Here is a 57,671-nt window from a genome sequence, read left to right on the forward strand (position 1 = left end):
TACACTCTCCTTATTAACTCTTGTAGGTTATAAATTGAGTGTATCATGACATGTCTTTTTTTGGTGTCTCGCTTAATTATACAATCGGCGAAATTAAAATTTTACCCCGTATTATGCTTCAAATTTAACTGAGATATCATGCCTAAAATGGAGTTGTTGGCTTTTTTACTCATTTTACTTTATATTCCACATATTGTAGGATGTACTCAAGATAATTAGAGGTTATGGATTCACTAATTGTCTGAACATATGCTATAATAAAGAGAGTAAGGTGGATAAATGAGACGTATAAAACTGTTGAAAACAATTGAGCTCGATCAGCTAATGGATTTGAAGATTGATTTTTCTTTTAAACAATTATTCGGAATTGAAAAAAGTAAGCATATCACCATTGTTTTTCTAAATGCAATTTTACAACGAACAGGTCGCGATCGGATTAAAGACATTTCATTCAATAACATAGAGGCGGGCGGGGAATATGAGGACGATAAGCAGTCTAGATTAGACCTTTAGTCGTGACGGATTCGGGTGAATGGATTAACGTGGAAATTCAATTTACGAATCAATACGACATGATAAAATGCTCTATCTATTACTGGTCGGGCGTTTACCGTACACCGATTGAGAAAAGCATGAGCTATAAAGAATTGAACCCAGTTATTGCGATTAACATTTTGAATTTCGATTTATTACCTCAAACATATCGTTTTCATACAATCGCACGCCGTCTATTAGCAAAAGGAATGGATGCGGAATTCGTTGCTGAATCGACAGATCTTGATAAAGAGCGGGTTCTTGAAATCCACGCAGAAATGTTGTAGGAACCAAATGCCCAGTGCCTGTCAATCATTCAAACGCGAAAATTATGTTTGTTTGAACTAACATGATTGTTTCGGTGACAGGCACCCCACACTTCCTTTAAGATAGAATTTAATCTATATCTCGTTTAGTTTCTCCCATTCACTTAAATACATCCGTTCTGTTAATCTTTTAGGATTTCCGATTTTACAAATGAACTCCAGATTATTTCCATCGGGCTTATTAAAGTGAATTTTAGCATGTGCATAATTTTCGTGATGCATTACAAAGGCTTACGTCGGTTCAAAACCAAATGCTTTTCTTGGCTCGCCCCCTCTTTCTTTTAACCAATAAACTGATTCCTTCAAAGCCTTCAAGGAAACTTCAAAGGCAATCTGTCTTATTGACAGGTGATATTCCAAATCAACTTTCTCAGTTTTCCATAATCCCAGCCAACTTTTATCTTTTTCAATCCATAGAAAAGCTAAATTATCTTCTACTTTATGGTCAAATTGTAAATCTAGTTCTTTATAAAATTCCACTGAACGATTCAAATCACTTACAGGTAAATGTGCCTCATATAAGCCTTTAATCATTACAGAACCTCCCGAACATCTTTAACATTTTTATATTAATAGTTCTTATTTCATCAAATCAACTAAAAACGCCAGATCTTCCGGATAATCGTGCTCAATACTTTGAACTTCAGAAAGTGATTTCCAATCGACGTCTATAATGATTTCGTCAGGGTCATTAATTCCTTCGCTTTCTCCAAAAAATTTCACTTTAAAATAATAAGTTTTCACTTTATACCCTTTAATTTCAACTTCTTTAATAAACAGGTTTTCTACTATCTCAACATCATATCCGGTTTCCTCTTTCACTTCTCTGATACAGCATTCTTCCGGCGATTCACCTTCTTCTATACCGCCTGATGGAACGGCCCAAGCCTCAGATCCGATGCTTTTCACCATCAAAAGATCCTTATTTTCATTCATACAAATTGCAGCGGAACCAAACCATTCTTTCATCTAATCCCTCCAACTACTATTTTCTATAGTGGAACTGACTTTTCTGCCTGAAACCTTTTCTTAACTGTTCGAGTTGATTGTGGCCTTCTCTCATCTCGTCAACACTAGAAGTGATTTACTCCAGCACGGCTATGATCAATCCAATGGCATGTGAATCTGTCACGTGTGCACAATGCCCGCCGCTTAACGCCGTTACAGTCATCATATCATGTCTTGCAATTTTCTTGATGTCTCTTATCGGACACTAATAGTGAGTTAACGCTACGATGTGGGAGACGCGATTGTGGATCTTATAAAACCGTGGAAAGATTATTATTAATAAAAATCAGGTAGGGAAAAACTACTCGTTTTTCCCTACCTGATTTTTTAAATGTCCTATTTTACAGCCCCTGGAACTTTCAAGTGAACACCAACGCCAAGTCTATCAAGAACGAATGCATAGCATGCCGCGGCTTCTTTCAAGTGATTGAAACGGCCTGACTCGCCGAAATGGCCGGCACCCATATTTGTTTTGAGTACGAGTACATGGTCGTCGGTTTTCAACTCTCTTAAGCGTGCGACCCACTTGGCAGGTTCCCAATAACCGACCCGCGGATCATTCAGGCCGGTGGTGACATACATATGCGGATAGTCTTTCGTTTCAACATTGTCATATGGGCTATAGGACTTCATATAGAAATAGTCGCCCTGTTCCCGAGGGTCACCCCATTCATCCCATTCTAGAGTGGTGAGGGGAATGGTGGTGTCGAGCATCGTTGTGACGACATCGACGAACGGCACTTCAGGAACGATAACTTGAAACAACTCGCCGGCCATGTTTGCCACTGCACCTGCAAGCAAACCTCCAGCACTGCCTCCGCGGGCAGCCATTTGGCTCGGGGTTGTGTAGCACTCTTCAATCAGATAATTCGCTGCAGCGATGAAATCAGTGAACGTGTTTCGTTTGTTGCGCATCTTTCCATCCTCGTACCAACTACGTCCCATTTCGGAACCACCACGAACTTGCGCCGTGACAAAGACAATTCCTTTTTCTAAGAGGGGGAGTCTGTACGGACTGAAATACGGATCGCTGTTCGCTCCATAGGATCCATACCCAGACAGAATTAGCGGAGCGGTCCCCTGATCGAACGCATCTTTCAGATAAACGAGAGTCAGCGGCACTTTAACTCCGTCTTCGGCTGTCGCCCATACTTGCTTTTGGTGGAAGCGAGAACGATCGTAGTCGCCACTGACGGGAGCCACTTGCAAACGAAGCTTTTCTCCTGTTTGCAAATTTAGACTGTACGTTGTTTTTGGAGTGAGCAAGGACTCAAAGCTGAGTAATACTTCTGTTGCCCCATAGTTTTGATCGGATAAAATCGACACTGTGTAGAGTGGCTCATCCCATGTGAGCTGCACCAATTCACTGTCCTGCAGCTTCCAGACTTGCGTCAACCCATTCTCCCGACCCGCGACAAGTAGCGCGTCTTTGAATGGGTACATGGCTTGAAGAAAACGGTCTTTGTGATACTCCACGACGTTCACCCGTGAACGAAGGTCATCAAGTAGACAACGGTGTAGCTGAAAGTTCAGAGCTCCTTCGTTTGTCAGGATGAGCAGGTCATCTCCCCAATGCTCGACGTCGTATTTGATTCCGTCACGTCGCGCATCTACTAGTTGTATAGGAGATAATGGAGAGTCCGCATCGATTAGACTAATTTCACTCGTCGTATTCGAATTCGAATTCACAACAATAAATTTTCCCATTTGTGATTTATTCACAAATAACGTAAATGTCGTATCTTTTTCTTCAAAGATTAGCTCATCGCTCTCGACATTACTTCCTAAATGATGCCGCCATAACCGGCAAGGACGTTGATGCTCATCGACGGTAACGTAAAACAGATAGTCACCGCACCGACTCCATTCTATACTTCCATATATATAGACATCCGGAATCCGGTCGGGCAGAAGCTCGCCTGTTTCCATATCCTTTACATAGACGGTATATCGGTCCGTTCCATCTCGATTCTCCAAATAAGCGAGACGGTGATGATCGGTACTCATACGCTGCGCTGTGACGCTTAAATAGTCACCATCTGCCGCCAATTCATTCAGGTCGAGCACCACTTCTTCCAGTGCTTCTGACAAGAGCTCACGACCCGCCGCCTTCTTGCGTGCATAGATGGGGTATTGCTTGTCTTTATCCAAACGGGAATAGTAGAAGTAGGGTCCGTGTTGAACCGGCACATCTACTTCTGAATCAGGAACACGGTCCACCATGCTTTGATAAATCTGCTCAGTTTGTTCCTTGAGTGGATGCATGACTTCATCGTAATACCGATTTTCGTCTTCTAAATACTGGATAACCTCCGAATTCGTGCGATCCTTCAGCCAATAAAAGTCATCTTCGCGGATATCGCCATGTATTTCATGGGCATGGGGAAGGCATTTTGCTATAGGTGGTTTCATTATGATTCTCCTTCCGATATACGCATTACTTTCGCGATATGCACCGAGAAACCCTCTTTTTAATAAGATTTACTCGAAGTATTCTTGGATTTTTGAACAGATATGAATGTTTAAATAACCTCATTAGTTTCATGCGCCTTTTGGTGGCGAGCACCCGTTGCATTGTTATTCCAACAATAAAATACAATACAATTGCATGAAGAAAAAGAAAACCCATCCATATTCAATTTGGATGGGTTTTCTTCAGTATATTTATGAATTTTTATGAATTGTCACAAATACACCTTACACAGGCACCCAACACTAACATATTCACAGCTTCAAAAGTTACACCCTAATCCCAAGGGATTTTAATGGTCACGGTTGTTCCGCTGCCTATAATCGAATCGATTGCAATGCCGTAAGTGTCACCGTAGTAAAGCTTAATGCGTTGGTCGACATTTTTAATGCCGACGCCGCCGAGTTTAGTCATTTTAGTTGAACCATTATGGTCCATTTGTGTCATGTCGAAACCTTGTCCGTTATCTTTTACGATGAACAGAATATCATTTCCTTTTTCTTTTGCATGAATTTCTATAAGGCCTTGGCGTGTCACAGCGCGGATGCCGTGATATAAAGCATTTTCAACGATGGGTTGTAGTAGAATCTTCGGTAGTTGGATTTGGGATAAGGTTGCATCACAGATAATCTCGTAGGCCAACTGATCCCCGTATCGCTCTTTTTGGATAAAGAGATATTGCCGCACATGGTTGAGCTCATTTTCGACGGTCGTTAGTTCCTGCCCACCACTCAATGAAAGACGGAAAAATTGCGCAAGTGCTTTTGTAATTTCAATGACTTTTTCACTGTTATTAAATTCGGCCATCCACACAATGGTATCGAGTGTGTTGTATAAGAAGTGGGGATTGATTTGACTATGCAGCGCACTCATTTCGGAAGATCTGAGGTGCTTTTCTTTTTCGGTAATTTCCTGCATGAGCTTGTCGATTTTGTGAATCATGATATTAAAGTGTTTTGCGAGGCTTTGGGCTTCGTAACAACCTTTTTCGTCAATTACGACTTCTGATAAGCCAGTTTCAATTTCTGCCATAGCCTTTTCCAACTTTTGGAATGGGGCCGTTATTCTGCCAGCAAATAGTCCGACACTTGAAGCGGCGATGATTTGGAGGACGATTCCAACTAATAAAAAGATATCTAGCAGCTGTTTTTTGATAGCTAGAAGACCGTCTTGTGAATAAACGCCGACAAGTAGCCAATCTGCATTTTTGAGATGGTAGGTATGTGTTAGTGTATTTTGTTTAGAGTCATAATTGTCTTTATTCGCAACGATATCTCGTAGGGTATTTTGTTTCGTATTGTCTTTAAAATAAGCAGGATCCATATGGTAAACGACTTCGGAATTGTCATTGATGATAAAGGAGAAGCCGGTTTTACCTAAATCTAAATTGGCCAGATAGTCTTCAATTACCTTGTATTCGATGTCGATCAGCAAAACGCCAATATTTTCGCCTTGGGTGTTCTTGATTTCACGACTGATGGAAATCACCCAACTGTCCTTGTCCATGGAAAATTGCTGCATCCTTGCAGAAGTGAGGACAGGCATGCTTCCGCTATGGACTGCGGAGGTATACCATTGTTCCTTCATCATATCATTGGACATGCTCATGTTTAAGTTGCTTTCATTGGAAAGAATTTGTCCATCCTTACTGACGATAATGACTGATTTAATGAAGGAATCCGATGAAATGGTTGTATCAATTGTCGTGTTAATATCTTTCTTGACTAAAGGATCACGCTTTGTGTTCGACAAATAGCTCACAAGTTGCGGATTTTCAGCAAGTAAGCTAGATACAGCTCTTAAACGATCAATATACAGGTCAATATACATGCCGCTTTTATCGACAGCCGTTTCCGTTGTGGTTACGGCCTCATTTAGGACAACTGATGAAATACTATAGTAGAGAATAAAACCCATCAGTAAGAGGGTGAGTGCACTCGCCGCTAAATAATGGAGAGCGATTTGTACGCGTAGTGTTTTTAGCATTTTGGAAGAAAACATTTTCATTTTCTTGCTTTTTCTTTGAATTGATTGGGAGAGAAGTTGAATTTTCTCTTGAAGGTAGCACTGAAATAGTTTGGATCGTCAAAGCCTACTGCTGCGGCAATTTCATAGATTTTCATTTCCGTACTGAGTAATAAAATTTTAGCTCGATCCAGTCGAGTGTTGAGCATATAATCTTGGAATGTGGTGCCGTAAAGCGTCTTGAAAAGGGTGCTTAAGTAGGAAGTGCTAAGAGCCATTTGCTTCGCTAAATAGGTTAAAGAGAACTCGACATTTGACAGGTTTGAATCGATTTCATTCTGGATTTTGGCCTTATAGCCTGCATCTTCGGGAGTGCTTGACGTGCTGATGATTTGCTGAACAAGTCGCGAAACCTCGGCGTTACTTTGGTTAGTTTCAATCTTCTCAATGAGCTTTTTTAAGGTTTCTTGAATATCAGTTCTTGAAACGGGTTTTAATACATAGTCATCAATGCCTTGTTTTAAAGCAGTTAATGCATAATCAAAATAGTCATAGCCGGTGATAAGCGCGATTTTCACGTCGGGTTTAATGGTTTTTGCAGAAATGGAGAAATCTAATCCGTTCATTTTAGGCATATTGATATCCGCTAAAATGAGATCAGGTAGATGTGTTTTAAAGATTTCAAGCGCCATTTCGCCATTGGATGCTTCGAAGACATCTGAAATCGATAGTGCATCAAAATCTACAAAAGAACGAATACCTTTAATAATAATCGGCTCATCATCGACTAATAGTAATTTGTACATGAGTTTCTCCTTTCTATATGAACTAAAGAAAGGCGGCATGCACCACCCCTATTTTATACTTTTTTTAAGATATCCGTAGCCGGTTGGTTCCATCTCAGCTAATGGTATAAATGATATCGCGGCACTGTTAATGCAATAACGTAAGCCGCCTTTGTCTTTAGGACCATCCTCGAAAACATGCCCCAAATGGCTATTTCCTGTGCGACTTCTTACTTCTGTCCTAATCATATTAAAGCTTTTATCTTTCAATTCAACAAGTACTTCCGGCTCAATCGGTTTTGTGAAGCTGGGCCAGCCACAGCCGGAGTCATATTTGTCGGCGGATGAGAAAAGTGGTTCTCCCGTAACGACATCGACATAAATACCTGGATCATAACTGTCCCAATAATCATTGGAGAAAGCAGATTCCGTTCCATTGCCTTGCGTTACTTTATACTGAGTGGCTGTCAATTTCCCTTTTAATTCCTGATCGCTTGGTTTTGGATATAAAGCAGGATCGATGAGACTAGGTATTTCCTGATCTTCGAGTGAATCGAATTCTACATGGCAATAGCCTTCTGGATTTTTCTCCAAATAATCTTGATGATAGTCCTCTGCCAGCGTGTAAGAGGCTAAGGGTTCGATTTCGGTTACAATTTTGTCCTCGTATTTTTTCTGTTCTTTTACGACTATTTTATCGATTATATCCTTATCAGCGGGGGTTTTAAAATAAATGCCGGTACGATATTGTACACCACGATCATTTCCTTGTCGATTTAAGACGGTGGGATCAATGATTTTAAAGTAGTAGGTTAACAGTTTCTCTAGGTCAACGCGTTCTGGGTCATAAAGTATATGGACTGTTTCTGCGTAACCGGTGTCGCCCTTAATTATTTTTTCATAGGTAGGGTCTTCGGTGTGACCGTTGGCATAGCCCGACGTGACATCTGCTACACCATACACCCGCGCCATATACGATTCAACACCCCAAAAGCACCCGCCTGCAAGCCAAATTTCTTCTAGTTTTTCAGGGTCATACGTCAAATTCACATTCGGGTTGGCAGGATATTTGGAAGATGCTGCAGTAGGGTTTTGTCCAACATCCGAAACGTTGGTTAGGTTTGAGTTCGGTGTCGAACATCCTGCAAGTAGGAGTATGAGTCCTAGGAACCCTCCGATAATTTTCATATACAATTTGATCAAGTCCCTTCTATTATTGAATCTGATTCAATTGCTGTTTAATTTGTTCGTTATCTAAATGCCCAGGTTGCGTAAGGACCAATTCACCGTTGGCATCAATGAAAAACGAAGTAGGGTAGCCCCGTACTTGATATTGTTTCGCAATCGTTCCATCCTCATCCAAGAGAACGGTTATATTCGAAACATCTTCAACACCTGTAAACCACTTGATAAAAGCATCCTTTTTCTTTTCATTGTTATAACCAGGTGAGACAACTGTTAAGACGATAAAGTCATTTTCCTCCATGGATAACGTATTTAGTTCTTCTAAGCCTGCTAGACAGATTGGACACCATGATGCCCAGAACTTGATGTAGACTTTTTTCCCCGCGTATTTCTCCAGACTGTGTGTATTTCCATCCAGGTCGACTAAGTCGAATGCGGGCGCTTGATTTATATGAGTTGAAGTTTGGTTCTTTTCGCTAGAGCAAGCTGTCAATGCCAAGGTAAGTGCGAATAGAAGAGTTATTTTTTTTATCACAATGAAACCTCCTTTACTGTGGAATTAAAGAAATGAATAGATTTAAGTTGTTTGTCATCAGGAAAATACCCATGATGATAATCATGATACCGCCAACGATACGGATTGTATTCATATGTTTGTTTATTTTCTTTACTTTAATTAACAAAATATCTGAAAATATGGAGAGAATTAAAAATGGTAGTAACAATCCTAGCGCATAGAATAGCATGAGTAAAGCGCCGTATGTGGCGTGCCCTTCATTTGCCGATAGTCCTAAAACTGCACCAAGGATTGGCCCGATACAAGGGGTCCATCCAAAACTGAATGTAAAGCCGAGTAAATAAGTTCCCAGCATATCTCGCTTGCCACTTCTTTTAAGGTGAACCTTATTTTCTCGATTTAAAATAGAGAGATTGAACACACCGATTTGATGAAATCCAAGAAGGATCACGATAGCCCCGCATAAGAATATAAACCACTCTGTATTAATGAAAGCACCTAGGGCTCCAGCGCCAAATCCTAAGATAACAAAGCTTGTGGATAGGCCGAAAACAAAGATAATCGTTTTTACAATTAACCGTGTGTTCACTTGCCATTTTCCGATTATTCTCCACTGTTTTCGATGCTGTGTACCGTTTTCATTGGTGGATAATATGGATATGTAGACTGGTAATAAAGGAAGGATGCAGGGTGAAAAAAAGGAGAGCATCCCTGCGATGAAAACCGTAGAGAGTAAGACTTGTTCGCTGATCATAGTGGCAAGGCACTTCCTTTCTTGTATATAGTTTTTATTGTAGAATAAATAAGGGAGGAATCCCATAGATGTAGTTTATATAAATCTTAGATATGATTTGGTGTTTTGAATGAAGTGCGAGATGCTAGCACTTTGAACGTTGCTTCGGGGAAGCGGCACGCTTAGCGAGTTCGGTTGTGCTCCCAGTTTTAATCGCTTCATCTGTCCCTTTGGAGTTCCATATGAAGATGCAACTAACATTCGCGCGTTCAATCAATCCAGTAACACCACTTGAAATGACAATCACACGAGTCGCTCTGACAAATGCAACTGATGGTAAAAATCAAACGGATGTATCGGAGGATGAAACGGAAGCACGACATGGATAGATGGGGCGTAAAATTTATTTGCCTTATGGGATGTATGAAGCATATGTTTTTTATACACCAGTATTCGCCAAACGAACAGGTGTGCACGAAGAGGGCTTGGAAGTATTTCGGGATTTTCTTGTGGATATGTGGGATTTAGATCATTCTGCAGCGCGTGGACGTATGGCTTGCAGGGGCTTTATGTATTTGCGCGTGATAGCAAATTTGGTAATGCACCATCGTATCAGCTGTTTGATAAATTGGATATCAAAAAAGTATCTGAACAAGTCGCCAGTTCGTATAAAGATTATGAGGTAGCAATTGTGAGGAATTGCCAGAAGGCGTTGCACATTGCATAAAGTAGTCACGTTTTAATCTGGCTTTTTAGTGCGAACCTCTAGCGCACATGGAAACCCCGGAGCATTCGCACCACAATTCGTTTGAATAATCACTAGAAATGGTATAAAATAGATTTAATACCACTAATAATAAGTTTATTAACTGTTAAGATGTATAAAAGACTGTTTAATGGAGAAATTTATCATCTTTTCGCAGTCGCACTCTACATGAGTGCGTGGATTGAAATGGTCATGATGAATCCAGGTCAATCATACGCAATCGTCGCACTCTACATGAGTGCGTGGATTGAAATATGTCGTCCTCTCCTTTCTATTTAGTAGATGGTTGGTCGCACTCTACATGAGTGCGTGGATTGAAATACGCTCACCCGGGACCAACGGCATCAAATCTTTGTCGCACTCTACATGAGTGCGTGGATTGAAATGCCAAATCCCGTCATCCACGCCACCAATGATCGGGTCGCACTCTACATGAGTGCGTGGATTGAAATGGTCCGTATAAAGGTATTGGCGGTAGTCCAAGTACGTCGCACTCTACATGAGTGCGTGGATTGAAATGAATATGTGCGGAAATTATCGCCATACGATTCGTCGTCGCACTCTACATGAGTGCGTGGATTGAAATTAGTTCTCTGGCAGTCATTTGTTGGGCTAGAATTGTCGCACTCTACATGAGTGCGTGGATTGAAATTGGCTAACATCCAGGCAGCAGGAACAGGTCTAACGTCGCACTCTACATGAGTGCGTGGATTGAAATCTCTTTCGTTCTGTCACGGTCGATAGCTCCCGGTGCAGTCGCACTCTACATGAGTGCGTGGATTGAAATTAGAATGTCGCCACCTGACCACCCTGCATGTTGTAAGTCGCACTCTACATGAGTGCGTGGATTGAAATGTCATCGGCAACATCCACCTGTTCAAATTGATTTGGTCGCACTCTACATGAGTGCGTGGATTGAAATCGTAGATATCCCCCTTCGACATTTTAACAATCCGGGTCGCACTCTACATGAGTGCGTGGATTGAAATAAAAAGTAAAACCTACAAATCGAGGGCTAAAGAAGGTCGCACTCTACATGAGTGCGTGGATTGAAATAATTAGGATGCGGGCAGTATATTTCGTCATCCGTCGGTCGCACTCTACATGAGTGCGTGGATTGAAATATCGCGTTGTAGTGTTGGAGCTGATGTTGCATTGTCGCACTCTACATGAGTGCGTGGATTGAAATCGAACAAATCCATGATGCGAGTGATTGAAAAGTAGTCGCACTCTACATGAGTGCGTGGATTGAAATTTGATGGGACCAATCGGATGGGTAACGGCCGGAAGTCGCACTCTACATGAGTGCGTGGATTGAAATTCCTTCTTTTGAAAGGATACGTTGACCTGTAAGTGTCGCACTCTACATGAGTGCGTGGATTGAAATTGAGGATGACCTATCAGGTTTAAACGTGTCAATGGTCGCACTCTACATGAGTGCGTGGATTGAAATTTGCGCGAGGAAGCCCCGTTGAATCCGCGAACGTGTCGCACTCTACATGAGTGCGTGGATTGAAATAGCCATGTCATTACCTCCGCTATTCGCGTATTTTGTCGCACTCTACATGAGTGCGTGGATTGAAATGATCACCAATTTGGCGTTGACGATGTATGGGAAGGGTCGCACTCTACATGAGTGCGTGGATTGAAATATAAGGTGTCATCGGTATTACCTCCGTTGTTGTGAGTCGCGCTCTACATGAGTGCGTGGATTGAAGTCTGCACGCTTTATGTAACTGTGCGAGGTGTAAGGGAATAATTTTAAGTAGTGAAAACGCGTAAACTGTACACGACTTGTTCTTGTAATAATTCAATGACTGTATTTTAATAGATGCACGTCTAATTGGTGATAATAGTGTTTGCTAAATTACAACCAGATGTCAATTTGATGTCATGGAGGGATATGGGTTTAACTTTTGCCAACTATTCGTTATGCTACAATCTAAGCTCAAGGAATAAAGAGCGACAGATTTGAAAGGGGTTTACATGATATGAAGTTTAAAAAAGTCCTACTTCCGTTTATAGCAGGTGCGCTAGCATTAAGTTTGGCTGCTTGCGGTGAAGAAGATAAAGCGGCAACAGATAAAACACCTCAAGGAGAAACAAAGCAAGAAGCGACTAAGGAACAAAAAGCATCTGCAAAAGAGATGCAAACGAAACTAACCGAACAGCAAGTGGACAACAACAAGGTAGTGGCTGTTGTAAATGATGAAGAACTTACAGGCGAGGCATATAACGCTGCATTGACGTCAATTCAAGGTCAAATGCAACAAATAGGACAAGATCCAACTAGCAAAGAATCAATCGAACAAGTAAAGGCGCAAGCACTTGATACGCTTGTTAATCAGACATTGATTCTTCAAAAGGCAAAAGAAGCGGAAATAAAAGCAGCTACATCTGAAATTGATGAAGAATATTCATCAATAGAAAAGCAATTTGGCGGGGAAAAAGAAATGAAGAAAGCGCTCGAAGGCCAAAGCATGGATATGACAACAGCGAAAGAACAAATTGCTAAATCCATCCTATCTAAAAAGTACCAAGATAAGGTAGCTCCAGCGGGAAAAGTAACGGATAAAGAAATTAAGGAATACTACGATCAAGCTGCATCTAAATCAAAAGAAGCTGGACAAGAGCTACCACCGCTTGAAGAAGTTAGTAAGGAAATCGAAGGAATTATTAAAGAAGAACAACAGCAAAAACGACTTGCTACACATGTGGAAGAGCTAAAAGCAGCTGCTAAAATTGAGTTGAAAATTTAAATGAATTAAGTAAAGGCTATTAAGACATGCAATGCTTAACCTTCGTGGTTGAGTGTTTCATGTCTTTTTGAACTTTTTAAAAAAATAGCAGCTTGAATTTCAAATCCAATTAACTTAACATAGGAACTTCTTTTTTGGACAATCTAATAAGAAATGAGAAGTTATGTGAGGTGATGTTTATGATAATTGAAAGGTCGTCTGAATGGAAAGAAGGCTTTACAGAACGATTGGAGAACCGTGAAACATGGGATAATTGGGCGTTATATAATATGAGTTATGAGACAGTCAAAACGAACTTGATTACAGATTTCTATGGCCTACAATCCCCTAAATATTTACCGAATCTTACGCCCCTTAGCCATCAATTGGCAGTGGCGGAAACGGTCATTGAAAGGATGAATGGAAAAGCGATTCTTGCGGACGAAGTGGGTCTAGGTAAAACCATTGAAGCTGGTTTGATCTTAAAAGAATATTTAATCAGAGGCCTTGTGAAAAAAGCGCTAATTTTGGTCCCAGCTTCTCTTGTCAATCAATGGATTGAAGAACTGAATCAAAAATTTCACATTCCAGCCATGCAGTATAAGAAAAATTACGATTTAAACCATTGTACGATTGTCGTCATGAGTATAGATATGGCAAAAAGAAGCCCGCACAAAGAAAATATCTATGATCAAGCGTATGATTTGATCATCATTGATGAAGCACATAAATTAAAGAACCACAAAACCAAGAATTATGAGTTTGTACAAAATTTAAAGAAAAAGTTTTGTTTATTGTTAACTGCTACACCCATTCAAAATGATGTATTTGAATTGTTTCATCTCATATCTTTACTAAAACCAGGACATCTTGGTAATTATGAGACGTTTCAATCGTCGTTTTCCGCGAGTAAACACGATGTGGAACACGATGATTATTTAAAAGAATTGGTTAATCAAGTGATGGTAAGAAATAGAAGACAGGATACTGGAATTGAATGGACAAATCGTCATGTTCAAATCATACCCATCGATTTTACGACAAAGGAAAAAGAAGTCTACGATCTAATTTCACAACTTAAAAATGTTTCTCCTATTTTTTCGGATGCCTTCTCTATGATTACGCTACAAAGGGAAATGTGCAGCAGTAAGGAAGCTACATGCTTGACCTTAGATAAAATGCGGCTAAAATGCATTAGACCTGGAGACATTTCTTATATTGAAGAAATTACTCGAAAATTAATGGGACTGGAAATAAACTCGAAAGCAGAAAAGGCTTATGAAATTATTTCGCAGGCAAATGATAAGGTCATACTCTTTACCGAATATCGAGCTAGTCAACTCTATTTACAGTGGTTTTTAAATTCAAAAGGAGTCACAAGCGTACTTTTTAACGGACAATTCAACAAAAACAAACGGGAGTGGATGAAGCAACTATTTAAAGAACAAGCGCAGGTGCTGATTGCGACGGAGTCTGGTAGTGAAGGGATTAATCTGCAATTTTGTCACCATGTCATTAACTATGATTTACCTTGGAACCCCATGAAGTTAGAGCAACGAATTGGACGTGTCCACCGGTTAGGGCAAGAGCATGATGTTCATATTTACAATTTAGCCATTCAGAATACAATTGAGGACCATATATTGGATTTACTGCATGTTAAAATTGGGGTCTTTGAAAAAGTGGTGGGTGAGTTAGATGATATTTTATCCGCTTACAAAAAGTCCATTTGAAGGAGGTTGCGCATGTACCCACAACAAATTCATGGTTATTTACTACAATTTTTCAAAGAAAATAATTGCCGAATTTTAAATGATAATGACCACTACATCAACGTTCAATTAACGATTGAAATGGATAAAAAAATTATGAACCGACCATTTTATTGGAAGTACTTGGAGAGTACAAATGGCGTGCCGAACCCAGCTCAGCTAACTTTTATCACTGATAAAAATAAGCTTGTTGAAGACATTAAAGGGGAAGTTGTACACTTCGGTTCCCCTCGGCTCAGTCAACTGTTTCAAGCAACGAATGAGATGGGCTCATTTGTACAGATGTATGAGAAGGTGTTGGATAAACCCGGAGAGAGGATGATATTGACACCTTGGTTGGGTGTTAATTATAAAATATCGTATTACAGCGATCAAACGAAAGAAATTCTTTATTCGTTAGGCATCAATTTAATGACGGGTAATGTGATAGAAGGGTTTCAAGAATCGTTAAGTAAAGTGGATTTGGAAAAAACTGTGTCAGGAAATACATTTAATTTGCCGTATATTATAAAGCCGATTCGTGCCCTGGAACGATTGGATGCGGTGATTGAAAATAGCATACAACAAGATGACCACACGTGGGCTGAAGAAGCAAAAATGAGATGGCAAAAGGATAGGAAAGTATTAGAATTTTTCTATGAAGGGGTAGAAAATAAGCCGGATTGTTACGAGATAGAGAAAGAAGCAATGGATCAACAATACGAAGCCAGAATTAAAATTGATATCATAAATGGTGGTTTATTTTATGTGAAATGAATTCACCAGGGCTAGGATAAGATAAGAGGAGTGTTCACAGTGAGTTTAGGTAAAAGTTCAAAGATACATTTTGCTCTACTATTGGTGGTTACCGTAGTTTTTATATGGTCAGTTATAAAACCAGCAGCATATTTAGATTGGCTAGCGGAAGTTAGCCCTGCAGTTGTTGTTTTAATCATTGTCATTGCAACTTATAATAAGTTTCGCCTCACTACACTTTCTTATTTCATCATTGCCCTTTTATCTATCCTGACTTTTATCGGTGGTCACTACACATACTCAGAAGTTCCTCTTTTTAATTGGATAAAAGATGAGTTTGATTTGCAGCGGAATCACTATGATCGATTCGGACATTTCTTAAAAGGTTTATCAGCGATTGTGATAAGAGAATTATTACTACGTAATACGCAACTAATCAAAGGGACTTGGTTGTTTGGCATCACAGTTAGTATGGTGCTTGCAATAGCGGCGTTGTATGAAATCATTGAATGGTTGAGTACTAAAGTATCAAGTGGAGGAAAAGAATCTAAAGATTTTTTAGGTATGCAAGGAGATCAATGGGATGCGCAATGGGATATGTGTTTAGCCTTAGTAGGTTCTATTCTGGCGTTAGTTATTTTTTCAAAATTACATGACAAGTTGTTAAAAAGAAATGAAAAGGTTTAAACAATCATGACAGATTGTCACACAGGTGCTGAAAAATAAGGACTCACAAACTAGATGCATACTTCGGAAGCCACTATTTATTCAGGAAAAAAATGTTCCTTAACTCGGTATGTATTTGGGAACTTTATCTGGAGGAGTCAATTTGTATGATCCAACAATTTTCGAGAATTTAAAAGTGGCGTTTGAAAATCAGGTGTATGATTTAGATAATTTAGATCAAAAAATAACGATTACTAACCGGATTGATCGAATGGATTTTGCTATTCAATTTACGCTAGTCGATCAACCAGACGTTACAGCATAGATTGTGTTAGGTGCCTAAAGACTAATTGTTTCAGAACCTGGTACCGTTCAACTGGAAGGAAATCAACTAGCTAATTTCAGCATATATTATAAGGAACGGCAATTGAATTTGAACAGGGGGGGATTGCGTTTTACTGGAATCATACATTGTTGGATTTGAAGACAGGGGATGTAAACGGAGATGGTGTTTTAGACACCGTCTATTTATACGGTCGAGTCGATGGGCCGCCAGGTATCTTTGCTGATAACATTACACTTGTTATTCAAGATGGCCGATCACCTAAAAGTACAACCGTTCACCTCAAAAACAACGCGGGCTATAATGCGCGGTTGTTCCTTGGCGATTTTAACAAAGATACTGTACCTGACATTATGGTGAGCATTGATACGGGCGGAAGTGGAGGATATGGCATATTTTATATCTATTCCTTCAGAAGCAACATTTTACATGAACTATTTAACGTTGATATGTATAATGAAAAATACACATTCCAAGTAAATTATGAGGATTTCTATAAAGTACGTGTGGAAAATCCTCGGCTTAACGTGTTGTTCATCATAGACATCAGCAACAAAGGGCCTGATTATTTAACGCAATATTACGATGATAATGGAATACTAAAAAATCCATTAAAGGGCGAGGTTCTTGCCCTAGGAGCTTTAAATCCAATCATTACAAATAACGAAAGCTACAAGTATGATTTAGTAGCCCTACAGCGTATTATTGGCACAATAAATGCAGATACATTAGGATATGTTGAAAATCTTTTGACATGGAAAGACAGCCAATTAGTTTCAAATCGGTTGTCTGTATCTATACCTAGTGCAAATTAGGCGCACTTTATGAGTATGGGGTACCGGGTTATAGAGAGATAAAGACAAACTTTAGAAACCGAACAATGTCGATAATATATCAGAACTTCCTGGAAGTAACAGTATCAAAGCACCCAATACAAACAATACCCCAAAAATTAGTAATAGAATAACTATCCTAACATCTTTAGACACTGATTTGCGAGTTATCCCAAACACAAATAATACTATGCCAATAAGAAATAATAAAATATACCAGAACCCCGTAAAAATTCTCCTTCTTCCTAGATTTGAAGTACCTGTGCAAGAAACTGTTGTTAAAGTTTGGATAGTCATAATCGTTCGCTAGCAGGTTCTCTTCACTATATCGAATATGTAGACCTTTCGCAAGTTCACTGAACAGACGAAAGGTCTTTTCTTCGATGTTTTTGATAATATGCGTTAAAATATTCAGTAATGGCAGTCGACGAACTAACGTTAGATAAAAAGAAAATCCGGAGTGACATATGAAAGCATATATTCTAAAAAGATCCTTTGAAGACATTTCGCCACTTATTTGGAGACGTGTTATTTTACCAGCAGGTACGACATTTAACCGTTTGCATGAAACAATCCAGAACGTCACAAGTTTTCAAAGTGAACGATCTTCGTACCATGTGGAAGTGGGAAGAAACATAAAAAATGTTGTGGAAAATAAAGCACTACTAAAAACCAGTTGTTATTTGGAGGAGTCAATTTGTATGATCCAACAATTTTCGAGAATTTAAAAGTGGCGTTTGAAAATCAGGTGTATGATTTAGAAAATTTAGATCGAAAAATAACGATTACTAACCGGATTGATCGAATGGATTTTGCCATTCTTGCTCGGGATTTTGCTATTCAATTTACGCTAGTCGATCAACCAGACGTTACAGCAGAGATTGTGTTAGAGGCATCTGTAAAAGATTTGGCAGGGGAGATAGTAGAACTACCTGGCAAAAATATTGGTTGTTCCTTGTTAGTGAGATTTAACAAACGTGTTCAAAATGTAGCCATACAGTGCAAACAGATTGAGCAAGCACTAAATTCCATTTGGGAAACTGAAATCCAGTTAGCGCAAACACTAAGCTTCGTGTATGAGCAAGAAGCGTCAAGTTACCAGGACATTATTGAAGTGAAATTCAAGTCTAAAATTAATGAGGAACACATGGGTGACATTGCAGATTTTCTAGATTATGTTTTAGAATCGTTGGAAGTATTGAATGGTCTAACTAGTGGGAATTGAATACACCTCAATGACGTTGCCTATGATGCAATGGCAATGTTACGCGTAACGAACCAATATGTAGAACTACAGGATCAAGAAGTCGTCATTGTTGGCCAAGAAGCCATCGAACGGCATACGGTTTGAACGTACCCCATCTAAAGCAGAGCTTGATATGAGCGATATTAAGAAAGGCACCTATCCTCATTTTATTTAACAAACGAAATAGTTTAGTTGAGGAAGGGATTTTCAAATTTGTACAGAATGTATTAAAGAAAAGGGAAAATGGGAGCTGAAAAGATTTGAACAATTTATTTACAATAGACTGTGGGGAAATTTTACTGCGAGAATTCAGGATTGGAGATGTTGACGCTATTTATTCTCTCACTTCACAACCTGAAGTTTATGAATTCTTGCCTGATTGGAAATCAACAAGAGAGCAACGATTAGAATGGGTAACAAATTATGAAATACCATCAAATAAAGAATTTTTATCAGCAGTGCCTAATATAGATGAACAAAATTACTTGAAATTAGGAATAATATTAAAGGAAACTGGTGAATTTATTGGTTTCTGCAATACAGGAATCAAAGAAGAGTTGCCTGTACCTAACCGAGAGATTGCTTATGCTATTTCGAAGCATTATAGAAATAGAGGGTACGCAACAAAAGCAGTAAAAGGATTAATAAACTATTTGTTTGAGAATACAAATGTTGAGTTTCTAAATACCGTTGTCCTAACACACAATGTTAGCTCAAATAAAGTTATTAATAAGTGTGGGTTTAGTTTTGCGGGGATTATTGAAATTGAAAACCAAGAGCATAGTCATTACACTCTTCATAAAGAAGAATGATTTAATTCAACTTAAACCAAAGCCAAAGCCTCCGTTAGTTTAAGTACATACATTTACAGTATTAAGAAGTTCCAAATATAAATAATCCCACTTTCTCACATGCAATAACGAGATAGTGGGATATTTTCACTTAATAGAAGTATCCGATTGTTGTTGATAAGATACTGTACATTTTAGTATGCTTTTAAATTACTACCTATATGAGTCATGAATTGGGCAAAACAAATCTTCCTCTACATTCCTAACAACTGAAAAGTGTTCAACATTGTAATGACCATGAAGAGTACTATTATGATGCTTTATGATTTGTTCAGCACGTAAAACGTCACTGTCCGTTGTCGAATGTCCATCACCCACTAAAGTGACATCAAAACCACTAATAGTGGCAGTTCTAACTGCACTATCTATACAATGTTGTGTTGCACAGCCCATAACAACAACATGTCCAATCTCTTGAGATTGTAAATGATTTAGAAGTCCTGTCGCATGGAATGAATTCGTTGCAGCTTTATCAAAAATCACTGCTCCCGTAGGTACATTAATTTTATTATGAACTTGAAACCCATCGCCTTTACCACCAGCAACATCGAGATCTCTTACAAACACAATTGGAACATTGAATTCTTTTGCTTTTTCAATCGCTAAATTGATATTCCTAATTAGCTGCACTTTATTAAAAACTGAACTTTCTTCTTGACTTCCATCAATCAATTCTTGTTGGGCATCAATAATTAATAATGTTTGATTCAAAATGATTTTCCCCTTTCAGATGTGGGGAAACGCCATATGATTCAATTAGTTAGACGTTTTCCCCTTATAAATTTGCACGCTAACATATTTTTTATTTGTCATGATATCTCCCCCCTAAACAAATATTGCCAAAAACAGCTTTAACTTTCAGACAATTAAACTTTAACACGTTCTTCCAATAGAAGATACTTTATTTAGGAAGTTCGTTAGTCAATATCGGTCTGCTGATTCTAAATCCTCGAAATACCTTCGAACTTGCGCTTCCATTTCATCAACTCCTATTCAGAAGGATAACTTATTTCAAGATAGTCTTCGGCTCGGTTAGTGACATAAAGTCGCATCGTTTTATGGAGCCTTTTTACTTTTTCCAAAAATTAAACTTGAAAAATAACTTCACTTTGTATATAGTGTATATAAAGTATATATACATTATTTAAAAAAGAGGTAGTTGCATGCAAATACTTATTTCAAACAGTTCAAAAGAACCGATTTATGGGCAAATCTATGTTCAAATCAAAAAGCTGATCTTAACAGGTGAATTGCAAGAAGGTCAGCTGCTTCCTTCTATGCGCCAACTCGCAAAAGATTTAGAAATTAGTGTCATTACAACAAAACGCGCCTATGAAGAACTCGAAAAAAATGGATTTATTTATTCCATTGTTGGAAAAGGTTCGTTCGTATCAGAACAAAATATGGAGATGATGAAGGAAAGAAAAATGAAAGTAATCGAAGAAAAGCTATTCGTTGCCATTCAAAACGGCAAGGAAATGGGCCTGAGCTTAGCAGAACTAAAGGAAATGCTTACATTATTGTATACGGAGGATGAATGATGGAAAATGTAATTGAATTACAGCATGTTCAAAAATCATTTGATGGTTTTCAACTAAAGGATTTTTCAGTGACTGTTAAAAAGGGATTCGTAACTGGGTTTATCGGTGGAAATGGTGTAGGGAAGTCAACAACCATTAAATTGATTATGAATTTATTGCAACCAGATAGCGGAACGATTTCGATCTTCGGTTTGAATTATAAGGAACATGAAAAAGAAATAAAACAGCGCATTGGTTTTGTATTCGACGAAAATATTTTTTATGAAAATGTAACATTAGCAGAAATGAAAGGAATTATAAAACCAGCCTATTTAAATTGGGATGACAATCTATTCAATCATTATGTTCAAACATTTGAACTGCCGCTAAATAAAAAGATTAAGGCCTTTTCTAAAGGAATGATGATGAAAGCTTCGTTAACAATCGCTTTATCGCATCACGCCGAATTAATTATTATGGATGAACCTACGTCCGGATTAGACCCGATTTTTCGTAGGGAGTTGTTAGATATACTACATGATCTCATGCAAGATGGGGACAAAACAATCTTCTTTTCTACTCATATTACGACAGATTTAGATCGTATTGCGGATTACATTACGTTCATCCATAATGGTGAACATATTTTCACGAAGGAATTTTATAAAGTTGAAGAAGAGTATGCCATTGTAAAAGGTGGAATGGAGCTATTAGATGGGGATACTGAACAGGAATTTATAGCCATTCGAAAATCTGTTCATGGTTTTGTGGCATTAACGGATAATAAGACACGTATAGAAAATATTTTTGGAGAAACGGTTTTGATTGAGAAGCCGACTCTTGAAGATATTATGTTTTATACAAAGAAAGGGTCTGAGAAGCATGTTTAATTTAATACGTAAAGATTTCGTCTTACAAAAAACAACGTTAATGATTATGATACCGGTTTTAGTTGTTTATTTATTTCTAGGAACTTCATCTATCTGGATAGGTATTGTATTTAGCATCGTAATCACCATAAATGCTTATACAATTGATGAAAAGTCTTCAATTAATATGTTACTCAATTCTTTGCCTTATACACGGAAAGAAATTGTAAGTTCGAAATACATTGGTGCATTTATTTTCACGTGTTTGGTTGTATTCATCATTTTTATTGGCAATTTAATAATACATCAAGAAATAACGATATGGAAAGACATACTATTAATCGTTAGCCTTGTGATGGTAGCTATTTCATTTATTTTCCCTTTTCTGTATAAATTTAAAAGTCAATATATGCTAACTTCTTCGCTTGTTTTATTTGCCATTTATCTGGTGGTTATTACTTTATTTATCCCCAACTTGAACGATAAAATTGAGGAGTTTGTGCAAATGTTATTAACTTTACAAACTGCTCAGTACTATTTGTTCATCGCATTGTTGGTTATGGCGCTCTATGCATGTTCATGGCTACTGTCGATTCGTATTTATGGGAAGAAAGTGTTTTAAGAGGATGATATTAAAATGAAATTGCCCTAATTTCACAAAAAAGAGATATTTTATTACGGGAGGTAAGAGGCATGAAAAAAGCAACAGTTGCCGGAATTATTATCGGCATCGGATTGTTAATTTTTTTAAAAGTGTTTCAGAATTCAATACCGCGAATTACCGACCCACTGACGAATATCATAGTTTTAACGGGCTTCGTTCTTTCGGCAATTATCTATGGTGTCTCTCAACTTAGAAAAAATAATAAATAGAATCTCGTAATGAGTAAACTAAGTTCCTTTATGTGGTATTTTTTGTTTAGTTATTTTGAGAGTTTTTAAATGAAAAATGGTTAAAAAGGGCTCAACAGCGAAACATGCACTTGACTTTTCAACAACTGAGGACCTCATCATTACATTTCAGTAAAATCGGTTGTTTGCTATTACTTTCAACCGCAGAGAGTACGAAATATAGATATTTTTTGTATAGCTTTTCATGTCAAGAACAGACTTTGCTGTTGAGCCTTATATCTTCTAGTGAATTCAGAATTTTCACTTCCACACTTTTCCGTCCACCGGCATTGAAGGCATCCACGATGGAGATACCTTTTAACTCAAATCTACCTTTTCGTATCATATTTTGACTAACATTAAATTCTTTGGCGATTTTTTGGTAATGCCTGAAACCACGAGGGTTGTATCAATTTTTCCCTGCGCAATCGGATGGCGATGATGTAATTATTTATGATCCGGAAGACTCTAAAACAGAAATCGAACGTTCACATTCCCACGCCAATCTGTAAAACCTTTTCTGTCCCTAGCTGACTTTTTGAAATCAGTGGAAAGTGGGGAAATGGACTATGTTGCGTTTATGCAAGTAACGGCAGGTCACGGCGTGCGTGCTGAAGTAACTAGACTTAAAGAACAAGGCAAGTTTTTAGAAAGCCATGCATTCCAAGCGACTGCCCTTGAGCTAGCAGAAGGTTTTGCTGAACGAATTCACCAAGAAATTCGAGATTAGTGGGGCTTCCCAGATGCAACAGACTTTACAATGAAATACGCTTTCGCTGCCAAACACCAAGGGCAACGGTTCTCCTTCGGCTATCCAGTTTGTCCATATCTAGAAGACCAAGCCAAGCTATTTAACTTGGGAAGACCTGAAGATATTGGCGTGCAGTTAACGGAAGGATTCATGATGGAACCAGAAGCATCGGTGTCTGCAATGGTATTCGCACATCTAGATGCGAGGAATTTTGTTGTGAATTAATCAATAGATGTTGAAATAAAGAATTTCATTGAATCCGCTACGGCGCTTTGTGGATGCCTCCCGCGCTACGACTGAAAGGCGCCTATGCTAGTTAAATAGTTATTCATACATTCTTTCAACATATAGATAAGTAGAAATATACCGCATACAGATAGTTAATCTGTATGCGGTATATTTTGGGTTCCTCGAGTGACTACAGTAGGGGTGTTGTTGAAATGAAAAAGTACCTGTACGCAACACTAATGGTCTTAAATAGGTATTAATAACCACGTATTAAGATCTAATTTCATATGTTTCAACTAGTTCAATTGAATCGATGACGGATTGGACCATGGAACAGTTCTTTATGGTCAACTCGAAGACTTTATCCATCTTTGACTCATCGATATTTTGACCTTCAATGATAAAATGGAGATGAATTTTTTCAACTCTGTTGGCTATCTTCGCATTGCGATTTACTTCTTTCACTTCAATTGTTACATTTTCAGCGGGCATGCGCATTTTTTCTAGTATATTTCGTAATACACCACCACTACACACCGCAACAGAAGAAACAAGAAGTTGGTATGGCCTAAACCCATATTCCTCATTACCTGAAATGGTTAGTTGACCAAATGCCGTCGTTGTCTCAAAACCGTTTTCCGTCATTTCAAATTTCATAAATATTCCCCCTCTTTATGATAGAATTATATATGATTTCCGGCAATAAAGCGTAAAAAACGTTTATAACTTTTCGTTGCGCACCTTAATCTAGTGGGATGTGAAAAGAAGAACGAACCCCGTTGCTAATGTGGTGAAATACTTCCATATCGATAATTTACGATCATTGGGGGACATGCTATATGAACAATCAAACTTACTTCTACCAATTTCTTGAATCGCTTTTCAAAGAACTTGCATTCGTCGCACGGGAACTAGAACCATTCTTTGTATTGCATCACCAAACAGATTTTTCGGAATCAATTATAAAACAAGCAACACAGAAGAAAGCAACTTATTCTGACGAAAATAATGCTTATTTCCTTGAGTTTATTAGTTTGGAATCAATAGAGGACGAATTAGAGGGAGAAGGTCTTTGGTTTAATGAATTGATTGAAGTTAATGTTCTCGGAGGTTCGTATAAAACATAAACCATTTGAAGAACATGATCGTATTTTAAAGTTTTTATCTTTATGGGGCTACGAAAAAGAGGATCAGTAAAAGCCCTGTCCATTTCAATCTGGTCATAAAGGTATTTTAACACCGTCAACTTTTGTTACTTTGCACAAAGACAAAGCAAAAGGTTTATTAATTGATGTAGAGCCATTTTACGCAGCTTGTACATTTGGTCTATTATATAGTCGGCATTTTACAAATAGAATGTTCTTCCAACACCGCTTTGTCGCTTGGTGATGGCCTCACGCTAGATTTGTTCGTTATACTGGTGAGGTATCCCACCTAGTTAATTCTAAATAAGTAGTGCCGAATATATAGCTACAGATATTTTAACAACCACTGGCGTAAGAATTGATGAATTACTTCAAGTCAATAATACGAAAGAATGCATCCTTATAAAAAAGGTTAAAGAGAAGTTGCATTTCTCATTTAAAGCTATCCCTAAAGGACGAGATTCTTTAGAAGAATTTTATATAAGCAAACAGACTATGGAACATATTAAAACCGTAGCAAGATTGTCAAAAGAGCATTATTCTATCGAGAAAATTCCAAGTGTGCCATATATGAGTGATAGAAAGCATTTTTCCCCTAATCCTATGCCCTATTATTTTCAATACGCAGGCAAAGCAATGAAAAAAGAATCCATTTATTGTTGCATTCGTTTTCTCCTTCACGGATTAGTTTTTGAAACACAAAGCGGTAAGCCTATAACAATCAAGACGCACCTGTTACGCTATGCTTTTGCAACAGAAGTAGTCCAGCGAGAAAACGTGAATATTGATATTGTCGCAGAGCTGTTACATCAGAGGGTTTTGAATGTTACGGCCTATTACTCTGCTCCAACAACATCTCAAATCGCTGAATCAGCAAGTCAATTACATGATGTCATTTCAAGCTATGTCGATATTGATGATGCGTATTTAAGAAGCCCTAAAGAGCTGCAACAGCAATTTGATGAACATACTGATAAGGTTGGTGTATATAACAAAGTATTAGGTGGTACTTGCCCTTAATTTGTTGGTCCAACTAAGTATAACCTATCCAGGAATCAGTCGGACATAGTGAAAGGATAGGTAAATCATTTATCATTTTTAACATTTTTTTTAATAACCCTTGACCGCGATAAATTTCACTAATCGCAAATTGGTATAAAGATATTTTGTTTTGTGTTTTTTTCGGTAAAACCGAAAAGCCCCTACTACTTGACCTTCTACTGTTGCCACTATCATTTGCTTTCTTCTTATGGCTGCTTTAATTCCAAGAGGACATAAAAACTCTTCAGAATAAATCGCACTGTTATTGCGGTCTAAATTTTCGTTAAAGAACGACACAACTTCAGAGATATGAGCTGGATTTGCTAAGGCTATCTGCATATTTCTCCCCCCTTAACGCTTTTTAAAACAAAAGAGATCTATATACTTCTCCTATAATCCCTTCCATTTGATGAACACCCAATTCTGAATTCGTCATTATGACCGCACCTTTCTCTAAATATGGAAATGCCACCATCATACATTGAAAACCCACTCCCCAACCAAGTGATGTAATTTCTAGTTCTTTTTCAGAGCTTTCAAGAAACACACCTAATCCAGTCCAACTTTTACCTCTTTGTGGGGTTATCATTTCTTTTGCTAAACTTTCCGAAATGCCAACCTTGCTTTCTCCTTTTACAGCATTCATTAACTCAAGAACTAATTCAGCTAAATTCAAAGAAGTTGTCCATAATCCAGAAGCCGCTGGATAAGGATATATTGGATATTTCCCATCTACTAATTCACCGTTTTTGTTGTGACCACACGAAAAGTTCTGTCTATCCACTTCCAACATTGTTGTATTGAATTGGCTATTTTCCATTCCTAATGGTTCAAATATTTGCTCATTCATAACTTGATGAAACGGTTTTTCAGTAACATCTTCTATCAGTTGCTGAATGATACAAAAACCTGCATCCGAATAATGGAATTCACTTTCTGGTTCACACTTGACGTTAATAGGAGTTTTACAATAAGGAGTTTGCCCCTCTAATAATTCAACCATCGAAGGAATCCCCATTTTCGAATTAAGTTCAGGAAAACTACCTTCAGGGTCTTTAATTCCTGATTGATGACTTAGTAAGTTCCTCAATGTAACTTTTTTATTTTTAGTAAAATCATTTTCTGGTACTTTCCACGATACAAGACTTTCATTCACATCATCATCTAAATCAAGAAGTCCTTCCTCTACCAGCTTCATAGTAAGTATTCCTGTTAAGAACTTGCTAATTGAACACGCACTAAAAATAGAATCTTCATTTGCTTTTCTATTGCTTTCCACTTCTAATAAGCCGTAATTTTCTGTTCCACTAATTTCACCTCCCTCAAGCAATGTGATACTTAAACCTTGCACATTATAATGTTTCATTCGTTCTGGAATGTTAATGTTCTTTAATTTCACAATTATCCCCCCTTGTTAGTATTATCAAATAAATTATAACACGAATAAACGTTCTGTTATATCTATTTGTAAAATAAATTTATCTTCAACTAACCTGCTACGTTAGTTGAATTACGGATAAAAAATTTCACATATACTATACTTTTATTTCATAAATATTCCAGGCCATATCTTTAATCACAAATTAAAGCTGAACTAATACAAAAATTAGTTCAGCTTTAAAATAGCTTATTATAATGTTGCACATTGTATAAAGGATGCTGATATATTATGCATATTATTTTATCTCTTGACTTTTAATAAAACGCAAACACTCGGTCCCGCAATTGCAAAACCGCCAAAAGAGCAGTTGGTTCAGTTTGGATAGAAATAACCGTCAAAACTTTCCAAGGGCGACGGTTATTTCTTTTTAGTTAGGAAAAAGATGACCGACAACAAAATTGTTATGGCCATCAGCCATACAACGGATAGTTGTATGAGTAACTGACCGACTCAAGAGAGCCGAAGTCAAAATTTCCATTAAATCTGCTTCAGCTATCCCGTGTAGAGTGCCTTCGCTTAGTTAGTACATATATTCATATATGCAACACACACGGTGCCATTGGTACTGGCACCAAATGCGACAATGACACTATTGATATCGTATTGGAGTTCGTTTAGTGTTGAATGTTAGGCATGCATTGTCAAGAATTATATGTAACTCACAGCTTCATAATTTTTTTGCAACAATATAGAAGGTGGTATTAGTTTGGGTAGAATGGAACGTAGGAAAAAACAGACACGATTAAGCAGAATTAAAGAATGGTTTAAATCAATAAAACTCATCAATAGACTATTAGTAGTCTTCATAGGTATTATCTTGTTTGGTCTATTGGTATTTACTATTTTAATATCGTTTAGCGATGTAAGTAAATTGGATATTGTAGAACCAAGACCTACATATATTTATGATATAAATGGCGAGGTAGCTAGTAAAGTTTCTAACTCGAAAATTGAAGGAGTTAGTCTGGATCAAATTCCAACAGAACTCATTGAAGCTTTTGTCGCTACAGAAGACCAACATTTTTATAAGCATAACGGTATTAATTACTTTGGTATTACCAAAGCATTCATGCAAAATCTAGTTAAAGGTAAAGTTGTTTCTGGCGGTAGTACAATTACTCAACAACTTTCGAAAAATGTATTTCTAACAACAGAACGCACTTATACACGTAAATTCAAAGAACTTATATTCACAAAGAAAATCGAAAGAAAGTACTCAAAAGATGAAATCATGGAACGTTATTTAAATCAAATCTATTTTGGTGAAGGCGCATGGGGAATTCAACGAGCAGCTCAAGTTTATTTTGGTAAAGATGTTAGTGAATTAACATTAAACGAATCAGCTACACTAGCGGGACTAGTCAAAGCCCCATCTAACTTATCTCCTTATAAAAGCATGAAAAAAGCGGTTGAACGAAGAAATATCGTGCTGTCATTAATGAAGAGCGAAGGATATATCAATCAAAAGGATTTCGAAAAAACAATAGATCAACCCATTGTATTAACGGATAAAGAGACCATGGATTATAAAGGGAAATATCCGTATTATGTGGACTATCTAATCGAGGAAGCAATAAATAAGTACGGATTAACTGAGAATGAAGTGTTATCTGGGGGACTTCACATTTATACGGAACTAAACCCTGTTATTCAGGACGCTACGGAAGAAGTCTATCAGAATGAAAACAATTTTCCAGTTAGCAAGCCAGATCAACTTATTCAAAGTGGTTCAGTATTTCTTAATCCTAAAACGGGTGGGATTAGCGCGTTAGTTGGAGGAAGAGGAGACTATACTTACAAACGATTTAATAATGCGACAAATTTAGTAAGGCAACCCGGATCAGCATTAAAACCGCTTGCTGTTTACACTTCTGCATTGGAGCGGGGGTATGACTTTGACGATATGCTGGTTGATGAACCAATCAATATAGATGGCTATCAACCGCAAAATATTGATAAACGATACCGCGGACAAGTGACACTGTATGATGCACTAATTAACTCTTATAACATACCTCCAGTTTGGCTATTGAATAAAATGGGAATTGAAGTGGGTTTTAGCACAGTTGAACGGTTTGGTATTCCTTTGGAAAAAGAAGATCATAATCTCGGACTAGCATTGGGTGGCTTACACCAAGGAACGTCACCCTTGTTAATGGCTCAGGCTTTTTCCGCATTTTCGAACGATGGAATAATGATGCAAGCTCATGCTATTTCAGAAATAAAGGATTCAGAAGGGAAAATAGTTGGAAGGTGGAGTGAAAAGTCTGCTCGAGTTACAGAACCGGAAGTTGCTCAAAAGATGACGTATATGCTAAAAGGTGTTGTGGATAACGGAACAGCTAGAAATGCACATATATCGGGAATAGACGTAGCTGGAAAAACCGGTACTACACAACTACCTTTCCCTGGTGTAGCTGGTTCGAAGGATCACTGGTTTGTTGGATATACGCCAAATATCGTTGGTGCGATTTGGTTAGGCTATGATAAAACAGATCAAGACCATTACTTGACAGCAACAAGTGGTGTCACAGTTACAACTATCTTCCAACAAATAGTAACTAAATCCATGAGTGAATTGCCTAACAAGGAATTTGACTTGTCATTGGTTGAAAAGAAGAAACAGAAACGAAGTTCAATGATAGACAACGGGCAGAAGAAAGATAAAGAAAACAAAAAGGATAAAGAGGACAAGAAAGATAAAGGGAAAGACAGAGATAAAGAACACAAAAAGGATAAAGAGGACAAGAAAGATAAAGGGAAAGACAAAGATAAAGAACACAAAAAGGAGAAGGGGGACAAAGGAAATAAGGAGAAAAACAAAGACAAGAACCCTCATTAAATCATGAAAGTTAAAATAACCCTTCATTTTCTATACCAAGAAAATGAGGGGTTAAGATATCATGATAATACGTTAAAGGAATCGATTCATCCGTCACATAAGTCACTTCAATTAAGTAAAGATTTCCCCTCAAGTCTTTCGTGGCTTGAGGGATTTTTGCTGATGTTACTAGTGAATTTGTAGTGATGGGTATTCGAATTTATTCGTATCTGGTGATTAACGTCACACGAAAGAACGTTTATTCGATATAATGAAATATATAAGGAATTCATTTCATAGAGAAAGGAGGTTGGACGTATTGATAACCCAAAAGCAGATACTGGACATGTGCGGAAACAGTTCGTTTAAAAGGGGCGAAGCTTTTCATCGTTCGCGGAAAGTGACGATTGAACAATATACCAGCACGTATTGTAAAGCGACCGTGGCTGGAACGGAAAACTTTCATGTCACGATCGACGATGAAGGGGAAGATGAAATTCGGACGGAATGCAGTTGTCCATTGCTTCCTTTCTATCCGTACAAATGCCAGCATGTCGCTGCGGTAATGCATGCCATCTCTGGACTTAATGAGCCTTCAGGGGATCCTGCGGTGACTGACGGTCTGTTATCCCTTTTCAATGAAAAGCATATAAGGTCAAGTGGGCATCAGCTTCATTTTGAAGACCGGGAAGTGATTGACCTGCTGTTCACGTGGATGCCTGTTGCCGTCAAGGGCGGGCATATGCTCGGCATCGAAATTCAAATCGGTTCAGTTTCCGTGCAGCATATCCGGGGCTTTTTGAGTCAGGTAAATGAAGGAAAACCTACTGCCCTTTCGCCAACTTTTACGTTTGATTCGAACCTCCATTGTTTCCCGCGTGAAGCGGATGCTGTTCTTCAACAGCTCATTCGAATTAATCATGAGGAAAAGGTCTACATAGCCGACTACTCAATCAGTCCGCAGACGTTACTCATCCCACCCACGTCATGGGATAGACTACTGCCGTTTTTGAACTGCGCGCCGTTAGTAAGATCGGAGTATGGCGGAAAGCGCATTGTCGGCATGCCGCTCTCAAATGGGACATTGCCCGTAAAGTTCCGTTTCGACAGGCTGGAAGGCCATGGACATTATTTGGAAATCAACGGATTGGCCCATGTTCTTGTTCTTCAGGCGTATCATTCCGTCCTATGCTACGGGCAATTGTTTCAGCTGGATAATGAGGATTGCAAACGTCTCACTGATCTCAAACAAATGGTCGAAACCTCGGGAGCCCGTCAACTGCCGATTTCCAATGAACAAATTGGTTTTTTCCTAGAAAAGGTCGTCCCGGGGTTGCGGAAAATCGGTGAAGTTCAACTTGCCGAAACAGTTTTGGACAAACTGGTGAAATCACCATTGCAAGCATTGCTATACATCGATCGTGTAAATAATCGACTTCTTGCAAGCTTGGAGTTCAAATATGAACATATCGGCATTAATCCATTAACGGAAGGGGATTTACCGACGGGTTCGGTACTGATTCGCGATTTGGAAAAAGAAGGAATCATCCTTGCGTTAATGAAAGAAAGTTCATTTACAGAAAACGATGAAGGTTATTTATTGCACAATGAAGAATTGGAGTATGAATTTCTACAGCATATCCTTCCGAAATTGCAAAAATTCGTGAAGGTATATGCAACGACAGCGATCAGGAACCGGATTTTCAGAGGGCATGCCCGTCCGCGGATTCGCGTCAAGTCACAGGAAGAGCGGACAGACTGGCTTGAATTCAAATTTGAGATGGACGGTATACCGGATAAGCAAATACGTGAAATCCTTGAGGCATTGGAAGAAAAACGGAAGTATTACCGTTTGCGGAATGGATCCCTTCTTTCATTGGAAACAAAGGAATTTGAAGAAATACAACGTTTTTTGAATGAAGTTCCCGGTGGGCTGGACGACCTAGAAAAGGGCTTGACCGTTCCAATAGGGCGTGGAATCCGCTTCCTCGCTGGTGCCGATGGGGATGGAATGTTCACTTTAGAAGCATCGGCGCGCCAGTTCTTTGAACGCCTCCGTAATCCCGACAGCACGGGAATTGAGGTGCCGAAGCAATTGGAAATGGTTCTTCGAGATTATCAAAAACAGGGGTACCAGTGGATGAAGACTCTAGCGTCCCATAGCTTAGGGGGCGTGTTGGCGGATGATATGGGGCTTGGTAAAACATTGCAGAGCATTGCGTTCATCCTGTCCGTACTTCCTGAAATTCGTGAGAAAAAACGGCAGGTCTTAATTGTTTGTCCCTCTTCTTTAACGTATAACTGGCTTAGTGAGTTTCAGAAATTCTCACCGGAAATTAATGCAGTGGTTATGGATGGGCCAAAAAAGGAGAGGACGAAGCAGCAGAATGATATAGAAGGCAAAGATGTATTAATCACCTCCTATCCGTTGATTCGCCGGGATATCCAGTGGTTTGAGAAACAAGACTTCCTGACGATCTTTTTTGACGAGGCGCAGGCATTTAAAAATCCGATCACTCAAACAGCACGAGCAGTGAAAAAGTTGCAGGCCGACAATCGATTCGCGCTGACGGGAACTCCTGTTGAAAATTCAGCGGAAGAACTTTGGTCCATCTTTCACGTCATATTTCCCGAACTATTCATGGGATTGCGGGAATATAGTGAACTCACACCGAAAGCGATATCCCGCCGCATCCGACCATTTTTGTTGCGGCGGCTGAAAGAAGATGTCCTCGCAGAGCTTCCGGAAAAAATCGTGTCAATGGAGACCACGGATCTGCTTCCTGAACAGAAGACGATCTATGCCGCCTATTTGGCAAAGCTGCGCCATGATACGTTAAAGCATTTGGATAAGAATACAATCGGAAAGAATAAAATCAAGATCCTCGCTGGACTGACCCGGTTGCGGCAAATCTGTTGCCATCCAGCATTGTTCGTGGACGGCTATCAAGGAAGTTCGGCGAAGTTTGAGCAGTTGAAACAGCTAATTGAAGAATCGAAGCTTGCAGGAAGAAGGGTATTGATCTTTTCGCAATTCACAAAGATGCTTGGAATTATCGGCAAGGAGTTAGCGATGAACGGGACCCCTTTCTTCTATTTGGATGGCCAAACACCTTCAGAAGACCGGCTGAAAATATGCAATCGATTCAACGCAGGAGAGCGTGATTTGTTTCTTATTTCATTGAAAGCGGGCGGGGCCGGTCTCAATTTGACAGGGGCCGACACGGTCATACTGTATGATCTTTGGTGGAATCCAGCAGTGGAGGAACAAGCTGCGGACCGCGCCCATCGCATCGGTCAAAAACGGGTCGTCCATGTCATCAAACTGGTTGCCCGTGGAACGATTGAAGATAAAATGAATGAATTGCAGGAGAAAAAAAGAGATTTGATCGAAGAAATCATTGATCCGAAAGATTCTGTAAGCGCATTGCTCACCGAGGATGATATTCGAGAGCTGTTGGAGATATAGATGGGTATAGGACATACGATTGAGATATTTGGTGCCTGTCACTCATACAATCATGAAAGTTTGAACTTTCGAGTTTATTCAAGCTAACATGTTAGTTTGGGTGACAGGCACCCGCTTCTCTTTCCGATTTGAAATGTTTACCCCGATAAATCCAGTGGGTCGTCCGTCTGTCGGCATCACTAAAAAAATATCGCTAACGCTTTCTGAATTGGAGTGGGAATGGTTTGATAAGCAAGCGGATAGGAATCGTTCGCAATTTGTAAGACGGTTGGTTTGAGAGGCACAATCTCCAGAAAATGAATGGAACAATTATGCTTGTCTTGGATATGCGATAGCGAGTGCGGAAAAAATGGGGATGAATGCCGAGCAAATTAAAGAATTGGTTCGTTCAATCTATGGAGAATTTGATTGGAAATCTGTTCCTGTGGCTAAAAAAAATTATAGGGAATCGGATTATTAAGGGAGGGGCTTATTCTATTTTTATTTGATTGGAAGAAAAAGGAAGAATTTACTACATAATACTCTTTTTTGTCCGATAGTTTACATGAAGACTAAATAACAGGAAGGAATAATTGTGAAAAAATTATTTACAATGGTAATGCTAGGCGTACTATCTGTTTCAATGTTGTTTACGGGGGCAGAAACAAAGGCAGCACCTGTTTTGGAAAGTTCAAGCGAAAAAGTTGATATTGACTTGATGAAAGAACAGTTTCTAGAAAAGATTAGAGTTGAGCATCCAAATGCACAGTATATTGATTTAACTGCTGAAGAGTTACAAAAACAAGAAGAAGGTTTAACGACTTATGCTTCGGCACCACCTTTGAACTCTTTGGAGGTTTATGCAACTAGATCTACTCAATACCTGAGTGGGACGGATTTTGAATATTATAGTGCGAACCAGTTGTCTTCTGTTTATGATCATGGAGGAGCAATTTTTCAAATAGTGACAGCTGAATTAGGATATGGGCACATTAGATTTGCAAAGTTAAATGGAGTTAATTTACCACAATTAGCAACTCAACATATAGACTTGAATAGAGATTTTGTCGTTGATGGATGGTATGTTTGGTGGGATGCTAGTGGTCATACTGGTGGAACATTTACTTATCAAAACACTTCTACAAATTTTCCAAGCAATACAATGACTGACTCCATTTTTATCAAATAAAAAAATTTTAGAAATCGGGTGATGGTATGAACATTGGTTCAATTGTTTCTCATCAATCAGTATCATTTTATTCTAAAAAGACTAATGTCCAGTCGGAAAGTACGAATAAATCTGTATTTATTGTTGATGAAACAGTAGAGAATGTACAAAATTCAAGTTCAATAAAAAAAGACTCTTCTAATTTGTATAAAGAACTTTCTAGTAGATACGATATTAGAAATGCTACTTTCGAAGAAGTTCTTGAAATATCGAGTGCATTATATGAGGCAGGAGAAATTACTTCAACGGAGCATGGTCTTATGATATTTGATTATGAGCGTGCTACTAACTATTTAAAACGAAATGCACCAGGTGTTTCGTCTAGTTTTAATATGTATGAAACACCTGCTGATAGTAATGGACGAAGAGATTGGATTGCGGAATTTGGGGCAAGAGCATCAAAAAGTTTAAAGTATGGCAATTTAATTGGTCATCAAAGTAATCAGAAGGTTCTCGATATATTTGAGAAATTATTGCGTTGAGAAAAGAAAAAAAGAGCGGATTCTCCTTTTTTGGAGGCTGCTCTTTTTTATCTGTTTTTTCTTTTGAATTCAACGCCCAAGGTCTTAGCCTCAATCCATATCTTGTAAAGAGTCATTTTTATAGTCAATCGATAACACTAAATCTGGAATAGAATCAAAACCGTTTTTTGCGAGTTCATATAATTGTGAACCGTAATGTGAAGCTGCAATGCTAGCATGTCTTGCAGTATAAGGATTTTCAAGAAGTTCTTCTTTGTATATATCAAGAATATTGGTTCCGTTTTGTGTCACAAATTTACCATTTACAATCTCTAAGTCCTTTAAATTATACCCTGTGACCGTTTTTATTTGATTGATAAGACGGAATTTCTCAAGGCTTTTAGGTGTGAATTGAGTGGAATCGTCAGCTCTGCTCTTTGAGTGCAGTGCCTGTCACTCATTCAAACGTGAAAGTTCAAACAATCATTTTTACTTAAACTAACATGATTGTTTCAGTGATTATAAAGCCGAAATGCTTAAAAGGTATTCGGCTTTTTTTTTTCGAAGTAGTTAAAACGAGCGTTCTTTTTATGGTATAGTTTTAATAGTCAAAAGTAGAATTATTCACGTAGTGTAGTTTAAGCAGTTTTCTTTTTTATCGATTACTTATTAGGATAGCTATAGGATTTATTCAAAAGGCTAGCGGAAACAATCCGCCCGATTTTACAAAAAGATGCCTAGGAGGGCTTATGTTAAAAGCATACCAATTATTAATTACACTTGTAGATACCCATATACCTGTGTGGAGACGTGTTATAATTCCCGCAGAAACGACATTTAAACGGCTACATGACACGATTCAATTTTCAATGGGGTGGCAGGATTACCATTTGTATCAATTTGACATTGAGTTTGCTCACAAGCTAAGTTTAAGAGAACGCATACTTTTGGTGGGGGATGATGAAGCCTATGAGGAGCATCAGTTTAGGCAGCTTGAATTGCTTAAAAATAGCGTGGATAAGAACCTATTTGAGGACCCATCTCGTTATAATCAGTGGTTGTTGCGTAGTGAGGTAGGGAAAGCAAAAATAATCAAGTTGCCTCGTTATGTGGAAGCAAATCCGGAGTTCTCCTATACATATGATTTCGGGGATGACTGGAAGCATACAATCCAATTGGAAAATATAATTAATACGTATGACAATGGATATCCAGTATTACTTGAAGGTGAAGGGGCATGTCCACCGGAGGATGTTGGTGGTCCGCCAGGGTATGAGCATTTCCAGCAGGTTTGGAATAACCCATCCCATTCTGAATATGAAGATATACGTAGTTGGGGCCAGAGTCAGATGTATGAGGAGTTAGATATAGAAAAGACAAATAGGAATATGAGTGATGTTTTGAAGTTAAAGAGAATCAAAAAGTGATTTGATTTTTCAAAAGCGTGGTCAAAAACCACCGTCTTTAGACGGTATACGCTTTAGCCTTATCTTTTAGTTTTTGAGCTTTGTTTTTGATTTTTATCTTTAGTGGGCTTTAGCCCGAATAGATTCCACCTACTTTAGTAGGTGGTTATTCAATTACGAAACAAGATTTTCAAGGCGAATTCAGTCGTTAAATCCATATACTTCAACCTTCCCATTTCAATAATGATCCTTAGTAGTCAAGGATTAAGGTCGTTCACTTATACGATTTTCACTCATGATTTCGGACACTGTACCTAGATGATAACCGTTCGCCTCGATATCAGCAATCATCTTTCCAAGGCCCTCAGCAGTGGGCTTTGTAGGATGCATTAAAATCATCGAACCACTAGTAACTCCAGTTACGACCCGTTTAACCATTTCGGCCGTTGCTGGCTTTTTCCAGTCAACTGAATCAACGGTCCAAAGAATGGTTAACATATCAAGCTGGCGAGCTATGTTTATTGTTTCCTGATTAAAACTGCCGCTTGGCGGCGCAAACCAGATTGGTTTGGTGCCGACTGTCGCTTCTATCACGTCATTCGTCTTTTTCAACTCATCCATTGTTTCAGTTTGCGATTTGTGTTGTAGATTCGGGTGGCTATAAGCATGGTTACCAATTTCATGACCTTCCATATGGATCGTTTTTGCAAGGTCGGGATTCTTTTTGACCCAACTCCCATCAAAAAAGAAGGTTGCTTTAACCTGCGATTTATTTAGTGTCGCAAGTATTGGTGGAATGAATTCATTGCCCCATGCGACGTTGATTAATAATGCGACCATATTCTTCTCTGGATTGCCTTTATAAATAGGGGATGGAGGTAGATCTTTCAAATGCACTTGTGGTGAAGTTTCCTTATAAACTAGCTGTTTTGTATCAAAATCGCTGCTAGCCAACATCTTCTGGTAACTTGCCTCGATATCAACGACCAATCCGTTATAGCCTGGAATTGCTTTCCAAACTCTATCAACAGTTGCATCAATTGGTTTTATATCATGCTGCTTCGCTAAGGATTGGATTTGTTTACGTAAAGCCTTATTTTTGATAGGTGCTAAAGTGGCCATTGTCGTTATTGAATCGGATTGTGTAAGCAGCGTTTTCTCAGGGAGGGGATTTTTCAAACTGCCGAGAAATAATAGCGATACACCTGCGAATAAGCCTAATAGTAGAATTACTTTCTTCATGTTATCCTCCATTTTTAAGTTGTTTTTAGCCCATCATAATTTCTAACGATTTTTATTTTCCACACTTTTTGAAAACCCTATTATCACCATGTTCATATTTGAAAGTGTTGACCGATTGAAAAATGCAGAAAACATGGAGTTTTGAACATCATTTTTATGAGCAATAACTTGACTTTAGGGAGAGATTTATATTTTATTTAAATCATAAATATTTCGAAATGAGTAGCATATTATTTTTGTGATTACAGATTTAATTAAAAAAAGGGGAACAATGATATGAGAATAATTATATTTATAGCCCAGTAATTTCAAAATGTACTGGGCTATAAATAGTTAATTATTAGAATTCCATCGCAAGAAGAGTGCCCTGTATTTTCACAGATACCCGTTAATCCGTGATTTATTTTCTTCGCTAATTTCATTTCGCAAATTTTCAATGCTCTCTTCACGGCGTGAGTTTTTTTCCCTGATTGCAGCAAGTTCTTTCCCTTCAGCTAATTCCATTGCTTCTTCTGCCGCTTCCATATTACTAATTGTTTTCTTTAACCTGTTTACATTGTCATCTGAATCATTCGGTTTTGGGGTGAACCTAGACATAATACGCCTCCTTTTTTAAAAATATCTTTAAAAGATAGCATTCCCAAAATTTTAATGATTATTTGTGGAATTTATTTCTTTAAAAAAGTGGATGCTGGCGAGCTATAGTACTTGATATTGCACCAAAGCCACCTAGCCAAAAGCCCGTTGCCATCCGTTACGAATTAGTAAGGCCCCTAGATTTAGTAATAACCTATTGCTTTTTTGCTAAGTTCCTCTGTCATTCAAATTGAATATCCATTTCCAAGCCCATTCTTATGCTCCTAAAGGAGGAGAAAGGGTTTTTATTTAAGAAACAAGGGGGAATTGCTTCATTTGTATGATGTTCGGGACAATTTAATACATGATAGACTAGGGAGGTTGTTAAATTTTTAAAAGGAAGTGCTTTCGTGGTAGGACGTAATGATCACTGTCCGTGTGGCAGTGGAAAGAAATATAAAAAATGTTGTGAATCAAAAGAAGTTGTTTTGGTGAAAGATGTTCATTTAGAAGAATTGGAACGGATTTTACAAACCTTTTACGAAGAGTTCCCTCGTCGAAAAGACATTCCAGAGTTTCTGGAATTACTAAGTAAATGGGAAAGCGCATTACAAGAACATCTAAGCAAAGAAATGATAGCAGCGATTGTACTTGATGAATTTTTCTTCCTTTTCCGAACGGATTTATGGACGGGGTATTTGGAAAAGCAACAGAAGAAGCAATTGCGCCCTTCCGTTGTGAATATACTCGAAACATGGCAGAAACCTCGAATTTTCATAGGTGAAGTGCTAGAGGTAGAAGCGTCTTATATGGTAGTGAAAATGGTTTTAGGCAATGAAATCATTCAGTTAAAACGCGAAAGTGAAAAGCCAGTTTCGGTAGGCGCGTTTTTGTATTGCTTCATTTTACCGGATGGTAATTCGATGAAAAATCATTATTTGGCGGTGTCGAGTTTAATCTTCTTCCCGGTCGATCATGATGTGGTATTTAAGAATATTGCAAAACAGTATGAGATGGAGCAGGAACAGTCGGTTGCTGTGTTTTGGAAGGAAAATAGCATCACATTTTGGGAGAGGCTCGGAGAAGACGGTTATGACGGTGGGGAGTTTACGGAGTTTGAAACAGGTGTCCTTATCAATGTGATGGAGTTTTTGGAGAAGTATGAACGGGAATCTGATAAGTTGTTGGAATTCGTAGAAGATTATTTGGTGGAAATACAGCCGAATGCACGGAAAGAGGTTGCAATCGCAGCCGGGGCCATCCGGTTTGGTATGGAGAATGCGTATTTCGAGCCGCTTCAATTATCGCTCAAAGACATTGCCGAATGGTTCGGTGTTTCACCTCCTTCTATGAATAAGTATTATAAAGAATTGGTTGAGTATGCGGATGCCAAGGCTTAATTGGTTAGAATCAGTTGCACCTTCCATTGTTCGTTTTGGGTGACGTTGCTTTGTACAGTATGTGGCGGAAAGATGAATGACCAAGGCATGGCAGCTCGGACTGGTATGACAATGGTAGGTGTAAATAGATGGCTTGCAACGATAGCTAAGTTGCCGTTTGATACATTTACGAAGATCTGTTGGATATGAAGAGGTGTGTCAAATCCGTTGCAAATAAAGACCGTTGCCACAATGCCACCTTTTTCCTTTCGTTTCACAAGGATGGGGAAGGCCGAGACTGACTCGTCTATTAAAGTGAAATCGGCTAGTAACTGTTCGTAATGCTCTTTTTGTAATGCGGATAATGATTGATCCCAAACTGAATGAAACGCTAGTGTAATCGTCATAGAAGTACCTCGCTTTCCGAGTTTCGTTCAAGGAGATTGTAAAAGGTTTTTTGTTGTTTGAACAGCTGGTATAATTAGAGTATAACGAAAGATTATAAAAGTTGCGAAAAGGAAGGGGTCCGAATGAATTCCAAAAAGAGTATTATCGAATAGCTTAATAACAATAGTATCTCACAAAGCTTCTGCTAAATATATCTGATGATATTAATGATTTCACTGCGCTTGAATTTGACACGACTGTTAGTAAAGAGAAATATGACTTAATTTTTGTTTTCATTTTTAATTTGCAGAGTTTCGCCAAACAGTTGGAACTGATTATTGAAAAGAATTTATGAAATGACAATGGATATGTATTCTTTGCTTATCCTAAAAAGAACAATCCCCAATACGAGGCGTATATTGAGCGTGATTGTTTTTTTTGAACAGATTCCAGTTGATGTGGATGGTTATGTATACGGGAGCACGATTAAGTTTGCACGCATGGTAAGTTTTAATGAAGTATTTACTGTTTTTGGACTTAAATCGGCACCAAAGAAAACCAGTGCTAAAAAGAGTCAATGTGTTGACGATTATATCGATCATGTTGAAGATATAAAAATCTATTTTGCAAGTCATAAGGAAACGTTAGAAAAATACAAACAGTTAACTATTGGCTATCAGAAAGTCTGGGCGCGGTATGTTTACAGTACGAAGAAGAATGAAACGCAAGAAAAGCGACTGCAGGAAATGATGATGATGATTTTAACTGAAGGCGATAAGTCGAAAGATTTGTATAGAAAAAAGGGGTTGTGAAATGATTAGCAACCCTTTTGGTAAAATAGTAGAGACTAAAAACTATTGGAATTAATCCAAGAAAAAAACATAGCTTAATCCAACCGCCGATAAAGGTGCTTCATGCATCTTTATCGGTATTTTTTATTCAAGTATTTACATTTCACTTCAAAAAAATCATTATTATGTCATGTGCTATACCGTATAGCATAATAGGTAGTTTTATTAAACGGAGGTGTTTGTGATGAAATACAGGGGTGGGCCGATGTCCGAGCAAAGTACTATGTGTTATTGACGTTTATGAATCTGATTCATGGATATGGACTTATGAATGCCATTACTGTGGTTTCGAATGGCAGGGCCAATTTGGGGCCATGCACACTTTACTGTAAGCCTTGTTGAACGTATTTGGCCATCGGGATTACAGGATGAATGGAACTATATTGATGTAGATTTTTTTAAAAATCCTACAATACTTGATTATTCAAATGCTTTCAAATTACTATAATAAAGTACATAGTACATCAAATGATAGCGCTGATTGACTGAAAAATTCAGAAGGAAATGGCCACTCACTAGTTTCCGAATAGAAGAAAAAGGGGTTTGCAGAACTAACGTGTGAAGAAGAGTCTGGACAACGCGGACGCCAGTTAAAAAGATATGCATTATTTTATGAATAATGCCAGGCTCTAAAACGGTTCCGAATTGTTTTAGAAACTGACATACTTTTTTGAAGATATATTAAAGACGTATTAAAGACATGTCAATAAATCAAAGTATGATTTAAGATAATGGTGAAGGTTCTGAAAATAAGAAAGGAGGAATGATAATGGTGGAAAAGAAAGTGCATTCAGCCACTGATAGTACGGGGAAGCGTAAGGGGAGTATACTTAAATATGTTGGACCGGCATTCATTACATCCGCGTTAATGTTAGGTCCGGGAAGTTTGACTTTGTCCTCTAAAATTGGAGCTGTTTATGGGTCACAATTAGTTTGGGCAATAGTTGTCGCAATTGTTCTCATGATGAGTTACACAGAAATGTGTACCCGAATCGGACTTGCAGCAAAAGAAAGTTTCATAGGTGTCATGTTAACTAAGTGGGGGAAACCTGCCGCTGTATTAATTGGATTTGGCGCGTTTCTAGTCACATCTTCATTTCAGGCTGGAAATTCGATTGGTACAGGTATAGCAATGCATGCGCTCACAGGTATCAATTCGAATGTTTGGATTGCCATTATGACATTTCTTGCAATCGCATTATTGTTTACAAAACAATTTTACGCAATTTTAGAAAAGCTAATGTTAGGTTTAGTTTTAATCATGCTCACTGCGTTCTTGGTTACATTTATTGCGGTTAAACCCTCAATTTCAGCTATATTTAGTGGGTTTGTTCCATCTGTTCCCGTTGGTAGCATGGGATTGATTATTGCGTTGTTTGCAACAAGTTTTTCGATTGTTGGCGCAGTGTATCAATCATATTTAGTGCAAGAGAAGGGATGGACAATAAAAGATGCAAAATACAGTATTCGTGAATCGTATGTAGGTATTTTTATTTTAGGGTTTATTTCATTTTTAGTAATGATGGCAGCGGCAACTGTTTTAAAACCCAAAGGACTCATGGTAAACAATGCATCTGAAATGGGTTTATCTCTTGAACCGATATTTGGATCTTGGGCGATGGTTGTGTTTATGATTGGGTTGTTAGGTGCTTCATTTTCTTCGTTAATTGGAAACGCAACGATAGGTGGTTCAATGTTAGCGGACGGACTTGGTTTTGGTAGTAAGTTGTCGAACGTGAAGGTGAAACTCTCGATTGTTGCTGTAATCCTAATTGGCTCAATCGTTGCTGTTATATTCGGGGCGGCTCCAGTAAACTTGATTGTTTTTGCACAAACAGTGACAATCTTCATAGTTCCTTTCATAGCAATTTGTATATTGGTTGTGGCAAATGATAAAAAAATCATGGGTTCGCTAAAAAATAAAGCTATGAGTAACACGCTAGGAGTTATGGGTTTACTTGTATTGCTATACTTAGCATTTAATAATTTCAAGAATATTTTTCTCTCTTAATTAGTGAAGGAGTGTGTAGAATGCTAGATGTGAAAAGTTTAGAAGATTTTATGACAAAACCTTCAGAGAAGCTCATTGAAGATATGAAGCAAATTGAAGGGAATATAATGATTTTGGGCATTGGTGGCAAGATGGGTCCGACGCTTGCAATGATGGCAAAAAAAGCAATCGATGCCGCAGGTTTGAAAAAGAAAGTGATTGGTGTATCTCGATTTTCAAACGGTACTTTACAAGAAGAATTAGAGCAAGCAGGAATTGAAACAATTGCGACTGATTTGTTGGATGAAGAACAATTGAAAAACCTTCCCATGGAAAAAAATATAATTTATATGGCAGGTAACAAATTTGGGACTGCTGGAAATGAACATTTTACTTGGGCGATGAACACATATCTTCCAGGCCGAGTAGCGGAGCATTTCAAAGGTTCCACTATTGTTGCATTTTCTACTGGGAATGTGTACCCATTAGTACCTGTTATACAAGGAGGATGCGATGAACTTCACCCCGTTGCGCCTGTTGGTGAGTACGGACAATCATCACTTGGAAGAGAAAGGGTATTCACTTACTTCTCCAATAAAGATCAAACGCCTTTAACTATTTTTCGACTGAACTATGCAATTGATATGAGATATGGAGTCTTACTGGAGATTGCTCGGTCAGTAAATAGTGGGTCTCCGATTGATTTATCCATGGGGCATGTAAATGTCATCTGGCAAGGTGATGCCAATGAGTATGCAATTCGCTCGTTGTTAATCGCAAGCACACCAGCAACTCTTCTCAATGTTACTGGACCTGAAACACTCTCAGTAAGGTGGCTGGCGAATGAATTCGGACGATTACTTGACAAAGTACCTGTTTTTATTGGAAGTGAACAAGAAAGCGCCTTGTTAAACAACGCCAGTAAAGCACATCAATTATTTGGCTATCCGAGCGTTTCTATACGTGAAATGATTGAATGGACAGCTAATTGGGTAGCTAATGACGGGGAAACATTGAATAAACCAACACACTTCCAGGAACGTAAGGGGGAATTTTAATGTCTCTCTCAATGAAGCTGAAAAGGCATTTACACGAAGGAGCATTTATACCTGCACATCCTCTTGCATTAACATCCGAGAAGCAGTTAGATGAAAAAGCGCAACGTAGATTGACTAGATACTATTTGGATGCGGGAGTAGGCGGCATTGCTGTAGGCGTTCATACGACACAATTTGAAATTCGTGATCCTGCTTTTAATCTGTATGAAACGGTTTTACGAATGGCGGCGGAAGAAGTCGATAAAGCCGGGCTTAATCGACCATTTTTGAAAATAGCAGGCGTTTGCGGTGGTACGGAGCAGGCAGTCGCCGAATCAAAAATCGCAAAAAAATTAGGCTACGATATGGTATTACTTAGTAACGGAGGGTTGAATGACCTATCTGAAAAAGAAGTATTGGATCGTACTCGAGAAGTTGCAAAAGAGATGCCCGTATTCGGTTTCTATCTTCAACCGACCATTGGTGGACGCGTGTTCAGTTATCAGTTTTGGGAAGAATTTGCTTCGATTCCGAACGTCTTAGCGATTAAAATGGCACCATTCGACCGCTACCTTTCATTGGAAGTCATTCGCGCAGTAAGTGCTTCAGAAAGAAGTGACGAAATCGCTCTGTACACCGGGAATGATGATAATATTGTAGTCGACTTATTCACTACTTATGAATTCGAGCAGAACGGAAAAAAAGGTACAAAAGAAATCGTCGGTGGTATGTTGGGACATTGGGCTGTTTGGACACATACAGCCGTCAAAATGTTTGAAGAAATTAAAGAAGCACGCCAGGGTGGCCAAATAGATAAAAAGTGGTTTTCTATTGCCCAACAAGTGACAGATGCAAATTCAGCATTTTTCGATTCAATTAACCAATTTAAAGGAAGTATTTCAGGTATTAATGAAGTACTTGCTAGACAAGGATTACTTGAAGGTAATTGGTGTTTAGTTGATCATGAAGTGTTAAGCGCGGGGCAAGCTGAAGAACTTGACAGGGTTTATCAAACATATCCACAATTACATGATGATGAATTCGTACAAATTTTTCTTGCAAAAGAAGATAATTAATAAAAAATTAGGAAAGGCACACCCTATTTGGTGTGTCTTTTAACAATAGAGGGAGATGAGTCGATGGAAACGCATATTAAAGTAGGGGTAATTGGACCGCTTTGGATTCGTGAAACGTTAAAACGGTGTTTTGATTTATTTCCTTCTATTAAACCGATATTTCGTCTCTCAGATCTATTAACAGAAGCGAAAAACTTCACAGTCGAATTAAGAGATGAAGTGGATTGCTTATTTTATTCGGGGCGAATTCCTTATCTTATTGCAAAGGAAGAAATACCCGTTCATATTCCGGCATTTTACATTCCCCTTAAAGGATCTGGCTTATATAGTGCACTTTACCGTTTAAAAAACAAACGGGATTTTACATATATAAGTTTCGATGGAATACAATCTGAGTATATTGAGATTGCTAAGAAAAACTTGGGAGAAAATTTTGAATATAATATTTTTACTGGAACTGTCTCTCTCGAAAATATTGAACTTCTTATTAATTACCACAGAGAAAATATGAAGAGTAGGCCAAATGGGGTTGTTACGACAAGCTTAAAAGTAGTGAGTGAACATTTAACGGGTATAAATATTGTGAATGAATGGTTAAAGCCGTCTGAAGAAGACATGATTGTAGCGATTGAAAGAATGTTACTTGGGACAAGTCAACGTAAACAAAAGGAAATGCAAATCGTTTTCGGGAGAATTTTTATAGAAAATTCTTCCTCGTTTATTAATGAATTTGCCACTGAACAACAAGTACAAAAGCGGAATCATGATATTTACCGAATGCTTCTCCACTTTGCAGAACAAATGAGTGGTTATGTAACTGCATTAAGCGTGAACGAGTATTTATTTATTACGAACCGAGGAACATTTGAACGGGTTACGGAAGGATATAAGTCGCTACCTTTATTGGGAGAAGTGAAAAGGAAGTTAAACGTAGATTTGTCTATGGGAATGGGCTTTGGTTTTACAGCATTGGAAGCGGGTTCTCATGCAAGGGTAGCGCTCGTCCAAGCTCAGGAGAATGGAGGTTCCTGTTGCTTTATTGTGAGGGAAGATCGAAACGTATTTGGACCAATCGATTTTGTTACGCCATTAAAATATTCTTTAACCGTCACAAATCAGTTATTGATTGATAAAGCTGAATCGATTGGAATGAATGCAGCCCATTTAGAAAAGACAATGGCGTTAATCAGAAGAAAAAAAACGAATGAATTTACAGCGTTTGAAATGGCATCTGTTTTGGGCATTACAACTAGAAGTGCTCATCGCATCGTCCAATCTTGGCTAGATGCTGAAATAATTGAAATAGTAGGCACAGAAAAAGTATCAAGACGGGGAAGACCGCGACAAGTTTTTTCTTTTCTTGATAAAGGGGAGGATTTATCATGAATATTGGATTAATTGGCTTGGATACATCTCATAGTGAAATTTTCACACGTCTAATAAACGACAATGAAGATCCCTTTCATGTGAAAGGCGGAAAAATCACACACGTAATCCCGACATTTTCAAAAGACATGGCGATAAGTAGCGAACGTTTCCCTACTTATTTTGAGATTGTCAAAACGAAATACGGCGTCCAGCCAATAGAAGACGTAGAAGAATTAATGAAACTTGTTGACGCAGTAATTATCGGAACGGTAGACGGTAGAAATCATTTGGAATGGTTTAAGAAAGTAGTTCGTTATGGGAAACCTATTTTCATCGATAAACCAATTGTCATGAGTAGCGTTGAAATGGAAGAATTGATGAGACTATCGATACAATATGGTACGCCTATAATGAGCTCATCATCACTGCGTTTTTCCGAATCAGTCATGAACATAACAGACAAAGAACAATTACGAAGTGGATATTTCTATGGACCTGTACCAATGCAGGAGAAAATGCCAGGCTATTTATGGTATGGAATTCATTTAATCGAAATGATTGTTACCATTTTTGGAACAGATATCAAACAGATTAAGTTGAAATCTAACGAAGACTACGAATACATCAATATGATTTTTAACAACAAAGCCGAGGTGATTGTTAGGGGGGAGAATGTATGGCATGATCGCTTCGGTGCGGTTCTTCATTCATCTGAAAATGTCCACACGTTAAAACTGTGGCAAGAGAGAAAACCATATTATGCAGGATTAATTGAACACGTAATGGCTTTCTTTAAAAGTAGGATAACTCCAGTGCCATTAGTGGAAACAGCAGAAATTATAAAGATTGTTGAACGTATCAACTCGTTGAAGAAAGTATAATAGAGAAATAACCTAAAAGATATATTCTAGTAACTAAGATTCATATGAACTGAAATTTTTGTAAATGATTTCTCGTTTAACACATTTAAGAGTTCACTTATTTGTGGTTTTTGTGTCCTTGTCCATGAGATTTCTCCTCTTAATACAATTTCGGAATGGGAATTTTTTAGTTTTCGTTGTTCAGTTGAGATTAATTCACCAAATGATAAATTTAACACATGATTTCTGCGCAATCATGACAGCTATGAATATGCCGAGTAACCAGTCAATTCATATAAGTTGAACAAAAGATCATCGGCCCATTTATACTTGAATAGTTGAAACAAACGCGTCAAACAAACATATGTAGAATCAACAAAAGTGTAAAACTTAAATTCAACTTATACAGATACGAATTTTTAATTTGGGCGGTGGCACTCAGCCGTATATGACTAGTACGATAAAATACATGGCCATTGTAATAAAACCGATGGGCACACCGAAACGTGCCCATTCGATACTTGTAATATTGAGTTTGCCGGCGGCGATGATATTCGGAATGTTCCCCGGAATGAGCATTCCACCGCTGATGAGCAAACCGAGTAAAATTGCCTTGATAGTTTGTGGAGTCATTGAGGGACTGATTTCAGCGGATGCCAATGTGGCGTTATCCAATACCGCGGAAATCATATTAATCCAATACAGCATCAAAGGACTCGTATCGAGGAGATACGCCGTTATCAATGGTTCAAACCCTGCCCCAAGTAACGTCAAAGCCATGACAAATAGATAAACTTTAATACTTCGGATAATGATTTCAGTGTAGGATTCAATCTTTCGTTTTGGTGGCAACGTATTCATTTTCTTCTTTGGATGAATGAGCATCGCAGCAAGTATCCCAAAAATAAAGACTGCTGGAATGACGGCGGGGCCTATCAACTTCATTAAAAAGAAAAAATCTTCATTCAGTTTGCTGGTGGCAATGGTGGAAAGTGGTTCGCCAATGGGTGTAAGTGCAGCACCCAGTCCAATCGAAAAACAGGCTAAAACCACAAATCTTACTTCCGATTTTCGATCCAGCCGTAGCACGCCTACGATGGACACAAGAATGATTGCGGCAATGATTGCTGTAATGATGCTTGAAAGAAGGCCAAGGGTGATGACGATGGATCCTAGGAACAGACGGTGAGGTACCGCTTTACTCGTTCTGAGGATTCCTTTTTCGATTGGAACCTGCATCCATTTGAAAAGGATTCCGGCGAAAAGTACCGCTAAACTAATATGTATCGGATCTTTTACTGATTTAATGATAAGAGGTATGTCTACTACTTGACTGATTAGAACAGCCCAAATTCCCATTAGGAATAAAAAAATTTCTAAATTCTGCTCAACACTTTTCATTGTGAATGGAAGTAACAGGACAAGTAATAGGATTAACAGTAGCCAAAACAATGGGAGTACACTCCTTTTCACATTGACACCAAACGGGGTTTCTATCATCTTATTTTTTAGGCGGGGAGTTTATTCGGAAAAAACATTTTTAGTACATATGTTCTTATATTGTGACATTTATCTTGGGTTGTAGTACAATATGGATATTGAGTTCGAATTATTGAAACGAAAATACAGCTACTAATAATGTCTTGTCGATATTGATTACTAACATAAAACAAGCCAGCCCCATACAATGGGACTGGCTTGTTTTTATGTCTTTCCTTACCGTATATCACCCATGTATCGTTGGATGACCGGTGAAATGAGGAACAATAGAAGACTGAGAAAAATAGCAGTTCCACCGATAATACCGAAATAAAGCATTTCATTTTTTTCGGAATAAAACTGAACAAGTTGTGCGTTGAGAGCTTGTGCAGCGGCATTCGATAAGAACCAAAGACTCATTGTTTGTGAAGAGAATGCCACAGGTGCTAATTTCGTCGTTGCTGATAATCCAACAGGTGATAGACATAATTCACCTAAGACAACAGTGAAGATGCTTAGAACGAGCCATAGTGGGTTTACAAGGGAATCTGTACCGCCGAAATAAGCAGGCAATAAAATGACGATGAATGAGAGCCCTGCAAACAATAAACCTAACGAGAATTTTTGTGGAGTAGTTGGTTGACGATCCCCCAGTTTCATCCAAAGCCATGCAAACACGGGTGCAAGCAAAATGATAAACATCGGATTAAACGATTGGAACCATGTAGGGGAAATTTTGATTCCCATGAAATTCAGGTTCGTCCTTGTGTCTGCGTACATTGCAAGAATTGTTGAACCTTGCTCAGCAATTGTCCAGAACATGACAGCAGCTATGAACAGAGGAATATACGCGATGATATGCGATTGTTCCATTTTCGTCGTCTTCGGACTGAAATACATGACTAGAAAATAGACTGTAGGAATTAAAAAAGCCAGAATTCCGACCAGAAGAATGAATGAATTAAACGTCAGCCATCCTCTTGGAATAGCAATCGCTACTACTATGGAAATTAGAATTGCCGCAAGACCGAAAATAGTGAACACTTTTTTCTTCTCGGCGGATGACAGCGGATTAGCAACTTGAACACCAGCCATACCAAGATTTTTCTTTTTCGTAAACATGAACACGATCAATCCGAAGAACATACCAACAGCAGCTAGGCCAAACCCTAAATGGAAGTTATACTTCAAACCGATTGTTCCGACGATAAGAGGGGAAATGAAGCCACCCATATTGATGCCCATATAGAAAATACTGAATCCTGAATCTTGGCGATTGTCACCATCCACGTAAATATCGCCGACGATAGTAGAGACGTTCGGTTTTAATAAGCCAGTCCCGATAACAATTAATATCATAGATACGAAGAACAGTGCTATGTTCCCTGGAATTGCAAGTGCGATATGTCCGAGCATGATAAATACCCCGCCATAGAACACGGCCCTAGATGTACCGAATACACGGTCTGCAAGCCATCCACCAATGATACCGGACATATAGACGAGTGAACCGTAAATTGATACGATTGAAAGGGAAAGTGTTTTATCAAGTCCGAGTCCGCCCTGAGATACTTCGTAGTACATATAGTAAACGAGTAGTGCTCTCATCCCATAATATGAGAATCGTTCCCAGAACTCTGTGAAAAATAGTGTGAACAAACCTTTAGGATGTCCAAAAAATCCTTTCTGAGGAACACTTTCTGCAATCTGTTGTTTAGTTAACTGTGACATCTAGATGCCTCCTTCATATTCTACTATAATACATTCAGGTGTTTTCAATTGTCAAAAATAATTTATGGAAACAATATTATTTAGAAAAACGTTGTTATTACGATGTTTCTGTATTTTTTTAATTCCTTGAATAGTATAACGAAATTTTTTTAGTATAATGATTGTATTAATTGAAATAGCAGGCTTTAGTATACATTTATAAATGCCTGTATTCATAGAATGAGGTAGTTTGAAAATGAATTTTTGAAGGGAAATCAGGAATAGATAATTTTACTACGCCGTGTAATCGGTTTGAGGCAATTCTTCGAGGGAAAAGTACGGTTCATGAAGGAGTTTGTACAGTATCGTGTCATAGGGATATGAATGTGACGTTTCAAGGCGAACCAAGCACTTCAGTTATATCCGCTGATGTGTTGTTTGAATCATTAGATAAACTAGGGGTTGCATTGAATTTAGCGGAAGTTGCAGAACTTCAATAAGAGATTCCTTTATTTATGCAGTCTGTAACACAACAAGGGCTGATTGTAGGTGCTCTACATAATCATTGGTTATATATGAATCCTGCACTATTCTACATCTCTATTCAATTTGTTGAGTCACCGATGGATTTTGCGAAGAAATTGGCTTATTCATTTTCATTATTGAGTTGTTCAACGGTTGCTGAATAACTTGGTTAGGAGGAGAAATGTTGGAAATCTATGATGTTGTATTGATCCCGTTGATCATCGGGATGGTTCAATTATTGAAGCTATATGGCATGCCAAAGCGATTACTCCCTATCGTGGCATTGGTTTTTGGTGTTGTTGGCGGCATCATTTATGTCTATCCACATGACATAAAAGCAGGTACCCTCGTAGGATTAATGATGGGTCTATCTGCGAGTGGGCTGTATTCAGGGGGGAAAGCAGTGGTCAAGAGTGAAGTGTAGTCTGTTACAATGAAAATAAGAACGTGTGATGGGTTATTTCTTTGGTGTCGGAGGTTCATGCGTAAAGGGGGTGAAAATATGAATTTAGTTGATCCGTCAAAGTCCTTGGACTTCATCCTGGCGATGACTCAGGAATAGAATTACCCTTTTTATTTCCTAATCTTTTCGGAAGCTCTGAAGGAACCCCTATTTTAGACTTAATAAAGAATAGACTTGAAATTAGTAAGTTCTCTAATTCGGAGCTTGAAGTTATAAATAGTATTGAATATTTACATTCCCCTACCGATGTATTAAAATTACGTTGTTTTGGTCAGAATCCAACTATTTATGAATCGTTGAAAGAAGAAAATTTATTAGAAATAACACGGATTTTCGAACAAAACGCTACAAATAAAGGCTTACCTATTACATTTTCTCGTTATGTTGTTCGTGTAACTGTTTAATCAAATAGCAATAAAAGTACATATAAATCGGATTTGAAGCTGCGGATACCTTTATCACATTTTTTTTATCTTCCCCAATGAAAAGGAATAGAGGAAATGTCCCCTGTTCCTTTTCATTTCCTTTTTTTCATCATGACTAAAAGAGAGAGGATGAAAAATAGAATCGCAGTCCCTATTAAATAGAAAACACTGAATAGCTTGGATGTAGGTGATCCGTTTATTTCATAAAAAATGCCCATATTGAGCAGAAAATCTTTTTTCGTTCCTGAGGGTGCATTTGCAAAAGAATCAATGAGCGGACTTTCCATTAAAATCTGCCGAAACAATGCGGCTGTATGGGAAACGGGAAACCATTTTACGACCGATTGGAGATAATCAGGTAAGCCTCCGATAGGTATATAAATTCCCGCTAAAAAACCGATAAATGTACCAATCACCATACTTGCCGCTGCAAAAGAACTTGATGTGTGAAAAAAGGAAACCGGCAATAAAACCATCGATCCGCTTGCTAGTACAGAAAGGATAACTATACCAATCAACTGCATCGTTGCCGCAAAGGGTAGCACATTTTCACCTGAAAATAGCAGATATAAATCCACGACTATGAATGTGAATAAGCACATGACGACTCCGACAAATAGTGCACTCGTTATATAGCCACCGACCAACTTAAATCTTTGAAGGGGAGAGGAATCGAAATCCATATCAATTTTATTCGTCCTATCATCGACAAGAATACCAAAGGCTCCCAAGGTCGTCGTCACTGAAGTAACCGCTAATATTCCGGCGATGAACCAAGACGTGAGTAACTGTTTTTTTGCTGGGAAATCAGGAAGACCTTTCGACGTCGTATCACCTAAGAACAGGACATATAAAGCAATGAGAATAATGACAGCAAGAAGTGAGTAGAACACTGTTGTTTTATCCCGGAAATAGAGTAAAATATTTCGTTTAGCAATTGCCAACATGGTGTTTCACATCCTTTCCATTAATAGCGATGAACACATCGTCCAAACTTGATTTTCGTACTTCAAAGGATGTGATGAAGGATGTGTATTTCGAAAGAATCGAAATCGCATCAATCGTCTGTGCGAGTTGGATATGAAAAAGTGATTTCTCTTCTTTGAACTCGACACCATCCAGTAATAGCTGACTCCTTAGTTCGTCTTCATTGCTCGTCGTCATTATCAATTGATGGGAAGAATAAGCATTTTTTAGCTGTTCCGGCGTTCCCTTAGCAATAATGGAGCCCTCTTTCATGACGACAACATAATCTGAGTTTGCCGCTTCCTCAATATAATGTGTCGTTAAAAAAATGGTCATATGCGTATCTCGCTGGAGTTGCAAAATCATTGCCCATATATTTTTGCGGCTCTGCGGGTCAAGACCTGTCGTAGGTTCGTCTAAAATTAAAATAGTCGGCTGATGAATTAATGCACGTGCAATATCTGCTCGACGCTTTTGACCACCTGACAACTTGCCATAAGGACGATTCAAAAAGGAAGTGCAGTCCGTAATTTCTAAAACTCTTTGGATGGCTGCCTTACGTTCTTTTTTTGATAAACCATAAAAAGATCCCCGAATATGCAAGTTTTCTTTCACAGTTAGCAAGGAGTCCAACACACTTTCTTGAAAGACAACGCCGATTTGCTGTCGAATGGCATGATCTTGTTTTCCAACTGTAAGGCCATTCACAATTATTTCACCTTCATTTTGTTTTAATAGGGTAAGAATGATGGAAATAGTCGTTGATTTACCTGCCCCGTTTGTTCCTAAGAATGAAAAGAGTGAACCTTCTTCCACGTAAAAACTAATATCGTTTACCGCTTTTACTTTTTTGAATGATTTGGACAATCGTTTCACTTCAATGATTTTTCTCATCAGACAATCTCCTTTTTTTACTTTGAATAGCCAAATTGATTTTTTTTGCGTCAAACAGATTTGCACCATACCCGACAATCATTACCACGGCGTATGTCATCAAGCCTATAAGGATAACTGCAAGGCTATTAGCCCAATTGAAGGGGAAAATCTTGAAGACCGTTCCTGCAACAAGCAGTACAATAACAACATTGAATATCTCAAAAAGTTTAGAAACAACCGGGTGATTAAAAGGTAATAAATTCTTCAAATACATCAAACAGGTAATAGAAAAAGATATGATCAATATATTGAATGCCATTTGTTCTTTAAGAGGTGGGAAAGTCGAGAATGAGCTGAATAGTAGATAAAAAATAGTACTAACCGTAAAGGAGATACAGCCAAACACGATATGGAGAAATAAATTATTCAACAACTGTCACCTCAATTCAGAAATTTGTTTTTGAATGCCTTTGCATAGTGCCGATTGACAATCACTTTCTCACCATTCGAAAGCGTGGCCTCAAACTTCCCATTGAATAAGGCGCGCACATGTTCAACATACGCCGTATTGACAATCAAGTTCTTGCTTATGCGAATAAAAGGGGTTTCCTGTAACAATTCTTCAAGCTCATACAATTTCAAAGTGCTTTCATACACTACTTTTTCATCATAGAAAAATGTCTTGTTATCGATGGATTCGACATAGTACAAATTATATGCAATTAGCGAATGGGATCGCTCTTCATTCACACCGACTAGGGTGATGTAGTTCTGTTTGATGTGTTCAATTAGACTTGTAAGTCGACGATCGATTTCAGGACATTTAATAAGGATTTCAATGTCGGTATAGTCCTTGGAATCATCAATTTTTAACCGGATCATCATCACGCCCTTCAGCAAATATTCTATAGTTAGAATCGTATCACGTGCCAGTAATGAGAACAATACTTCCTACGCAACCTGCATTTTTCACTACATAAGATGCAAGTTAGAGTGCTTAGGCATTTATTTACCGAGGGAAATCAGCTATGATGGTAGGAGCTAGTCATAAGAAATGGATGTGTTGTTATGAGTCAATTGATCGTTGAAAATCTCACAAAGACAGTTGGAGAGAAAACGTTGTTCAACAATATAGATTTTACGGTTGTAAGTGGGGAAAAAGTGGGTCTTATCGGCATAAACGGAACAGGTAAGTCGACGTTATTGTCAATCATTGCAGGAATTGAAGAAGCTGACTCGATTTCGAAAGATCATCCGAATCGATACCGGATTGTATATTTACCGCAAGAACCGGAAGTTGACCTAGAACTTACGGTGATGGAAACGGTGTTCATGAGCGACGCACCCATCATCAAGGTCAATTTAGAGTATGAGCATGCACTTCAAGCACTTATGGCAGACCCGGAATCGACAGTGAATCAGGACCTCTACTCGAAGTTTCAAAATGAGATGGATGACCAATCCGCATGGGATATAAATTCGAAAGCGCGGACGATTTTATCGAAACTAGGCATTGAAACGTTCGATAAAAAGATGAGCGAGCTTTCGGGTGGACAGAAAAAACGCGTAACGCTTGCAAAAGTGTTAATTGAACCTGCAGATCTCTTGCTGCTCGATGAACCGACAAACCATCTCGATGTAGATTCGATTATGTGGTTGTCAGACTACTTGAAGAATGAGCAAGGGGCCGTTATCTTCGTAACTCATGATCGCTACTTCTTGGATGAACTATCTACCAATATTTATGAACTTGCGGATAAAACCTTATATTCACATACAGGTAATTACGGAAATTATATTGAATCGAAAGTACTTCGTGAGGAAATGAATGCAGCGTCAGACGATAAGCTACGCAACCGTTACCGTTCTGAATTAAAGTGGATCAGACGTGGTGCGAAAGCGAGATCGACGAAACAAAAAGCACGAATTGGTCGTTTCGATGAACTGGCTGAGAAAGTAAAAAAGGATAATTCGGGTGAGGAAATGGATGTTGCGCTCAAATCAACGCGGCTTGGTAAAAAAGTTATTGAAGCGATAGGCATTTCGAAATCATATGGTGGAAGAAAGGTCATTGATGAATTTTCATGCCTGCTTCAATCGGGTGACCGTATCGCTGTTGTCGGGCCTAATGGTGCTGGAAAAACGACGCTTTTGAATATGTTTTCTGAACAGATTAAACCAGATAGCGGCGTCATCGACAAAGGAACGACAGTAAAAATTGCTCATTTCCAACAACATACGCCACTAATGGACGAAAAGAAACGGATTATCGAATATGTCCGTGATACATCGAATGATATTGAAGATGCAGACGGTGTGCATATTTCGGCTTCACAAATGTTGGAACGGTTTTTATTCCCAACAAAAGCACATGGTACACCAATCGGTAAATTATCCGGTGGAGAGCGGAAAAGGCTCTACTTACTGAAATTGCTGATGGAACAACCGAATGTTTTGCTATTGGATGAACCGACGAACGATCTTGACTTAGAAACGCTTTCCGTCCTTGAATCATTCATCGACTCATTCCCAGGCGTCGTTATTACAATTTCCCATGACCGCTTCTTCCTGGACCGAACATCGACTAAATTATGGGTGATGGACGGAACCGGAAACGTCGATACATGGTTTGGTATTTACACCGATTTCCTTGAAACGTATGTCCCTAAAGAGGTCGTCAAGCTGCAACCGGTTAGCGAGACTGTGAAGCCAGTTCAACAGCAACAAAAAAAGAAAATGACCTTTGCTGAGAAGAAAGAATATGAAACAATCGAGTCAGATATTGCTACTATGGAAACTACGATTGAAGCGGCCGAAGCGGAAATGGCGGCCGCTGGCTCCGATTATGACAAACTAAGGGACCTGACTGCGGCGCTCGACGAATTGAACGGGAAGTACGAGACGCTTATTGAGCGGTGGACCTATTTACAGGAAATAAACGAATCATAATGAGGGGAGCAAACCCATTGAAAATTGTAACGATTGAACCGACACCAAGTCCGAATTCCATGAAAGTCGTACTCGATACAGAGTTGCCATCAGGTACGAGTCATAATTATAAAAAGGTCGACGCAGAAACCGCTTCGCATCCCATCTCCGCATTGCTGGCCATCAACGGCATTAAAGGAATCTATCATGTGATGAATTTCATGGCTGTTGAACGGGTAGGAAACGTCGCGTGGGAATCGATTCTCGCTGATGTCCAAGCTGTTTTTAACGATGAACAGGGCAAACAAACGGGAATAGAAGAGGAAATCGACGATAATTATGGTGAAGTCTACGTTCATGTTCAAACCTATAAAGACATCCCGTTACATGTGAAAGTGTTCGATAGCAATTCTGAAGAACGTGTTGGGCTAAGCGAACGGTTCGTCAAAGCGATGGAAGCGGTACACAGCACGGAAGTAGAAAACTATATTCTGCTGCGCAAATGGGCAGACTATGGAATCCGTTACGGTGAGAAAACGGATATCTGCCAAACAGTTATCCAAGAAATTGAGGCGGCATATCCAGAGGGGCGCTTGCAAGAGATTATTCGTCAAGCGAATGAAGGGCAAACGGCAATAATCCAGCGCGGCAGAAAAATTTCGCTAGAAGAATTTGCTGTCGATGCTTGGGAGACGAGATTCCAATTGCTTGACCAAATGCCTGATCCGGATATGTCGGACGCTACGCTTCTGGATTGTGCACTTGATGATGAAAAGATGTCAATCCGACGTCTTGCAACCATCTATCTTG

55 protein-coding genes, 5 pseudogenes and 1 CRISPR repeat array (1 of these 61 running past the window's edge) are annotated in these 57,671 nt (G+C 38.5%); of the genes and pseudogenes, 37 read left to right on the plus strand and 23 right to left on the minus strand.

Going from position 1 to position 57,671, the window contains the following annotated elements; all coding sequences use genetic code 11:
- The first annotated feature begins 279 nt into the window (after window positions 1–279).
- Together H4683_RS21910 and H4683_RS21915 are read left to right on the plus strand one after the other, a co-directional pair.
- Window positions 280–513 (plus strand): PD-(D/E)XK nuclease family transposase, encoded by a 234-nt coding sequence (locus H4683_RS21910; protein WP_275403072.1) that lies wholly within the window; start codon window positions 280–282, stop codon window positions 511–513.
- A 2-nt stretch (window positions 514–515) separates the two neighbouring features.
- A complete protein-coding gene (locus H4683_RS21915; RefSeq protein WP_476715137.1) occupies window positions 516–821 on the plus strand; it encodes an Rpn family recombination-promoting nuclease/putative transposase in 306 nt (101 codons plus the stop codon).
- A 114-nt stretch (window positions 822–935) separates the two neighbouring features.
- Here the strand turns inward: H4683_RS21915 and H4683_RS08535 are convergent.
- The 8 genes and pseudogenes from H4683_RS08535 to H4683_RS08570 form a co-directional block, all read right to left on the minus strand.
- A pseudogene (locus H4683_RS08535) lies at window positions 936–1,394 on the minus strand (VOC family protein).
- A gap of 45 nt (window positions 1,395–1,439) precedes the next feature.
- Window positions 1,440–1,829, minus strand: coding sequence for an NUDIX hydrolase (locus H4683_RS08540; protein ID WP_192598435.1), 390 nt, complete (start codon window positions 1,827–1,829; stop codon window positions 1,440–1,442).
- Window positions 1,830–2,204: 375 nt separating this feature from the next.
- The gene (locus H4683_RS08545; RefSeq protein ID WP_192598436.1) at window positions 2,205–4,280 is read right to left on the minus strand and encodes a S9 family peptidase; all 2,076 of its coding nucleotides are present in this window, start codon (window positions 4,278–4,280) and stop codon (window positions 2,205–2,207) included.
- Between the two features lie 334 nt (window positions 4,281–4,614).
- Window positions 4,615–6,339: a sensor histidine kinase gene (locus H4683_RS08550; protein WP_192598437.1), complete on the minus strand. Its 1,725-nt coding sequence runs from the start codon at window positions 6,337–6,339 to the stop codon at window positions 4,615–4,617.
- Window positions 6,340–6,341: 2 nt separating this feature from the next.
- A complete protein-coding gene (locus H4683_RS08555; protein ID WP_192598438.1) occupies window positions 6,342–7,109 on the minus strand; it encodes a response regulator transcription factor in 768 nt (255 codons plus the stop codon).
- A gap of 48 nt (window positions 7,110–7,157) precedes the next feature.
- Window positions 7,158–8,276 (minus strand): peptide-methionine (R)-S-oxide reductase MsrB, encoded by a 1,119-nt coding sequence (gene msrB / locus H4683_RS08560; RefSeq protein WP_192598568.1) that lies wholly within the window; start codon window positions 8,274–8,276, stop codon window positions 7,158–7,160.
- 25 nt (window positions 8,277–8,301) lie between these two features.
- Window positions 8,302–8,808, minus strand: coding sequence for a TlpA family protein disulfide reductase (locus H4683_RS08565; protein ID WP_338062430.1), 507 nt, complete (start codon window positions 8,806–8,808; stop codon window positions 8,302–8,304).
- A 13-nt stretch (window positions 8,809–8,821) separates the two neighbouring features.
- Complete coding sequence (locus H4683_RS08570) at window positions 8,822–9,544, minus strand: cytochrome c biogenesis CcdA family protein (RefSeq protein WP_192598439.1); 723 nt, start codon at window positions 9,542–9,544, stop codon at window positions 8,822–8,824.
- A 221-nt stretch (window positions 9,545–9,765) separates the two neighbouring features.
- Here H4683_RS08570 and H4683_RS08575 point away from each other — a divergent pair, with 221 nt between their 5' ends.
- From H4683_RS08575 to H4683_RS08625, 12 genes and pseudogenes are all read left to right on the plus strand, one after another.
- Window positions 9,766–9,912 (plus strand): hypothetical protein, encoded by a 147-nt coding sequence (locus tag H4683_RS08575; protein ID WP_192598440.1) that lies wholly within the window; start codon window positions 9,766–9,768, stop codon window positions 9,910–9,912.
- Window positions 9,913–10,209: a type I CRISPR-associated protein Cas7 gene (locus H4683_RS22350; RefSeq protein WP_192598441.1), complete on the plus strand. Its 297-nt coding sequence runs from the start codon at window positions 9,913–9,915 to the stop codon at window positions 10,207–10,209.
- Window positions 10,210–10,445: 236 nt separating this feature from the next.
- Window positions 10,446–12,008: a CRISPR direct-repeat array (repeat unit 32 nt; unit sequence GTCGCACTCTACATGAGTGCGTGGATTGAAAT).
- A 272-nt stretch (window positions 12,009–12,280) separates the two neighbouring features.
- Window positions 12,281–13,048 carry a SurA N-terminal domain-containing protein gene (locus H4683_RS08585; protein ID WP_192598442.1) on the plus strand — a complete coding sequence of 256 codons (768 nt, stop codon included), beginning with the start codon at window positions 12,281–12,283 and terminating at the stop codon, window positions 13,046–13,048.
- A gap of 179 nt (window positions 13,049–13,227) precedes the next feature.
- Window positions 13,228–14,760, plus strand: coding sequence for a DEAD/DEAH box helicase (locus H4683_RS08590; RefSeq protein ID WP_192598443.1), 1,533 nt, complete (start codon window positions 13,228–13,230; stop codon window positions 14,758–14,760).
- Between the two features lie 12 nt (window positions 14,761–14,772).
- A complete protein-coding gene (locus tag H4683_RS08595) occupies window positions 14,773–15,555 on the plus strand; it encodes a YqhG family protein (protein ID WP_192598444.1) in 783 nt (260 codons plus the stop codon).
- A 39-nt stretch (window positions 15,556–15,594) separates the two neighbouring features.
- Complete coding sequence (locus H4683_RS08600; RefSeq protein WP_192598445.1) at window positions 15,595–16,221, plus strand: DUF2238 domain-containing protein; 627 nt, start codon at window positions 15,595–15,597, stop codon at window positions 16,219–16,221.
- 142 nt (window positions 16,222–16,363) lie between these two features.
- Window positions 16,364–16,525 carry a hypothetical protein gene (locus tag H4683_RS08605; RefSeq protein ID WP_192598582.1) on the plus strand — a complete coding sequence of 54 codons (162 nt, stop codon included), beginning with the start codon at window positions 16,364–16,366 and terminating at the stop codon, window positions 16,523–16,525.
- Between the two features lie 149 nt (window positions 16,526–16,674).
- Entirely contained in the window at window positions 16,675–17,358 is a 684-nt protein-coding gene (locus H4683_RS08610) for a VCBS repeat-containing protein (protein ID WP_225941992.1), read from the plus strand.
- Window positions 17,359–17,843: 485 nt separating this feature from the next.
- A complete protein-coding gene (locus H4683_RS22600; RefSeq protein WP_192598446.1) occupies window positions 17,844–18,104 on the plus strand; it encodes an IS1096 element passenger TnpR family protein in 261 nt (86 codons plus the stop codon).
- Window positions 18,074–18,601: a hypothetical protein gene (locus tag H4683_RS08620; protein WP_192598447.1), complete on the plus strand. Its 528-nt coding sequence runs from the start codon at window positions 18,074–18,076 to the stop codon at window positions 18,599–18,601. Before H4683_RS22600 ends, H4683_RS08620 begins: the two co-directional genes overlap by 31 nt.
- A gap of 9 nt (window positions 18,602–18,610) precedes the next feature.
- Window positions 18,611–18,794 (plus strand): annotated as a pseudogene (locus H4683_RS21345) (glutamine--fructose-6-phosphate transaminase (isomerizing)); the annotation flags it as partial.
- A gap of 88 nt (window positions 18,795–18,882) precedes the next feature.
- Window positions 18,883–19,434 carry a GNAT family N-acetyltransferase gene (locus H4683_RS08625; protein WP_192598448.1) on the plus strand — a complete coding sequence of 184 codons (552 nt, stop codon included), beginning with the start codon at window positions 18,883–18,885 and terminating at the stop codon, window positions 19,432–19,434.
- A gap of 192 nt (window positions 19,435–19,626) precedes the next feature.
- On the opposite strand, the gene H4683_RS08630 is transcribed toward H4683_RS08625, so the two are convergent.
- Window positions 19,627–20,184: an isochorismatase family protein gene (locus H4683_RS08630; protein ID WP_192598449.1), complete on the minus strand. Its 558-nt coding sequence runs from the start codon at window positions 20,182–20,184 to the stop codon at window positions 19,627–19,629.
- 452 nt (window positions 20,185–20,636) lie between these two features.
- Between H4683_RS08630 and H4683_RS08635 the strand changes: the two genes are divergently transcribed.
- From H4683_RS08635 to H4683_RS08650, 4 genes are all read left to right on the plus strand, one after another.
- Entirely contained in the window at window positions 20,637–21,014 is a 378-nt protein-coding gene (locus tag H4683_RS08635; RefSeq protein ID WP_192598450.1) for a GntR family transcriptional regulator, read from the plus strand.
- The gene (locus H4683_RS08640; RefSeq protein WP_192598451.1) at window positions 21,014–21,883 is read left to right on the plus strand and encodes an ABC transporter ATP-binding protein; all 870 of its coding nucleotides are present in this window, start codon (window positions 21,014–21,016) and stop codon (window positions 21,881–21,883) included. The genes H4683_RS08635 and H4683_RS08640 overlap by 1 nt, the downstream gene beginning before the upstream one ends.
- Window positions 21,876–22,484, plus strand: a complete 609-nt coding sequence (locus tag H4683_RS08645; RefSeq protein WP_192598452.1) for an ABC-2 transporter permease — start codon at window positions 21,876–21,878, stop codon at window positions 22,482–22,484. The genes H4683_RS08640 and H4683_RS08645 overlap by 8 nt, the downstream gene beginning before the upstream one ends.
- Window positions 22,485–22,555: 71 nt before the next feature.
- Window positions 22,556–22,735, plus strand: a complete 180-nt coding sequence (locus H4683_RS08650; RefSeq protein WP_192598453.1) for a hypothetical protein — start codon at window positions 22,556–22,558, stop codon at window positions 22,733–22,735.
- 253 nt (window positions 22,736–22,988) lie between these two features.
- On the opposite strand, the pseudogene H4683_RS22360 reads toward H4683_RS08650, so the two are convergent.
- Window positions 22,989–23,129, minus strand: a pseudogene (locus tag H4683_RS22360) (ISAzo13 family transposase); the annotation flags it as partial.
- A 13-nt stretch (window positions 23,130–23,142) separates the two neighbouring features.
- On the opposite strand from H4683_RS22360, the pseudogene H4683_RS08655 reads away from it, so the two are divergent.
- Window positions 23,143–23,729: pseudogene (locus H4683_RS08655) on the plus strand (vitamin B12 dependent-methionine synthase activation domain-containing protein); the annotation flags it as partial.
- 273 nt (window positions 23,730–24,002) lie between these two features.
- Here H4683_RS08655 and H4683_RS08660 read toward each other — a convergent pair.
- The gene (locus H4683_RS08660) at window positions 24,003–24,389 is read right to left on the minus strand and encodes an OsmC family protein (RefSeq protein ID WP_192598454.1); all 387 of its coding nucleotides are present in this window, start codon (window positions 24,387–24,389) and stop codon (window positions 24,003–24,005) included.
- A gap of 182 nt (window positions 24,390–24,571) precedes the next feature.
- Here H4683_RS08660 and H4683_RS08665 point away from each other — a divergent pair, with 182 nt between their 5' ends.
- Both H4683_RS08665 and H4683_RS08670 read left to right on the plus strand, forming a co-directional pair.
- The gene (locus H4683_RS08665) at window positions 24,572–24,859 is read left to right on the plus strand and encodes a hypothetical protein (protein ID WP_192598455.1); all 288 of its coding nucleotides are present in this window, start codon (window positions 24,572–24,574) and stop codon (window positions 24,857–24,859) included.
- A 441-nt stretch (window positions 24,860–25,300) separates the two neighbouring features.
- Window positions 25,301–25,897 carry an SPFH domain-containing protein gene (locus tag H4683_RS08670; protein ID WP_192598456.1) on the plus strand — a complete coding sequence of 199 codons (597 nt, stop codon included), beginning with the start codon at window positions 25,301–25,303 and terminating at the stop codon, window positions 25,895–25,897.
- Between the two features lie 90 nt (window positions 25,898–25,987).
- Here H4683_RS08670 and H4683_RS08675 read toward each other — a convergent pair whose 3' ends face one another.
- Window positions 25,988–26,257 (minus strand): GNAT family N-acetyltransferase, encoded by a 270-nt coding sequence (locus H4683_RS08675; RefSeq protein WP_192598457.1) that lies wholly within the window; start codon window positions 26,255–26,257, stop codon window positions 25,988–25,990.
- 22 nt (window positions 26,258–26,279) lie between these two features.
- A complete protein-coding gene (locus H4683_RS08680) occupies window positions 26,280–27,317 on the minus strand; it encodes a serine hydrolase (RefSeq protein WP_192598458.1) in 1,038 nt (345 codons plus the stop codon).
- A gap of 757 nt (window positions 27,318–28,074) precedes the next feature.
- Here H4683_RS08680 and H4683_RS08685 point away from each other — a divergent pair.
- The 4 genes from H4683_RS08685 to H4683_RS08700 all read left to right on the plus strand — a co-directional run bounded on the left by H4683_RS08685 (window position 28,075) and on the right by H4683_RS08700 (window position 35,338).
- Window positions 28,075–30,201 (plus strand): transglycosylase domain-containing protein, encoded by a 2,127-nt coding sequence (locus H4683_RS08685; protein ID WP_192598571.1) that lies wholly within the window; start codon window positions 28,075–28,077, stop codon window positions 30,199–30,201.
- Between the two features lie 289 nt (window positions 30,202–30,490).
- Window positions 30,491–33,649: a DEAD/DEAH box helicase gene (locus H4683_RS08690; RefSeq protein WP_192598459.1), complete on the plus strand. Its 3,159-nt coding sequence runs from the start codon at window positions 30,491–30,493 to the stop codon at window positions 33,647–33,649.
- A 574-nt stretch (window positions 33,650–34,223) separates the two neighbouring features.
- Window positions 34,224–34,817, plus strand: a complete 594-nt coding sequence (locus H4683_RS08695; protein WP_338062431.1) for a DUF4879 domain-containing protein — start codon at window positions 34,224–34,226, stop codon at window positions 34,815–34,817.
- A 26-nt stretch (window positions 34,818–34,843) separates the two neighbouring features.
- Window positions 34,844–35,338, plus strand: a complete 495-nt coding sequence (locus tag H4683_RS08700) for a hypothetical protein (RefSeq protein WP_192598460.1) — start codon at window positions 34,844–34,846, stop codon at window positions 35,336–35,338.
- A 90-nt stretch (window positions 35,339–35,428) separates the two neighbouring features.
- Here H4683_RS08700 and H4683_RS08705 read toward each other — a convergent pair whose 3' ends face one another.
- A complete protein-coding gene (locus H4683_RS08705; RefSeq protein WP_192598573.1) occupies window positions 35,429–35,764 on the minus strand; it encodes a DUF4885 family protein in 336 nt (111 codons plus the stop codon).
- A 302-nt stretch (window positions 35,765–36,066) separates the two neighbouring features.
- On the opposite strand from H4683_RS08705, the gene H4683_RS08710 reads away from it, so the two are divergent.
- A complete protein-coding gene (locus H4683_RS08710) occupies window positions 36,067–36,744 on the plus strand; it encodes a plasmid pRiA4b ORF-3 family protein (protein WP_192598461.1) in 678 nt (225 codons plus the stop codon).
- A gap of 243 nt (window positions 36,745–36,987) precedes the next feature.
- Here H4683_RS08710 and H4683_RS08715 read toward each other — a convergent pair whose 3' ends face one another.
- Together H4683_RS08715 and H4683_RS08720 are read right to left on the minus strand one after the other, a co-directional pair.
- Window positions 36,988–37,965: a polysaccharide deacetylase family protein gene (locus H4683_RS08715; protein ID WP_192598462.1), complete on the minus strand. Its 978-nt coding sequence runs from the start codon at window positions 37,963–37,965 to the stop codon at window positions 36,988–36,990.
- A gap of 375 nt (window positions 37,966–38,340) precedes the next feature.
- Complete coding sequence (locus tag H4683_RS08720; protein ID WP_192598463.1) at window positions 38,341–38,562, minus strand: small, acid-soluble spore protein tlp; 222 nt, start codon at window positions 38,560–38,562, stop codon at window positions 38,341–38,343.
- 389 nt (window positions 38,563–38,951) lie between these two features.
- On the opposite strand from H4683_RS08720, the gene H4683_RS08725 reads away from it, so the two are divergent.
- Window positions 38,952–39,941: an SEC-C metal-binding domain-containing protein gene (locus tag H4683_RS08725; RefSeq protein ID WP_192598464.1), complete on the plus strand. Its 990-nt coding sequence runs from the start codon at window positions 38,952–38,954 to the stop codon at window positions 39,939–39,941.
- On the opposite strand, the gene H4683_RS08730 is transcribed toward H4683_RS08725, so the two are convergent.
- Window positions 39,938–40,327 carry an SLAP domain-containing protein gene (locus tag H4683_RS08730; RefSeq protein ID WP_192598465.1) on the minus strand — a complete coding sequence of 130 codons (390 nt, stop codon included), beginning with the start codon at window positions 40,325–40,327 and terminating at the stop codon, window positions 39,938–39,940. The genes H4683_RS08725 and H4683_RS08730 overlap by 4 nt on opposite strands.
- Window positions 40,328–40,732: 405 nt before the next feature.
- On the opposite strand from H4683_RS08730, the gene H4683_RS21350 reads away from it, so the two are divergent.
- From H4683_RS21350 to H4683_RS08760, 6 genes are all read left to right on the plus strand, one after another.
- Window positions 40,733–41,119, plus strand: a complete 387-nt coding sequence (locus H4683_RS21350; RefSeq protein WP_338062436.1) for a YdeI/OmpD-associated family protein — start codon at window positions 40,733–40,735, stop codon at window positions 41,117–41,119.
- An 808-nt stretch (window positions 41,120–41,927) separates the two neighbouring features.
- A complete protein-coding gene (locus H4683_RS08740; protein ID WP_225941994.1) occupies window positions 41,928–43,169 on the plus strand; it encodes an Nramp family divalent metal transporter in 1,242 nt (413 codons plus the stop codon).
- Between the two features lie 20 nt (window positions 43,170–43,189).
- Window positions 43,190–44,206 carry an NAD-dependent epimerase/dehydratase family protein gene (locus H4683_RS08745; protein WP_192598467.1) on the plus strand — a complete coding sequence of 339 codons (1,017 nt, stop codon included), beginning with the start codon at window positions 43,190–43,192 and terminating at the stop codon, window positions 44,204–44,206.
- Window positions 44,206–45,261: a dihydrodipicolinate synthase family protein gene (locus H4683_RS08750; protein ID WP_192598468.1), complete on the plus strand. Its 1,056-nt coding sequence runs from the start codon at window positions 44,206–44,208 to the stop codon at window positions 45,259–45,261. Before H4683_RS08745 ends, H4683_RS08750 begins: the two co-directional genes overlap by 1 nt.
- Window positions 45,262–45,324: 63 nt before the next feature.
- Window positions 45,325–46,647: a GGDEF domain-containing protein gene (locus H4683_RS08755; RefSeq protein WP_192598469.1), complete on the plus strand. Its 1,323-nt coding sequence runs from the start codon at window positions 45,325–45,327 to the stop codon at window positions 46,645–46,647.
- Window positions 46,644–47,510, plus strand: a complete 867-nt coding sequence (locus tag H4683_RS08760) for a Gfo/Idh/MocA family oxidoreductase (protein WP_192598470.1) — start codon at window positions 46,644–46,646, stop codon at window positions 47,508–47,510. The genes H4683_RS08755 and H4683_RS08760 overlap by 4 nt, the downstream gene beginning before the upstream one ends.
- Before the next feature lie 417 nt (window positions 47,511–47,927).
- Here H4683_RS08760 and H4683_RS08765 read toward each other — a convergent pair whose 3' ends face one another.
- Together H4683_RS08765 and H4683_RS08770 are read right to left on the minus strand one after the other, a co-directional pair.
- Window positions 47,928–48,890: a DUF1646 family protein gene (locus H4683_RS08765; protein ID WP_420826552.1), complete on the minus strand. Its 963-nt coding sequence runs from the start codon at window positions 48,888–48,890 to the stop codon at window positions 47,928–47,930.
- 315 nt (window positions 48,891–49,205) lie between these two features.
- On the minus strand, window positions 49,206–50,699 hold the full coding sequence (locus H4683_RS08770) for a peptide MFS transporter (protein WP_192598472.1): 1,494 nt from the start codon (window positions 50,697–50,699) through the stop codon (window positions 49,206–49,208).
- A gap of 260 nt (window positions 50,700–50,959) precedes the next feature.
- On the opposite strand from H4683_RS08770, the pseudogene H4683_RS08775 reads away from it, so the two are divergent.
- Together H4683_RS08775 and H4683_RS08780 are read left to right on the plus strand one after the other, a co-directional pair.
- Window positions 50,960–51,367, plus strand: a pseudogene (locus H4683_RS08775) (DUF1259 domain-containing protein).
- Between the two features lie 17 nt (window positions 51,368–51,384).
- Window positions 51,385–51,627 carry a hypothetical protein gene (locus tag H4683_RS08780; protein ID WP_225941995.1) on the plus strand — a complete coding sequence of 81 codons (243 nt, stop codon included), beginning with the start codon at window positions 51,385–51,387 and terminating at the stop codon, window positions 51,625–51,627.
- Window positions 51,628–52,183: 556 nt separating this feature from the next.
- On the opposite strand, the gene H4683_RS08785 is transcribed toward H4683_RS08780, so the two are convergent.
- From H4683_RS08785 to H4683_RS08800, 4 genes are read right to left on the minus strand one after another with little or no spacing between them, the layout of a single operon-like run.
- On the minus strand, window positions 52,184–53,038 hold the full coding sequence (locus H4683_RS08785; protein WP_192598474.1) for an ABC transporter permease: 855 nt from the start codon (window positions 53,036–53,038) through the stop codon (window positions 52,184–52,186).
- Window positions 53,022–53,951, minus strand: a complete 930-nt coding sequence (locus H4683_RS08790) for an ABC transporter ATP-binding protein (RefSeq protein WP_192598475.1) — start codon at window positions 53,949–53,951, stop codon at window positions 53,022–53,024. Before H4683_RS08790 ends, H4683_RS08785 begins: the two co-directional genes overlap by 17 nt.
- Window positions 53,935–54,363, minus strand: coding sequence for a hypothetical protein (locus H4683_RS08795; protein ID WP_192598476.1), 429 nt, complete (start codon window positions 54,361–54,363; stop codon window positions 53,935–53,937). The genes H4683_RS08790 and H4683_RS08795 overlap by 17 nt, the downstream gene beginning before the upstream one ends.
- An 11-nt stretch (window positions 54,364–54,374) precedes the next feature.
- A complete protein-coding gene (locus H4683_RS08800; protein WP_192598477.1) occupies window positions 54,375–54,815 on the minus strand; it encodes a LytTR family DNA-binding domain-containing protein in 441 nt (146 codons plus the stop codon).
- A 186-nt stretch (window positions 54,816–55,001) separates the two neighbouring features.
- Here H4683_RS08800 and H4683_RS08805 point away from each other — a divergent pair, with 186 nt between their 5' ends.
- Together H4683_RS08805 and H4683_RS08810 are read left to right on the plus strand one after the other, a co-directional pair.
- Window positions 55,002–56,882 carry an ABC-F family ATP-binding cassette domain-containing protein gene (locus H4683_RS08805; protein WP_192598478.1) on the plus strand — a complete coding sequence of 627 codons (1,881 nt, stop codon included), beginning with the start codon at window positions 55,002–55,004 and terminating at the stop codon, window positions 56,880–56,882.
- 17 nt (window positions 56,883–56,899) lie between these two features.
- A protein-coding gene (locus tag H4683_RS08810) for a conserved virulence factor C family protein (RefSeq protein ID WP_192598479.1) crosses the window boundary here: on the plus strand, window positions 56,900–57,671 show its 5' portion. It continues 362 nt past the right edge of the window; only the first 772 of its 1,134 coding nucleotides appear in the window; its start codon is at window positions 56,900–56,902; the stop codon falls past the right edge of the window.

The sequence above is a fragment of the Sporosarcina limicola genome, from assembly GCF_014873855.1.
In the GTDB taxonomy this organism is placed as follows: Bacteria; Bacillota; Bacilli; order Bacillales_A; family Planococcaceae; genus Sporosarcina; species Sporosarcina limicola.

Bases quoted from the DNA above. Each gene is read 5' to 3' on its own strand.
- H4683_RS08645 (WP_192598452.1), top strand. From the start codon at position 21,876: ATGTTTAATTTAATACGTAAAGATTTCGTCTTACAAAAAACAACGTTA.
- msrB (WP_192598568.1), bottom strand. From the start codon at position 8,276: ATGAAAATTATCGGAGGGTTCCTAGGACTCATACTCCTACTTGCAGGA.
- H4683_RS08790 (WP_192598475.1), bottom strand. From the start codon at position 53,951: ATGAGAAAAATCATTGAAGTGAAACGATTGTCCAAATCATTCAAAAAA.
- H4683_RS08720 (WP_192598463.1), bottom strand. From the start codon at position 38,562: ATGTCTAGGTTCACCCCAAAACCGAATGATTCAGATGACAATGTAAAC.
- H4683_RS08700 (WP_192598460.1), top strand. From the start codon at position 34,844: ATGAACATTGGTTCAATTGTTTCTCATCAATCAGTATCATTTTATTCT.
- H4683_RS08745 (WP_192598467.1), top strand. From the start codon at position 43,190: ATGCTAGATGTGAAAAGTTTAGAAGATTTTATGACAAAACCTTCAGAG.
- H4683_RS22350 (WP_192598441.1), top strand. From the start codon at position 9,913: ATGGGGCGTAAAATTTATTTGCCTTATGGGATGTATGAAGCATATGTT.
- H4683_RS08800 (WP_192598477.1), bottom strand. From the start codon at position 54,815: ATGATCCGGTTAAAAATTGATGATTCCAAGGACTATACCGACATTGAA.
- H4683_RS08640 (WP_192598451.1), top strand. From the start codon at position 21,014: ATGGAAAATGTAATTGAATTACAGCATGTTCAAAAATCATTTGATGGT.
- H4683_RS08770 (WP_192598472.1), bottom strand. From the start codon at position 50,699: ATGTCACAGTTAACTAAACAACAGATTGCAGAAAGTGTTCCTCAGAAA.
- H4683_RS22600 (WP_192598446.1), top strand. From the start codon at position 17,844: ATGAAAGCATATATTCTAAAAAGATCCTTTGAAGACATTTCGCCACTT.
- H4683_RS08755 (WP_192598469.1), top strand. From the start codon at position 45,325: ATGGAAACGCATATTAAAGTAGGGGTAATTGGACCGCTTTGGATTCGT.
- H4683_RS08570 (WP_192598439.1), bottom strand. From the start codon at position 9,544: ATGATCAGCGAACAAGTCTTACTCTCTACGGTTTTCATCGCAGGGATG.
- H4683_RS08805 (WP_192598478.1), top strand. From the start codon at position 55,002: ATGAGTCAATTGATCGTTGAAAATCTCACAAAGACAGTTGGAGAGAAA.
- H4683_RS08575 (WP_192598440.1), top strand. From the start codon at position 9,766: ATGAAGATGCAACTAACATTCGCGCGTTCAATCAATCCAGTAACACCA.
- H4683_RS08635 (WP_192598450.1), top strand. From the start codon at position 20,637: ATGCAAATACTTATTTCAAACAGTTCAAAAGAACCGATTTATGGGCAA.
- H4683_RS08545 (WP_192598436.1), bottom strand. From the start codon at position 4,280: ATGAAACCACCTATAGCAAAATGCCTTCCCCATGCCCATGAAATACAT.
- H4683_RS08555 (WP_192598438.1), bottom strand. From the start codon at position 7,109: ATGTACAAATTACTATTAGTCGATGATGAGCCGATTATTATTAAAGGT.
- H4683_RS08785 (WP_192598474.1), bottom strand. From the start codon at position 53,038: ATGTTGGCAATTGCTAAACGAAATATTTTACTCTATTTCCGGGATAAA.
- H4683_RS08740 (WP_225941994.1), top strand. From the start codon at position 41,928: ATGGTGGAAAAGAAAGTGCATTCAGCCACTGATAGTACGGGGAAGCGT.
- H4683_RS08595 (WP_192598444.1), top strand. From the start codon at position 14,773: ATGTACCCACAACAAATTCATGGTTATTTACTACAATTTTTCAAAGAA.
- H4683_RS08750 (WP_192598468.1), top strand. From the start codon at position 44,206: ATGTCTCTCTCAATGAAGCTGAAAAGGCATTTACACGAAGGAGCATTT.
- H4683_RS08650 (WP_192598453.1), top strand. From the start codon at position 22,556: ATGAAAAAAGCAACAGTTGCCGGAATTATTATCGGCATCGGATTGTTA.
- H4683_RS08685 (WP_192598571.1), top strand. From the start codon at position 28,075: ATGGAACGTAGGAAAAAACAGACACGATTAAGCAGAATTAAAGAATGG.
- H4683_RS08540 (WP_192598435.1), bottom strand. From the start codon at position 1,829: ATGAAAGAATGGTTTGGTTCCGCTGCAATTTGTATGAATGAAAATAAG.
- H4683_RS08715 (WP_192598462.1), bottom strand. From the start codon at position 37,965: ATGAAGAAAGTAATTCTACTATTAGGCTTATTCGCAGGTGTATCGCTA.
- H4683_RS08765 (WP_420826552.1), bottom strand. From the start codon at position 48,890: ATGAAAAGTGTTGAGCAGAATTTAGAAATTTTTTTATTCCTAATGGGA.
- H4683_RS08710 (WP_192598461.1), top strand. From the start codon at position 36,067: ATGTTAAAAGCATACCAATTATTAATTACACTTGTAGATACCCATATA.
- H4683_RS08665 (WP_192598455.1), top strand. From the start codon at position 24,572: ATGAACAATCAAACTTACTTCTACCAATTTCTTGAATCGCTTTTCAAA.
- H4683_RS08760 (WP_192598470.1), top strand. From the start codon at position 46,644: ATGAATATTGGATTAATTGGCTTGGATACATCTCATAGTGAAATTTTC.
- H4683_RS08550 (WP_192598437.1), bottom strand. From the start codon at position 6,339: ATGTTTTCTTCCAAAATGCTAAAAACACTACGCGTACAAATCGCTCTC.
- H4683_RS08780 (WP_225941995.1), top strand. From the start codon at position 51,385: ATGTTGGAAATCTATGATGTTGTATTGATCCCGTTGATCATCGGGATG.
- H4683_RS08590 (WP_192598443.1), top strand. From the start codon at position 13,228: ATGATAATTGAAAGGTCGTCTGAATGGAAAGAAGGCTTTACAGAACGA.
- H4683_RS08675 (WP_192598457.1), bottom strand. From the start codon at position 26,257: ATGCAGATAGCCTTAGCAAATCCAGCTCATATCTCTGAAGTTGTGTCG.
- H4683_RS21910 (WP_275403072.1), top strand. From the start codon at position 280: ATGAGACGTATAAAACTGTTGAAAACAATTGAGCTCGATCAGCTAATG.
- H4683_RS08730 (WP_192598465.1), bottom strand. From the start codon at position 40,327: ATGACGATTACACTAGCGTTTCATTCAGTTTGGGATCAATCATTATCC.
- H4683_RS08585 (WP_192598442.1), top strand. From the start codon at position 12,281: ATGAAGTTTAAAAAAGTCCTACTTCCGTTTATAGCAGGTGCGCTAGCA.
- H4683_RS08660 (WP_192598454.1), bottom strand. From the start codon at position 24,389: ATGAAATTTGAAATGACGGAAAACGGTTTTGAGACAACGACGGCATTT.